The sequence below is a fragment of the Belnapia sp. AC561 genome (assembly GCF_979252845.1).
The window spans coordinates 1-55,459 of sequence record NZ_CEEDBP010000001.1 but is presented as its reverse complement, the minus strand read 5'-3'; the positions used below and the strand labels follow the sequence as shown (position 1 = coordinate 55,459).

Below are 55,459 nucleotides of genomic sequence, written 5' to 3'. Positions count from 1 at the left end.
TGGCGAGCGATGCCGCGCCGATCCGCGGGCCCTCGGTCGCCATGATGATCTTCACCGGTGCCGCTCCGGCTCCAGCCGGGCCTTGAGGTGGGAGAGCAGCGGGAAGAGCCCGGCGCAGAGGGCGATCAGCAGGCCCCAGCCACCCTCCTTGTAGCCTTTCCGGGCGACGTAGCACTTGAGGATGCGCGAGAGGCAGCGGCGGATGTTGTCCGGCAGCGAGCCGATGTCACCCGCGGCCAGCAGGTCGCCGGCCTTGGCCGAGGAATAGCGGTCCAGCCGGCGCAGCATGTCGGAGATGTCGCGGTCCACCTCGTGCCGGATGCCGAACGCGGTGATCCGCTCCCCCTCGGTACCCGTCCAGTCGAGGCCGGGATGCACTCGCTGGGCGCGCCACTGCTTGGCGCCGCGGCGGAACAGGATGGGCTTCAGGGTGGTGCCGAAGCTGCCGCCCCAGCCGTGCAGCAGCAGCCGGTCGCCGACGTAATTGTCGATCCGCACCCGGTGGAAGGCATGGGCGGAACGGGCGGTGACGGCACGGATCGCGGCCCAGAGTTCGGGCGGGACCTGCTCGTCGGCATCGACCTCGAGCACCCAGTCGGTGGTGCAGGCGGCGATCCCGGCGTTGCGGCGCTCGCCCTCCAGCGCCCAGTCGCCTTCGAACACCCGGGCGCCATGCGCGGCGGCGATGGCGGCGCTGGCATCGGTGCTGCGGTCGAGCACGACCAGGATGGCATCGGCCGGCGCCAGGCTGGCGAGGCAGGCGGGCAGCCGCGCCGCCTCGTTCCGGGCGACGACCAGGGCGGTGATGCTCACGCGAGCAGGCCTTGCGCCGCGGCGAGGGCCTGATCGAGCGTCAGGCTGGCCATGCTGTCGATGGCCGGCGAGTCCGGGGCGATGGCGGTCGCGGTGCGGCGGCCGGAGGGGGCGTATTCGCCGACGCGGGAGGGGCCGAAGAGGCCCAGCGTCGGCGTCCCCGCCGCGGCCGAGAGATGCATCAGCCCGCTGTCGTTGCCGATGAAGAGGGCGCAGCGGGCCAGGACGGCGGCGGCCTCGGGCAGGGCGACGCTGCCCATCAGGCTCACCGCACGGTCGCCGAGCGCGGCCAGCACCGGAGCGGCCATGGCGGCCTCCTGCGGGCCGGGGCCGCCGAGGATGACGGCGCGGGCGCCCTCCAGCGGCTGGCCGGGGGCGGTCAGCGCCTCGAACAGGGCGACGAAGCGCTCGGCCGGCCAGACCTTGCGGTCCCAGTTGGCGGTGGGGCCGAGGCCGATCCAGCGCCCCTCCCCCCCGTTTTCATCCACCGGCAGCAGCGTCGCGGCGCGGGCGCGGTCGGCGGCGTTGAACCAGGCGACCGGCAGCGGCGGCGGGTTCAGGCCGAAGAGCGCGCCGAGATGGCCGAGCCGCGGCCCCGGCTGGCGGCCGCCGCGCATCACCACCCGGCGCTTGGCCCGCACCAGCCAGGCGAAGGCGGAGCCGCGCAAATCGACCACCAGGTCCCAGCGCTCCAGCCCGACCTCCCGCCACAGTTCCAGCCAATGCAGCCGCAGCCGGCGCTTGGTCAGCAGGATGGTCCAGGCGCGGTTGGGCATGCGGGCGAAGACGCCCTCCGCCACCGGCCCGCAGGCGACGACGATCTTGGCCTGGGGCCAGGTCCGGATGAGATGGTCCAGCAGGCCGGTCGAGAGCACGGCATCGCCGATCCGGGTCGCGGAGATGAAGAGGATACGCACGCGGAGGGCCTTAGCACGGCTCTCCCTTGTCGCGCAGGGGCGGGCGGCCCAAGTCCTTCGCATGCCGATCGCAATCCTGCCCGACCGGGGCGTGCTCGAAGTCACCGGGGAGGACCGCATCGCCTTCCTCCAGGGGCTGGTCTCCAACGATGTCGCGCTGGCCGGGCCGGGCCGGGCGGTCTTTGCCGCGCTGCTGACCCCGCAGGGCAAGTGGCTGGCCGAATTCTTCGTCGTGGCGGAGGACGGGCGGCTGCTGCTCGATTGCGAGGCCGGGCAGGCGGCGATGCTGGCGCAGCGGCTTTCGCGGTTCCGGCTGCGGTCCAAGGTCGCCATCCAGGCGCTGCCGCTGGAGGTGACGGTCGGCTGGGGCGGGGTGCCGGCCCCGGCGGGCGCGCTGCCCGACCCGCGGCTGGATGCCGCGGGCTGGCGGGCGATCGGCGCCAATATCGTGGCCGATGCGACGGCCGAGGATTACGACCGGCACCGGATGGCGCTCGGCCTGCCGGACGGCAGCCGGGACCTCGTCGCCGAGCAGAGCCTGCTGCTGGAGGCCGGGTTCGACGAGCTGCACGGCGTCTCCTGGACCAAGGGCTGCTACATGGGCCAGGAGCTGACGGCGCGGACCAAGTACCGCGGGCTGCTCAAGCGCCGCCTGGTGCCCGTGGCCGTGGCGGGCCCCCTGCCCGCCCCCGGCACGCCGATCCTGGCGGGCGCGGCCGAGGTGGGCGAGATGCGCTCGGGCCGGGATGGGCCTGGCGGTGAAGGCCTGGGCATCGCCCAGCTCCGGCTCGAGGTGCTGGACGGCAGGCCGCTGCGCTGCGGCGAGGCCGCGGTGGTGCCGCGGCTGCCGGGCTGGATGGTGCTGCCGCCCGCCGCGGCCCGGGACTGACCTCAGGCGTTCACCACCGAGCCGCCGTTCGGGTGCAGGACCTGGCCGGTGATGTAGCTGCTGTCGCTATCGGCCGCGAGGAAGATGTAGCTCGGCGCGCATTCGTCCGGCTGGCCGGCGCGGCCGATGGTGGTGGATGCGCCATGCTTGGCCGAGCTTTCGTCGTCAAAGCTGGCCGGGATCAGCGGGGTCCAGATCGGCCCCGGCGCCACCGCATTCACCCGGATCTGCCGGCTTTCCCAGAGCTGCTGCGACAGGCTGCGGGTGAAGGCGAGGATGGCGCCCTTGGTGCTGGAATAGTCGATCAGCCCCGGGCTGCCCTTGTAGGCGGTGATCGAGGTGGTGTTGATGATGCCGCTGCCCGAGGGCATGTGCTTCAGCGCCGCCTTGGTCACCCAGAACATGCCGAGGATATTGGTGCGGAAGGTCCGCTCCACCAGCTCCTCCGAAATCTCGGCGAAGTCCTTGCAGATATGCTGCTCGGCGGCGTTGTTCACCAGCAGGTCGATCCGGCCGCCGAGGAATTGGGCGGCTTGGTCCAGCGCCTGGCGGCAGAAGGCGGCATCGCCGATATCGCCGGGCAGGGCCAGGCAGCGGCGGCCCTCGGCCTCGATGGCGCGGCGGGTCTCGTCGGCGTCCTCGGTCTCGTCCTTGTAGAGGATGACGACATCGGCGCCTTCCTTGGCGAAGCCGATGGCGACGGCGCGGCCGATGCCGCTGTCGCCGCCGGTCACCACCGCGCGGCGGCCGGTGAGCTTGCCGCTCGCCCGCCAATTGGCCATGTGGTCCTGGGGCTGCGGGTCCATCGGCGCGGTGAGGCCGGGTTGCTGGTCCTGGTGCTGGGGGGCTTGCAGATTATCCGGCATGACGGGGTCCTTCGCGTTCCTGGGAAGGGAACAGGACGGGACCCGGCCGGGTTGCCGGTGCCGTGCGGAACGAAGGCTTAAGACTTGCCGGGCATGGTGCCGCACCGAGGCGGAGGAGCCCCATGACACCGGCGAGCAGCGTGACCCGGCCCGAAGGCTCGACCGCCGGCGGCAAGCCGGTGCGGCCGGCCAAGGCGGATAGTTTCAAGCAGGCGATGGCGCGGGCCATGGAGGGTGCCGGGCCATCGGCGACGCCGGCCCAATTGGCGCCGCGCCCGGGAGGCTTGGGACCAGGGGTGGCACGCCAGGCGGGCTCGGCCGGGGTGGCCGGCGCCTCGGCGATCGGGGTGCAGGCGCTTCGCAGCCGGCCGGCCGATGCCGCCTTCCGCGACCGCATCGCGCTGATGGAAAGCAATGCCCGCGCGCCGGACCAGGGGCTGGCGGCGCGCAACCCGGCCTCGGGCGCGCTGGGGCGCTACCAGCTCACCCCGCAATCCCTGCAGGACCTGGGCTGGCAGGATCAGGCCGGCGGCTGGACCGCGGTCGCGGCCGGGCACGGGGTGCGCTCGACGGCGGATTTCCTGGCCGCGCCGGCGGCGCAGGAGGCGGCGATGGCGGCCTATCTGCGGCGGGCGGAACAGCAGCTCGACCGCAACGGCAGCCTGGCCCGCAGCGGGGGGGCGGTGGTCGGGATCGACGGCCAGGCGGTGCCGCTGACCGAGGCGGGGCTGGTGGCGGCGGCGCATCGGCGCGGGGCGGGCAGCGTCGCCCGCTACCTGACCCACCGGACCGCGACGCCCGATGCCCCGCTGAGCCCGGCGCAGCGCAGCAGCTTCGCCGCGGTGGAACGCCGGCTGCGGGATTTCTCCGAGCTGCCCTATACGCTGGCGACACGGGTGGGGCGGGCCAACCCGGTCAGCTAGCGCCCACCTGCCGCAGCCAGTCCTGAAGGTTGTAGTAGGTGGTCACCCGGGTGATCCGCCCCTGCGCCACCGCGAAGAAGGCGCCGGCGGGCAGGCTGTAGCGCTGGCCGCGGGCCTCCGGCAGGCCGGCATCGGTCGCCAGGTATTCGCCCTCCACCACGAATTCGGCGGCGGCGCGGTGGCCGGTCGCATCCACCATGATGGTCAGGCCGGTCAGCGATTCGCGGTAGGAATGGTCCATGTGGCCGAGGAAGTCGCGGAAGGCCGGCTTGCCGGTCTCGCGCGGGCCCTGGTTCACGTCGTGGATCACGTCCTCGGCCAGCAGGGCCAGCATCGCCTCCCGGTCGCCCTGGCCGAAGGCGGCGTAATAGGCGCGGATCAGGCTTTCGGTCTCGGTCATGACGATCTCCCGGCAATTGGCCGCCCCACTATGTTCGAGGCGGCGGCCATGGCAAAAGGCGGCGCATGCAGACCGCCCCCGCCCTCCCCGCCTTGCGCGCCAAGCCGCTCAGCTTCCAGGACATCATCCTGACGCTGCACAATTACTTCTCGGCCCAGGGCTGCCTGATCCTGCAGCCCTACGACATGGAGGTGGGCGCGGGCACCTTCCATCCGGCGACCACCCTCCGGGCGCTGGGGCCGAAGCCCTGGAAGGCGGCCTATGTGCAGCCCAGCCGGCGGCCCTCCGACGGGCGCTACGGGGAGAATCCGAACCGGCTGCAGCACTACTACCAGTATCAGGTCATCCTGAAGCCGAGCCCGGCGGACCCGCAGTCCCTGCTGCTGGATGCCTACCGGGCGCTGGGCCTCGACCCCAAGGTGCACGACTTCCGCTTCGTCGAGGACGACTGGGAAAGCCCGACGCTCGGCGCCTGGGGCCTCGGCTGGGAGGTCTGGTGCGACGGGATGGAGGTGACGCAGTTCACCTATTTCCAGCAGGTCGGCGGCATCCCCTGCGCGGTGCCCTGCTGCGAGCTGACCATCGGGCTCGAGCGCCTGGCGATGTACCTGCAGGGCAAGGACAGCATCTACGACCTGGATTTCAACAGCGACGGCGTGAAATACGGCGAGGTCTTCCTCCGCGCCGAGCGGGAATACAGCGCGCACAATTTCGAGCACGCCGACGTGCCGATGCTGTTCCGCCACTTCGAGGATGCCGAGCGCGAATGCGCCGCGCTGCTGAAGCACAAGCTGGCGCTGCCCGCCTATGACCAATGCATCAAGGCCAGCCACCGCTTCAACCTGCTGGATGCCCGCGGCGCCATCAGCGTGACCGAGCGGGCGGCCTATATCGGCCGGGTGCGGGCGCTGGCGAAGGGCTGCTGCGAGGCTTGGTTGGCCGGGGACCAGTAGGGTAGAATACCCCGCCTTGTTATACCCGGAGGGTCCGATGGGTCAGCTCAACATCAAGGATGCGGCGCTGATCGCCGAGGCGAAGGCCTTGGCCGAGCTGATCGGCACCAGCACGACCGAGGCCATCCGCCGCGCGGTGCATGAGCGCCTGGCGCGCGAGACGCTGGCGCGGGATGCCGAGCGGCGCCGGCGCTACGAGGCCATCATGGCCATCGCGGAAGAAGCCTCGAAGCACTTCCCGCCCGGCAGCACCAGCGATCATTCCGATCTCTACGACGAGAACGGCCTGCCGAAGTGATCGTCGACACCTCCGCGCTCATCGCCATCCTCCACGACGAACCCGAGGCCGCCACCTTCGGCGCCGCGCTGACCGAAGCCGCAGCCGTCTCGATGTCGGCGGCGTCCCTGGTCGAGCTGACGCTGGTCGCGGAAGGCCGGGGCGGGCGGCCGATGGGCGACCGGGTCCATCGCCTGCTCGCCAGCGCCAAGGTCGAGGTCGTCCCCTTCACCGCCGAGCATGCCGCCCTGGCGGCCGAGGGCTGGCGCCGCTATGGCAAGGGCCGCCATCCCGCCGGGCTCAACCTCGGCGACTGCTTCGCCTATGCGCTGGCGCAGTCGCGCGGCGAGCCCCTGCTGTTCAAGGGCACCGACTTCGCCCAGACCGATGTGAAGGCCGCAGTGTAACCCATGCCCGAATTGCTGATCGAGCTCTTCTCCGAGGAAATCCCCGCCCGCATGCAGGCCCGGGCGGCGGAGGACTTCGCCCGCCTGCTGCAGGCCGAGCTGCGCGCCCTGATGCCGGTGGCCCCCCGCGCCCTGTCCGGCCCCCGCCGCATCGCCCTGGTGGGCGAGATGGCGGCGCGGGCCGAGACGCCGGGCAAGGAGGAGCGCGGCCCCCGCATCGGCGCGCCGCCGCAGGCGCTCGAGGGCTTCCTCCGCAAGCATGGCGCGACCCAGGAGATGCTGACCCAGGAGGGCCAGTTCTGGGTCCTGGCCAAGCCGGCCGAGGTGACGCTGGCGACCGAGCTGCTGGCCCGTGCCGTGCCCGCCGTGCTGCGCGCCTTCCCCTGGCCCAAGTCCATGCGCTGGGGCAGCAGCGACTTCGCCTGGGTGCGGCCGCTGCAACGCATCCTGTGCCTCTTCGATGGCGCACCGGTGCCCTTCGCCCTCGCCCATGGCGGCGATGCCGTCCACGGCCTGGTCGCCGCCGACGTGACAGAGGGGCACCGCATCCTCGCCGGCACGGCGCCCTTCGCGGTGCGGGACTTCGCCGGCTATGCCGCCGGCTTGCGGGAACGCTTCGTCATCGCCGATGCGGCGGAGCGGGAGCGGCTGATCGAGCGGGGCATCGGCGCCCTGGCCGCGGCCGAGGGGCTGGAGGTGGTGCCCGACCGCGGCCTGCTGGCCGAGGTGGCCGGGCTGGTCGAATGGCCGGTGCCGCTGCTCGGCCGGATCGACGAGGCCTTCATGGACCTGCCGCCCGAGGTCATGCGGACCACCATGCGGGTGAACCAGCGCTACTTCGCGCTGCGCCGGGCCGATGGCCGCGCCGCGCCGCGCTTCGCCCTGGTCGCCAACATCATCCCCGCGGATGGCGGCAGGGCGATCGTCGCCGGCAACGAGCGGGTGCTGCGCGCCCGGCTGGCCGATGCCCGCTTCTTCTGGGACCAGGACCGCAAGCAGCGGCTGGAGGATTTCCTGCCGAAGCTGGAGAGCGTGGTCTTCCACGCCAAGCTCGGCACCCAGGGGGAGCGCGTGCGGCGGCTGGAACGGCTGGCCGGGCTGATCGCCCCGCAGGTCGATGCCAACATCAAGCTGGCGGCCCGCGCCGGGCTGCTGGCCAAGGCCGATCTCGCCTCCGGCATGGTCGGGGAATTCCCCGAGGTCCAGGGCATCATGGGCCGCTACTACGCGCTGGCCGATGGCGAGGACCCGCGGGTGGCGGAAGCGATCGGCGCCCATTACCGGCCGATGGGGCCGGGCGACGCGGTGCCGTCCGAGCCGGTGGCGGTCGCGGTCGCCCTGGCGGACAAGCTGGACCAGCTCGTCGGCTTCTTCGCCGTCGGGGAGAAGCCGACCGGCTCGGGCGATCCCTATGCGCTGCGCCGCGCCGCGCTCGGCATCATCCGCATGATCCGGGAGGGCGGGCTGCGGCTCGGCCTCGCCGGGCTGATCGGGGAGGCCTTCTTCGGCTTCGCCCAGGCGACGGGGGCCACGGCCAGCCCGGAATTCGGCATGGCCGTCGCCGCCGAGACGATGAATGCCGGCTGGCAGCCCCCGGCCGATTCGGACCACCCGCCGATGGTGGCCGCCTTCGCCGCCGGGGTGCTGGACTTCCTGACCGACCGGCTCCGCGTCCAGCTCCGCGCCGAGGGCGCCCGGCACGACCTGGTGACCGCGGTCTTCGGCGCCAGCGCCGATGACGACCTGGTGCGGCTGCTGGCCCGGGCCGAGGCGCTGGGCACCCTGCTGGCGACCCCGGATGGCGCCAACCTGCTGGCCGCCTACAAGCGGGCGGCGAATATCCTGCGGATCGAGACCCGCAAGGATGGCCCGCACGACGGGCCGGTGGATGCGGGTCTGCTGGTCCTGCCGGCCGAACAGGCGCTGGCCGGGGCGGTCGAGGCCAAGGCGGCCGAGGTGGCCGCATCGCTCGCGGCGGAGGCGCCGCTGCGGGCCATGACGGCGCTGGCCGGGCTGCGCGCCCCGCTGGACGCCTTCTTCGAGAGCGTGGTCGTGAACGACCCCGATCCGAAACTTCGGCTAAACCGCCTGCGTTTGTTGCACCGGCTCTGCGCCACCATGGACGCGGTGGCGGATTTCGCGAAAATCGAAGGTTGAATCGCTTCCGACATGGCACACTGCCGGTACGGAAGCTGCACGGCAGCTGAAATGCCATGCGATCTGCAAGAAGGACGTCACTCGTGAATAAGTGGGTCTACAGCTTCGGGGCCGGCCACAACGAAGGCAAGGCCGAGATGCGCAACCTGCTCGGCGGCAAGGGGGCCAACCTCGCCGAGATGGCCAGCATCGGCCTGCCCGTGCCGCCCGGCTTCACCATCACGACCGAGGTCTGCACGGCCTATTACGACAACGGCAAGAAGTATCCGGAGGAGCTGAAGGGCCAGGTCGCCGCCGCCCTGGCGCTGGTCGAGCAGGCCGTGGGCATGCGCTTCGGCGACGAGAAGAAGCCGCTGCTGGTCTCGGTCCGCTCCGGCGCCCGCGTCTCCATGCCGGGGATGATGGACACCGTCCTCAACCTCGGCCTGAACGATGCGACCGTGGCCGGCCTGGCCGCCGCCTCCGGCGACCCGCGCTTCGCCTGGGACAGCTATCGCCGCTTCATCCAGATGTTCGGCAGCGTCGTGCTCGGGGTGGACCACCACCGCTTCGAGGAGATCATCGAGCATGTGAAGCTCGACCGCGACGTCCATGAGGACACCGACCTCAAGGCCGAGGACTGGCAGACCGTCGTCACCGGCTACAAGGAGATGGTGGGGCAGGTCATCGGCAAGCCCTTCCCGCAGGACCCGGAGGAGCAGCTCTGGGCGGCGATCGGTGCCGTCTTCGGCTCCTGGATGAATGCCCGGGCCAATACCTACCGCCGCCTGCACGACATCCCGGCGAGCTGGGGCACCGCGGTGAACGTCCAGGCGATGGTCTTCGGCAACATGGGCCAGGATTGCGCCACGGGCGTCTGCTTCACCCGCGACCCCTCCACCGGCGAGAACATCTTCTACGGCGAGTACCTGATCAACGCCCAGGGCGAGGACGTGGTCGCCGGCATCCGCACGCCGCAGCCGATGGCCCAGCTCAAGGCCAAGCCGGGCGAGCGCAGCATGGAGGTCGCCATGCCTGCCGCCTACCAGGAACTGGTCGCGGTCCGCGCCAAGCTGGAAGGCCACTACGCGGACATGCAGGACATCGAGTTCACGGTGCAGCAGAACAAGCTGTACATGCTGCAGACCCGCAACGGGAAGCGCACCGCGGCCGCCAGCCTCAAGATCGCGGTCGACATGGCGCGGGAAGGCCTGATCGACCAGACCGAGGCCATCAAGCGGGTCAATCCGGCGGCGCTCGACCAGCTGCTGCATCCGACGCTCGATCCCAAGGCGAAGCGGAAGCTGCTCGGCAAGGGCCTGCCGGCCAGCCCGGGCGCGGCCTGCGGCGCCGTGGTCTTCTCGGCCGATGAGGCGGAGGCCCGCGCGGCCAAGGGCGAGGCGGTCATCCTGGTCCGCATCGAGACCTCCCCGGAGGATATCCATGGGATGCATGCCGCGCGCGGCATCCTGACGACCCGCGGCGGCATGACCAGCCACGCGGCGGTGGTCGCCCGCGGCATGGGCCGGCCCTGCGTCGCCGGCGCCGGCGGCGTGACGGTGGACTATGCCGCCCAGGCGCTGATGTCGGGCGGCCAGGTGGTGCAGGGCGGCGACATCATCACCCTCGACGGCGCGACCGGCGAGATCTTCATCGGCTCCGTCGCCATGGTCGAGCCGCAGCTTTCCGGCGACTTCGCCACGCTGATGGAATGGGCCGACGGCGTGCGCCGCCTCAAGGTGCGCGCCAATGCGGAGACGCCGCTCGATGCCGATACCGCGCGCAAGTTCGGCGCCGAGGGCATCGGCCTCTGCCGCACCGAGCACATGTTCTTCGACCCGGCCCGCATCGGCGTGGTGCGGCAGATGATCATGACGGAGACCGAGAATGGCCGCCGCGAGGCGCTGTCGCGGCTGCTGCCCTTCCAGCGGGACGACTTCACCGAGCTGTTCCGGATCATGGCCGGGCTGCCGGTGACCATCCGCCTGCTCGATCCGCCGCTGCATGAATTCCTGCCGCATACCGATGCCGAGCTGGGCGAGCTCGCCACCGCCATGGGCTCCGACCTGCAGACCATGCAGCGCCGCGCGGCGGACCTGGCCGAGGCCAATCCGATGCTCGGCCACAGAGGCTGCCGGCTCGGCATCTCCTACCCGGAGATCTACGAGATGCAGGCGCGGGCCATCTTCGAGGCGGCGGTCGCCACCGCGAAGGAGACCGGCGCGGCGCCGGTGCCCGAGATCATGATCCCGCTGGTCGCCACCAAGCGGGAGCTGGAGATCACCCGCGCCCAGGTGGACAAGATCGCCAAGGAGGTCTTCGGCGAGAGCGGCGTGACGATCGAGTACTACGTCGGCACGATGATCGAGCTGCCGCGCGCGGCGCTCACCGCCGACAAGATCGCCGAGGTCGCCGACTTCTTCAGCTTCGGCACCAACGACCTGACCCAGACCACCTTCGGCTTGTCGCGCGACGACGCCGGCAAGTTCCTGCCGGTCTATGTCGAGAAGGGCATCCTGCCGAAGGACCCCTTCGTCTCGATCGACGTGGAGGGCGTCGGCGCCCTGGTGAAGATCGCCAAGGAGAAGGGCCGGGCGGTGAAGTCCGACCTGAAGCTCGGCATCTGCGGCGAGCATGGCGGCGACCCGGCCTCGATCCACTTCTGCGAGGAAGCGGGGCTGGATTACGTCTCCTGCTCGCCCTACCGGGTGCCGGTGGCGCGGCTGGCGGCGGCGCAGGCGGCCCTCAGCGGCGGCGGCGACCGGACCGCGTAAGCAGGCAGCCTGGGGAGGGACGGGTACTCCCTCCCCGGGTCCGGGCCGACCGGGAAGCGCCGCTTCCGCCTTGCCCAGCAGCGGCGTAGCCTCGGCGACGCCAGCGAGGGGAAAGCGCGATGCCGGTGATCGATGCCCAGGTGCATGTCTATGAGCGCAACCACCCCGGCCGCCCCTGGGTCGATGCGCTGCATGGCCCGCCGGAGGTCACGGCAGAAACCATGGTCGCGGCCATGGATGCGGTCGGCGTCGATGGCGCGCTGCTGGTCTCGGTCCATTCGATGTACCGCTACGACGCCAGCTACGCGGTCCAGGCCCATGCCGCCCATCCCGGCCGCTTCGCCCTGATCAAGCCGGTGGACCCGAACGACCCCGGCGTGGCCGAGACCATCGCCGACTGGAAGGCCCAGCCCGGCACCGTGGCCATCCGGGTGATGATGCGCCCGGATGTCTCCACCGATGCCGCCGACCCCGGGCTGAACCGGGTGCTGGAGGCCGCCGGCCGCCACAAGCTGCCGGTCAACCTGCTGGCCTATGGCCGGCTGCTGCAGGTGGCGGAACTGGCGGCGCGCAACCCGGATACCCAGATCGTCGTCGACCACCTCGGCCTGCCGCAGCCCTTCGTGCCGCCGGCCCCGGCCGAGCCCTGGGCCGACCTGCCGAAGCTGCTGGCGCTCGGCTGCTGCCCCAATGTCGCGGTGAAGATCACCGGCGCCTGTACCCTGTCGCACCAGCCCTATCCCTACGCGGATATCTGGGACCCGCTGGCCCGCATCTTCGATGCCTTCGGCCTGGAGCGCTGCCTCTGGGGCACCGACTGGACCCGGGCGGCGGCCCTGCTGACCTACGAGCAGGGGGTCGAGGCCTTCCGGCAGAGCGACCGGCTGTCCGACAGCGACCGCGCCATCCTGATGGGCGGCAGCGCCGCGCGGATCTACGGCTGGTCGCCGAAGGCCTAGCCGGTCAGGTGCCGCCGCCGCAGGACCCGCAGCAGCAGCCCGTCCACCGGCCCGGCGACGACCGAGGCCAGCCAGCCCAGGCCGGCGCAGAGCACCACCGCCGGCCCGGCCGGCACATCGGCATGGAAGGACAGCAGCAGCCCGCCGAAGCTGGAGACCGCGGCGATCGCCACCGCGGCATAGGCCATGCCGCCGACCTGCCGCGCCCAGTGCCGCGCGGCGATCGCCGGCAGCATCATCAGCCCGACGGCCATCAGGGTGCCCAGCGCCTGGAAGGCCGCCAGCAGGTTCAGCACCACCAGCGCCAGGAAGCCGAGGTGCCACGCCGCGCCGCGGGCGCCGACCGCGGCTGCGAAGGCTGGGTCGAAGCATTCCAGCACCAGCGGCCGCCAGGCCAGCGCCAGCGCCACCAGGGTCACGCTCGCCGCCCCCGCCATCAGCAGCAGCGCCCCGTCATCGACGCCGAGCACGCTGCCGAAGAGCAGGTTGGTGAGCTCGACCGCACCGCCGCGCATGGAGACCATGGCGACCCCCGCCGCCAGCGCCACGAGATAGAGCGCTGCCAGGGAGGCATCCTCCCGCCCGCCCGTCGCCCGCGACAGCGCCCCGGCCCCGACCGCCACCAGCAGCCCGGCGACCAGCCCGCCGAAGGCCATCGCCGGCAGCGACAACCCGGCGACCAGGAAGCCCGCCGCCACCCCGGGCAGGATCCCATGCGCCAGCACGTCGGCGGTCAGGCTCATCCGCCGCAGCATCAGGAAGACGCCGAGCGGCGGCGCCGCCACCGACAGCGCCAGGCAGCCCACCAGCGCCCGCCGGAGGAAGCCGAATTCGAGAAAAGGGTCTAGCAAAGTCAGGCGGCGCAGGCCTCGGCCTGCTCGTCCCAGGCTTCCGCCATCATCCGCGCGCGCAGCCGGTTGGCCGCCGTCAGCACCTCCGCGGTCGGGCCCCAGCCAAGGCAATCGCGGGCCAGCAGCAGGGTCTCGGGGAATTCGCGCTTCACCAGCTCCAGGTCGTGCAGCACGGCGATCACCGTCCGCCCCTCGCCGTGCCAGCGATGCACCATGGCCAGCAGCGCCACCGCCGTCCGGGCATCGAGCGCGTTGAAGGGCTCGTCCAGCAGGATCACCGGCGCATCCTGCAGCAGCAGCCGGGCGAACATCACCCGCTGGAACTGCCCGGCGGAGAGGCTGCCGACCGGCCGCGCCTCGAAGCCCTGCAGGCCGACCGCCGCCAGCGCCTCGGCCGCCCTGGCCCGTCCGCTGCGGCCGATGGCGCGGAACGCCCCGCTCTCGCCCCAGAGGCCGAACAGCACGACATCGAGGCAGCTCAGCGGGAAGCCGCGGTCCAGCATCGCCTGCTGCGGCAGCAGCGCCACCTGCCCGGCGGCGCCCTCGATCCGCCCGTGCTCGGGCCGGTGCAACCCGGCGAGCGCCCGCAGCAGGGTGGTCTTGCCGGCGCCGTTCGGGCCGACCACCGCGGTCAGGCTGCCCGGCGCGAAGCGGCCCGAGACATGGTGGACCGCCGCCCGCCGCTGATGGCTGACGGTGAGGTCGGCGAGCCGGATCTCGGCCGGGGCGATCATGCCGCCATCGCCCAGGCGACGCCGGCCCAGAGCGCGGTCGCGACCGCCGCCGCCAGCACGAGGCGGGCAGCGGCACCGGAGGACAGCGCGAGCGGGTCGGGAAAGGGCCAGGCCATGATGTTATGAGATAACATCACCCTCGGCCCTAGACCAGCCCCAGGCTAGTGGCTCAGGAGGCCTTGCGCTTGCCGGCCGGCTTGGCGTCGTTCGCCGCCGCCCCGCCCATCGCCGCCGCCATCAGGCTGGACTGCGTGACCTCGGTCAGCTTGACGTCGGTCTGCTTCTCCTCGGCCAGGATCTCCTCCAGCAGCGCCACCACCGAGCCCTCGCCCAGCGCCTGGGCCAGGGCGATATCGGTGCCGTAGGCGGCGATCTCGTAATGCTCCATCCGCTGCAGGCTGGCGACGATCACCAGATCGAGGATCGGCCCCTTCTCGTGCTCCTCCATCTCATGCGTGCCCTCCTCGACGAGGCCGCGCATCGCCTCGCAGACCACGCGGCCGGGCCTGGCGCCGAGGGAGTCGAGCGCCTGCTCCACCTTCTCGATCTGCGCCTGGCTCTGGTCGATGTGCAGGGTGATGCAGTCCTTCAGCGCCGGATCGCTCGCCTTGCGGACGGTCTTCTGCATCGCACGCAGGGCCTGCTTCTCGGCGCTATAGGCATCCTTCAGCTGGGCGACGAGCAATTCGCGGACTTCGTTTTCCATGGTGCGTTTCTCCGGTTGACCCGAAGACAACCACCAGGCGAGGGCGGCAGTTTCTTGGCCCAGGGCAACGAAGCCGCCAAAGGATGCGGCGTCCGGGATTGTCACATCCCTGTCACGGCGCGCGGCGACTTTGCTGACGCCGTCAGGCACTCAGCCGCGGGACGCCAGCGCGACACCCCCCAGGGTCAGCGCCAGCGCCGCCCCCTGCCGCAGCCCAAGCGGCTCCCCCAGCAGCGCCGCGCTGCCGAGCACGCCGACGATCGGCACGAGCAGCGAGCCGATCGCCGCCGTTCCCGCCTTCAGCCGCTTCAGCGCGCGGAACCACGCCAGATAGGCGAGGCATTGCCCGATGACCGAGGCATAGACGAGGCAGCCCCAGCCGAGCCAGCCGACGCTGTCGAAGCGCACCGTCTCGAAGGCCAGCGCCACGACGGCGACCGGCAGCGCGCCGATGGCGATCTGCCAGGCGACCAGCGGCACCGGCGCCATGGCGACGGGGAATCGCTTGGTCCAGATGGTGCCACAGGCGAACAGCAGCGCCGTCATCAGCATCGCGGCGATACCGGGCAGCTTGCCCCAGGATCCCGCCCCCTGGCCGCCGCCGAGGTCCAGCCGCCCGGCCATCAGCAGGCTGACGCCCGACAGCCCCAGCACCAGCCCCGCCACCCGCCGCCAGCCCGGCTTCTCCCCGAGGAAGGGCCAGGCCAGCATCGTCGCCCAGACCGGCATGGTATAGGCGATGATCGCCGCCTCCGAGGCATCCAGCCAGAGGATGGCGAGTGGTGCGAAAAGCAGCCAGGAGGTGACGTTGAGCACCCCGGCGACGGCCAGCCGGCCCCAGTGCTCCGGCCGCGGCAGCAGCCCGTCGCCCTGCGCCAGGGCGATCAGCCCGAGCAGGGTGACGGAACCGCAGGCGGTCAGCACCCGGAAGGAGAAGGGCGGCCAGTCCAGCATCAGCAGCTTCATGATCGGCCAATTCAGCCCCCAGGCGGTGGCCGTGACCGCCAGGTAGCCGAAGCCGCCGAGGACGGAGGCGCGGGCGCTGCCGCTCACGCCATCAGCGCCGCGACCCGGTCCCGTACGGCTTGCGGCAAGGGCCCCTTCGCCGCCGCCGCCAGCGCCACCTCGAGCTGTTCCTGGGAGGCAGTGCCGATCAGCGCGGTGCCGATCTGCGGGGCGGAGATGGCATAGCGGATCGCCAGCTCGGCCAGCGACTCCGCGGCGCCTTCCGCCACCAGCGGCGCCAGCCGCCGGGCATTGGCGACATCCGTCGCATAATCGGCGCCCGAGGCGATCGGCGCGACCTGGGGCATCGCCAGCGGATGCCGCGCCGCCTCGCCCGAGAGCGCCCCGGCGGCGATGATGCGGATTCCGATCAGCCCGATGCCCTGCGCCGCCGCCGTGAGCCCCAGCGCCGCGAAATCCTGCCCCGGCAGGCCGGCCGGCAGCGGGCCGAGCCAGGAGGGGTTGAGCGCGTTGAAGGGCACCTGGGCGGTATCGATCACCCCCGCCTCGAACAGGGCCCGCAGCGCCGCGACCTCGCCCAGGGCGGTGATGCCGAGGAAGCGGCACTTGCCCGCCGCCTGCAGCCGCTGCATCGCCGGCACCGCCTCCTCCAGCACCTGGGCCAGGGTATAGCCTTCGGCCGGGCCGATCGGGTCGTGGAGTTGGAAGAGGTCCACGCTCTCCCGCCCCAGCCGGGCCAGGCTCGCCTCCAGCGAGGCGGTGATGGCCCCGGCGATATCGCCGCGCGCCGCGGCCGGCAGGCGCGCCTTGGTGCCCAGCACGGGGCTCGCACCCAGCGCCTTCAGCACCCGGCCGAGGTTCCGCTCGCTCTCGCCATTGCCATAGGCGGGGGCGGTATCGACATAGGTGACGCCGGCATCCAGCGCGGTGCCGAGCGACCGTTCCTGTTCCGCCGCCGTGCCCCGCACCATCAGCCCGCCGACCGCCCCGGCGCCATAGCCCAGCACCGAGACCTGCATTCCCGTGCGCCCCAAGACCCGCTGTTCCATCCCCGACCCCTCCCGGCTAAGGGGAAGCCTAGCCCGCCCCGCCCGGCATACGGAAACCCATGCTGAGACTGACTGAATTGCGCCTGCCGCTGGGCCACCCGCCGGAGGCCCTCCGCGCCGCCACCCTCGCCCGCCTGGGGCTGGAGGATGCGGCGCTGCGCGACCTGACGGTGTTCCGCCGTGGCCATGACGCCCGCAAGCCCCGCGCCATCATGTGGGTCTATACCCTGGACCTGGAGGTGACGGATGAGGCCGCGGTGCTGGCCCGCCACGCCGGCGACGCCAACCTCCGCCCCGCCCCCGACACGGCCTACAAGTTCGTGGCTCGGGCGCCCGAGGCCACCCCCCGCCCCATCGTCATCGGCACCGGCCCCTGCGGCTTCATGGCGGCGCTGGTGCTGGCGCAGATGGGCTTCCGGCCGGTCATCCTCGAGCGCGGCACCGTGGTCCGGCAGCGCACCCAGGACACCTGGGGCCTCTGGCGCGGCGGCGTGCTGACGCCCGAGAGCAACGTGCAATTCGGCGAGGGCGGCGCCGGCACCTTCTCCGACGGCAAGCTCTACAGCCAGATCAAGGACCCCCGGCACTATGGCCGGAAGCTGCTGGAGGAATTCGTCAAGGCCGGCGCGCCGGAGGAGATCCTCTACGTCTCCCGCCCGCATATCGGCACCTTCCGCCTGGTGACGATGGTCGAGAGCATCCGCGCCGAGATCGAGCGGCTGGGCGGCGAGTACCGCTTCGGCTGCAAGGTCGCCGACCTGCTGCTGGACGGGGATCGCGCGGTGCGCGGCGTGGTGCTGGAGGATGGCGAGGAGATCGCGGCGCGGCAGGTGGTGCTGGCCATCGGCCATAGCGCGCGGGACAGCTTCGCCATGCTGCGCGACCGCGGGGTTTACCTGGAGGCCAAGCCCTTCAGCATCGGCGTCCGCATCGAGCATCCGCAGGGCATGATCGACCGCGCCCGCTGGGGGCCGAATGCCGGCAACCCGCTGCTGGGCGCGGCCGATTACAAGCTGGTGCACCACGCGGCCAATGGCCGCAGCGTCTACAGCTTCTGCATGTGCCCCGGCGGCACCGTCGTCGCCGCCACCTCCGAGCCCGGCCGCGTGGTGACCAACGGGATGAGCCAGTACTCGCGCGCCGAGCGCAATGCCAATGCCGGCATCGTCGTCGGCATCTCCCCGGCCGACTATCCGGGCGACGTGCTGGCCGGCATGGACTACCAGCGCCGCTGGGAGAGCGCGGCCTTCGTCGCCGGCGGCGGCGCCTATCGCGCGCCCGGGCAGCTCGTCGGCGACTTCCTTGCCGGCCGCGCCTCCACCGAGCTCGGCGAGGTGCTGCCCAGCTACAAGCCGGGCGTCACGCCGACCGACTTGGCGCTCTGCCTGCCGGATTTCGCGGTGACGGCGATGCGGGAGGCGCTGGTCGCCTTCGACCGGCAGATCCCCGGCTTCGCCCGGCCGGATGCGGTGATGACCGGCGTCGAGACCCGCACCAGCAGCCCCATCCGCATCCGGCGGGGGATGGATTTCCAGAGCCTGAATACGCCGGGCCTCTATCCCGCCGGCGAAGGGGCGGGCTACGCCGGGGGCATCCTCAGCGCCGGCGTCGACGGCATCCGCGTGGCGGAAGCCCTGGCGCTGGCGGCGACGGGGCAGGAGATCCCGGCCTCGATGAGCCGCGGGGTGGAGGGGTCGGCCACGACCTATGGCTGACCCAGGCCCCGCCTATTCCGCCCGCAGCCGCCCGCGCGTGGCGACGACGCGGCTGACGCTGCAGATATCGACGCCACGGATCTCCGCCTCGGTGCCGCCGCTCCAGACCACCTTGAAGTCATAGGCGCCGCCGCGGCCCGGCCGGAAGCTGCTGACACGCCCGGCGGTCAGCACATTCTGCCCCAGCCGGTCGCGGCCCCAATTGCTGTTGCTGGAGGGGTTGAAATAGAGCTCGTCGATCTGGACGCCGGAATTGTTCACCACCTCGATCGAGGTGTCGCAGCCCTGCGCGGCGGCCTGGGAGGCGGCGAAGGCGCCGAGCAAGGTCAGCGAGAGGGCGATACGGCGGAACATGGGCTTCTCCAGCGACGGTCCCGGGCGGCAGCGCGGCGAAGGCCTGCTGCGTCCCGGGAACGACGCTAGTCCCGCTCCGGTTTAGAAAGTTCTACCGGCCCAAACGGGGCGGCGACTTCGCCGCGGGCCGCGCCTGCCGCTCAGACCGGCGTATTGCCGCCCGGAAGCTGGTCGCGCATCTCCCGCAACTCGCCGCTTTCCACGCTCGCCAGGGCATTGCGCAGCACCGCGCCGATGGCCCGGTCGTCCATCGTCCGCGCCAGCAGTCCCAGGGCCCCGCCCAGCAGCGCCGAAGCCGCCGAGATCGGCGCGATCTTCTGCTCGATCATGTATTCGATCGACTTGTCCACCACCGAGCCGGCGTGGCTGAGGTCGTCCGGGGCAACGCCCTGGGGGTCCAACTGCATTAAGGCGTCCTCCTGTCAGCCATCGCACATAGGCGGTCGGGGCGGCCCCGAAAACCCCCAAGGGGGCCGCAGGCCGGGGATCAGGGCATCGCCTCGCCCAGCCGCACCCGCGGCTGGTCGAGATCCGCCGCGCGCTGCGCCGCCGCGGCGGCTTCGGCCATCGCCACCGCCTCGGACTGCCGCCGCCACATCGCGGCATAGAGCCCATCGGCGGCCGTCAGCGCCGCGTGGTTGCCGCGCTCGACGATGCGGCCGTCCTGCAGCACGATGATCTCATCCGCATCCACCACGGTCGACAGCCGGTGCGCAATCACCAGGGTGGTGCGGTTGGCCGAGACCTGGCGCAGCGCCGCCTGGATATCCTGCTCGGTGCGGGTATCGAGCGCGCTGGTCGCCTCGTCCAGCACCAGGATGCGCGGGTCCTTCAGGATGGTCCGGGCGATGGCGACGCGCTGCTTCTCGCCGCCCGAAAGCTTCAGGCCGCGCTCGCCGACCATGGTGCGGTAACCCTCGGGCAGGCGCTCCACGAAGTCATGCACCTGCGCCAGCTTGGCGGCCGCCACGATCTCCTCCTCCGAGGCGCCGGGCCGGCCATAGGCGATGTTGTAGCGGATGGTGTCGTTGAACAGCACGGTATCCTGCGGCACCACGCCGATGGCGGCGCGCAGCGAGGCCTGGGTCACGCCCTCGATCGGCTGGCCATCGACCAGGATGCGGCCGCCGGTCGCGTCGTAGAAGCGGAACAGCAGGCGGGAGATGGTGGATTTTCCCGCCCCCGTCGGCCCGACGATGGCGAGCGTCCTGCCCGGCGGCACCGACAGCGACACGCCCTTCAGGATCTCCCGGTCCGGCCGATAGCCGAAATGCACGTTCTCGAAGGCGAGCGCTCCGGGGCCGGCGGCCAGCGGCGGCGCGCCGGGGATATCGGCCACCTCGCGCTCCTCCCGCATCAGGCGGAACATCGCCTCCATGTCGGTCAGGCCCTGCTTCATCTCGCGGTAGACGAAGCCGAGGAAGTTGAGCGGCAGGTAGAGCTGGATGAGGTAGGTATTCACCAGCACGAAGTCGCCGACCGACATGGCGCCCGAGGCGACGCCGCGCGCCGCCATCAGCATGACGACCGTGAGGCCGCCGGCGATGATGACCGCCTGGCCGCCGTTCAGCCCGTTGAGGCTGATCTCGGAGCGGATATAGGCCTGCTCGTAGCGCGCGAGCGAGGCGTCGTAGCGGCGCTCCTCATGCGGCTCGTTGTTGAAGTACTTGACCGTCTCGTAGTTGAGCAGGCTGTCGATGGCCTTGGTATTGGCCTCCTGGTCGGTCGCATTCATCTCCCGCCGGAAGCGCAGGCGCCAGTCGGTGAACATCAGGGTGAAGGTGATGTAGACCGCGATGGTGCCGAGCGTGACCGCGGCATAGGTGAAATCGAACATCCCCCAGAGGATCACCGCCACCAGCAGGATCTCGAGCAGGGTCGGGATGATGTTGAACAGCATGAAGTCGAGCACGAAGGTGATGCCGCGCGTGCCGCGCTCGATGACGCGGGAGAGGCCGCCGGTCTGCCGGTCCATGTGGAAGCGCATGGACAGCGCATGCATGTGCTGGAAGACCTGCAGCGCGATCCGCCGCGTGGCCCGCGCCTGCACCTTGGTGAAGACCGCGTCGCGCAGCTCGGCGAAGACCGAGCTGGCCGCCCGCAGCAGGCCGTAGCCGATGACCAGCGCCACGGGGATGGTGGCGATGGTGCCCGCCTTCGGCCCCAGCGCATCCACCGCCCGGGCATAGACCAGCGGCACCAGGACATTGGCGCCCTTGGCGACGACCAGCAGCACCAGGGCGATGACGACCCGCGCCCGCAGCCCGGTCTCCCCCTTGGGCCAGAGCCAGGGGGCGAGGGTCAGCAGGGTCTGCCAATGCGAGCGTTCTTCGGCCGCCGGCGCTTTGCCGGCGGCTTGGGCTTTGGATGTGGACTGGCTCATGCCCGGGACATAGGCCGGAACGGCGCGAAGACAAACCGGCCATATGGCGGCGGGCCCCCGGCCGGGGCTACACCGGGGGCATGAGTCCCTTCCAGCGCCACATCGATGCCTGCAACAACCTCCCCTCCCCGGCGGGCTACATCCCCTTCCGCATCGCCGGCGCCCAGGTCGGCTGGCTCTCGCCCGACCTCGCCCAGGCGCTGACCTTCTTCCCCCGCGACTTCCATTTCGATGCCGAGGGCGTGGCCCTGGCCGGCCGCCTCCGCAGCCCGGGGACGCGGACGGAGGCGCTGGCGACCGTGGCGAAATCCCTCGCCGGGCGCGGCTATCTCTCGGTCCGCGGGGAGCCCTTCGACGTCCGGGCGACGTCGGAGGGGCCGGTGCTGGCCCAGCTCGACCGTGGCGCCATCCCGGCCTTCGGCGTGATGGCCGCCGGCGTCCACCTGAACGGCCTGGTTCGCCGGGCGGATGGGCTGCATGTCTGGGTCGGCGTGCGGTCGCGCAGCAAGAAGGTGGCGCCCGGGCAGCTCGACCACCTGGTCGCCGGCGGCATCCCGGCGGGGCTGAGCCCGGAGGAATGCCTGGTGAAGGAAGCGGAGGAGGAGGCCTCCCTCCCCGCCGAGCTGGCCGGCCAAGCGAGGCGGGTGGCGCGGCTCTCCTACATCATGCGCAACGACCAGGGCATGCGGCGGGACATCCTGCATGCCTTCGACCTGGAACTGCCCGAGGATGTCATCCCCCGGCCGAACGACGGCGAGGTCGAGCGCTTCGAGCTCTGGCCGGCGCGGCGGCTATTGGAGGCGGTGCGCGACACGGACGACGTGAAGTTCAACGTGAACCTCGTCCTGATCGACCTCTTCCTGCGGGAGGGGCTGATCGACCCCACGAGCGAGGAAGGCCGCGCCCTGCGGCGCGGCCTCGACCAGGGGAGCTGACTACCAGCCGTAGCCGTAGGGGCGATAGGCGACCGGCGGCGGCGCGGCGTAGTAGCGCGGCGGCGGGGCGTAATAGGCCTGCGGCGCCTCGTAGTAGCGGGGCGGCGGGGCATAGACGACCGGCGGCGGGGGCGGCGCGTAGTAGACCGGCGGCGGCGGCGGGGCCGCATAGGCCCCCGCGGCGCCGAGCGCCAGGGCACCCAGGGCGAGGCCACCGACGATGCCAGCGACCGCGGCACCGCCACCATGGCGGCGCGGCGGCGGGCCGCCATAGCCATAGCCACCCCCGTGGCCACGATGCCAGCCCTGCGCCTGGGCGGCCGGGGCGGACAGGCCCGCGGCAACCAGGGCCACGGCGACAGCGATGCGAAGCTTCATGGTCAGGACCCTCCTTGGGTCTGTGACCTGAATTAAGCGTCCGATCGTAGCGGCAATGTGGCGGGATGCCGGCGAGACGGTGCCCCGCCGTGACGAGGGCGTGAGCCGCGCCTCAGGCGCGCCGCCGGGTCTGGCCGCGGTCGAAGCCGATCGGCTTCACCTCCACCCGCGCCTTGCCCCGGGTCTCGATCCCGAGCGCCCGGCCGGCGCCATGCGAGAGGTCGATCAGCACCCGGCTGCGGGGGATGGTGAAATCGGTGATGGTCACCACGACGCTGCGCTTGGTCCCGAGATCGGTCACCCTTACCCGGGTCCCGAGCGGGAAATGCACGCTGGCCCCGGTCATCGCCCATTGGTCGTAGGTGCGGCCATTGGCCATGGTCTGGCCGTGCCGGTCCTCGCCGTACCAGACCGCGATGCCGCGCCGGGCCGGCGGCAGCCGCGGCGGTGCCGCGGGCCGGGCGACGGCGGGGCCGGCGGTCAGCAGGGCCAAGAACCCGAAAGCCGCGAAACGCCTGGTCTGCATGCTCACTCCCGATCGTATGAACGATCGGGCGGTGTAGCCCGCAACGCGGGCCCGTCGGCGGCCTCGGCAGTCACACTTCGGTCAGGCGCGCGCCCCGGTTGCTAGCGGGCGAAGTCCGGCGCCTCGGCCGCGAGGGTGCGCTTCACGCTCTCCAGGTGCAGCCGTGCGCTCTCGCGGTCGCCGATCCGCATCTGGTCATAGGTCTTGCGCGCCATCTCCGGCGGCACCGGCATCAGCTTGCGGCCGGTGGACATGGCCAGGCACTGCGCCTCGCAGGCGCGCTCGAGGTAATACAGATCGTCCCAGGCCTCGGCGATGCTGCCCCCGACCACCATGATGCCGTGGTTCTTCATGAAGACGATGTCGGCATCGCCGATGGAGGCGGCGATCCGGTCGCCCTCCGCCTCGTCCAGCGCCAGGCCGGCATATTCCTCGTCGACCATGGTGCGGCCGTAGAACTTCAGCGCGGTCTGCCCGGCCCAGACCAGCGGCGGGCCCTCCAGCATCGCCAGTGCCGTCGCATTGGGCATGTGGGTGTGGAAGGCGGCGCGGGCACGCGGGACGTTCTTGTGGACGCGTGCATGGATGAAGAAGGCGGTCGCCTCCGGCACGCCCTCGCCAGCCACCACGTTGCCGTGGAAGTCGCAGACCAGCAGGCGGGAGGCGGTGATCTCGTGGAAGCCCCAGCCATAGGGGTTCACCAGGAAGAGGTCGTCCCGTCCCGGCACCACGAAAGACAGGTGGTTGCAGATGCCCTCATGCAGGCCGAGCTTCGCCGCCATGCGGAAGCAGGCCGCGAGGTCGATGCGGGCCTGCTGCACGGCCTCGGCGTCGAGGTCCGAGTTGCGGAGGATGGCGGGGGCGGTGGGGGTCCCCAGGACATGGGCCATCGGGCTGATTTCCTGTGCTGATGCGGCAAACTGCCGGGTCCGACGTGGGCAAGCAAGGCCGGGGGAAGGTATTCCCCCAGGCCCCCCTTCTATTTTTCCGGGTTTTGCTCTCGGATGATGCGACGCAGCATCGGGGGACACCAATGGCCACGCATCGCTTCACGCCGACCCGCTATTACAACGCCATCGGCACCGCGGAGCCCTGCTTCCGCCTCGCGGATGGCGATACGCTGATCACCGATACGATCGACGCTTCCGGGCTCGACGCCCATGAGGTCGCAGTCGCCCCCCGGCCCAACCCGATGACCGGCCCCTTCTTCATCGAGGGCGCCGAGCCGGGCGACACGCTGGCCGTCCGCATCGACCGGCTGACGCCGAGCCGCGCCACCGGCTGGACCTACTCCCCCCTCGCCCTGACCGTGCTGGACCCGGCGGCGATCGTCGACCGGCCGCCGGTGCAGCGGGTGGTCTGGGACATCAACCGCAATGCCGGCACGGTGAAGCTGCAGGAGCCGTCGCCGGGCCTCGAGAATTTCACCCCGGAGATCGCGCCGATGATCGGCTGCTTCGGCGTGGCGCCGGCCGGCGGCCAGGCCTTCTCCACCGCGACCAGCGCGCAGAACGGCGGCAACATGGACTACCGGCTGTTTGCGCCGGGGACGACGGCCTGGTTCCCCGTCTCGGTGCCGGGGGCGCTGTTCTACCTGGGCGACGGCCATGCCTGCCAGGGCGACGGCGAGATCACCGGCACCGGCATCGAGACCTCCTTCGAGATGCAGGTCACCTTCCAGGTCCTCAAGCGCAGCATCGCCTGGCCGCGCGGCGAGACCGCGGAGGACATCTTCTGCGTCGGCAACGCCAGGCCGCTGGACCAAGCGCTGCAGCATGCGACCACCGAGATGTCGCGCTGGCTCAGCGAGGACTACGGCCTGGATGCCAGGGCGGCGAGCCACCTGATGGGCCAGGTGGTGCGCTACGACGTCGGCAACGTCTTCAACCCCGCCTATACCGTCGCCTGCCGCATCGCCAAGCGCTGGCTGACCAGGCGCTAGCAAGCGGCCGCGCGCCTTCCCATATCAGGTTGCTGAACAGGGAAGGCGAGCATGGCGAGCGGCTGGGCCCCGGATGGGGCGGTGCAGGACCAGATCGACGATACCGTCACGGATGCGGTGCTGCGGGCCCGCGCGAGCATGCCGAAGGGCGAGGCCGCGCTGCAATGCATCGAATGTGGCGAGGACATCCCCGAGGCCCGTCGCCGCGCCCTCCCGGGCGTGCGGACCTGCATCGAATGCCAGTCCGCCCGCGATAGCCGCCCCGCTGCCTTCGGCATCAACCGCCGCGGCAGCAAGGACAGCCAGCTGAAGTAGGGTGCCTCAGCTAGGCGCCATCGCCGGCACGTAGCTCTCGTGCCCCGGGGCATAGATCAGGTTGCTCACGGCCGGGTTGCGGTTGACCAGCGGCCGGCGGAACAGCGGATGGGTCGTGCTGCGGATCTCGTGCTCCACCTGGAACAGCAGGCGGCCGTCCTCGGGGTCCACGATGTCCCGGAAGCGGTACTGGTGCTCGCTGTCCTCCTGGCTGATCAGCCCGCGCGCCGCCAGCTTCGCATGCACCCCGCCGAAATCGACGAAGGCGAGCTGGATGTGGTGGCCGTCGAAGGCCGGCTGCGGCGCGTCGGTCTCGCGGAAGTACAGGTGCTGGCCATGGGCGACGGTCACCTTCGCCTCGCCGTCCTGCAGCACGGCCGGGGCGCCGATGATCTGCTCGTAGAAGCGGACGATGCCCGGCAGGGTGCCTGGCGCCACGTCGAAGGCGACATAGGGCATGCCGAGGGTGATGCGGCCGAAGCGCTCGGCATCCGGGGCATGGACCCGGATGCGGTTGCCCCAGGGGCAGGTCACGTCGACATGGTCGGCGGCCTCGCTGAAGCCGTACTGGGTATTGCCCAGCCAGCGGCGGGCGGTCTGCAGCTGGTGCAGCAGCAGCTCCCGGTTCGGCGTCACCAGGCCGGTGACGCCGCGCAGCTTCTGCGCCGGGCCGGTCGGCAGATGGAATTGGCTGACCCCGACATTGGCCCACATGTTCTCGATGCCGGTGACCAGATAGGGGTCGCGCGTCAGGCCGAGGGCGCTGATGTAGAAGGCGGTGCCCAGCAGGGGGTCGGGGATCCGCAGGTTCACGTGCTGCAGCTCGACCGAATTGCCGAGGGATTCGGCGGCCCGGTTGAAGGGGCATTCGACCTTGGTCATGCCGTCCATGGCGTGAAGTCCTCCGATGTCGGAGCCGGACCATTGACGGGGGCCGTTGCGCCGACGGTTGCAGCGCAAAGCTTCGCGCCGCCGCCGCAACCATGCAAGGGCCGGATGATGGCTGGCGGGACGACTGCGGCGGGGTAAGCTGCCTCCGAACGGAGGAACCCATCATGGCCAAAGGCTTCCAGCTCGGCGACCTGACCATCCATCGCGTGGTCGAGGAGGAGCGCCCGCTCTTCGATCCGCTGGAGTTCTTCCCGAACCTGACGCCGGAGGTGCTGGCGGAGAACCGGTCCTGGCTGGAGCCGGCGGCGCTGGACCCGGCGACCGGCCTGATCAAGCTCTGCATCCAGAGCTACATCGTGAAGACGCCGCACCACACCATCCTGGTCGATAGCTGCGTCGGCAACCACAAGCAGCGGCCGAACCGGCCCTTCTGGCACCAGAAGACCGACGACACCTGGGAACGCAACCTGGCCGCCACCGGCTATTCGGTGGAGGACATCGACTTCGTCATGTGCACCCACCTGCATGTCGACCATGTCGGCTGGAACACCCGCCTCGAGAATGGCCGCTGGGTGCCGACCTTCCCCAAGGCGCGCTACGTCTTCGCCGAGAAGGAGCTGGCCTATTGGGAGGCGGAGCATGCCAAGACCCCGAACCAGATCCTCGAGGACAGCGTGCTGCCCATCATCGCCGCCGGCCAGGCGCAGCTTGCCAGCAGCGACAGCGCGCTGAACGATCATGTGCGGCTGACGCCGACGCCCGGCCATACGCCGGACCATTTCGCGGTGGAATTGGGCAAGGGCGAGACGGTCGCGGTGCTGACCGGCGACCTGATCCATTCGCCGCTGCAGGCCCGCTACCCCGAGATTTCGATGCGGGCGGATGTGGACCAGCAGGCCTCCGCCGTCACCCGGCGGAAGTTCCTCGAATGCCATTGCGATACGGGTCGGCTGATCTGCACGTCGCATTTCCCCTCCCCCTCCACCGGGCATGTCACCCGCTGGGGCGACGGCTTCCGCTTCATGCCGACCGGGGGCTGAGGCCAGCCGCATGGGCATGATGGTCGACGGCACCTGGCAGGCGGAGGATGCGCTGCCGGTGCAGGGCGGCAGCTTCCAGCGGGCCGAGAGCCGCTTCCGCGAACGGATCGCCCCCGGCGGCCGCTTCCCGCCGGAGGCGGGGCGCTACCATCTGTACGTCTCGCTGGCCTGCCCCTGGGCGCACCGGGCACTGATCTTCCGCCGGCTGAAGGGGCTGGAGGCGATGATCGGCCTTTCCGTCACCCATTGGCTGATGGGCGAGCAGGGCTGGAACTTTGCCCCCGGCGAGGGCGTGGTGGCGGATGGGGTGAATGGCGCGGCGGCATTACATGAGGTCTATGCCAGGGCCGATCCCGGCTTCACCGGCCGGGTCACCGTGCCGGTGCTGTGGGACAAGGCCACGGGGACCATCGTGAACAACGAGTCCGCCGAGATCATCCGCATCTTCAACGAGGCCTTCGACGGGCTGGGCGCGACCCGGGGCGACTGGTATCCGGCGGCGCTGCGCCCGGCGATCGATGCGGTGAACGAGCGGGTCTATGCGACGCTGAACAACGGCGTCTACCGGGCCGGCTTCGCCCGCACCCAGGAAGCCTATGACGCCGCCATCGGCCCGCTGTTCGAGACGCTGGACTGGCTGGAGGCGCTGCTGTCACGCCAGCCCTTCCTGGCCGGGGAGGCGGCGACCGAGGCGGATTGGCGGCTGTTTACCACCCTGATCCGCTTCGACACGGTCTACCACGGCCACTTCAAGTGCAACCGCCGGCGGATCCTCGACTACCCCGCGCTGTGGGACCACACGCGGGCGCTGTACCAGGTGCCCGGCATCGCCGGGACGGTGGATTTCGGCCATATCGCCCGGCACTACTACCAGAGCCATCCTTGGGTGAACCCGAGCCGGATCGTGCCGATCGGCCCGGTGCTCGACCTCATGGCGCCCAGTTCGCGGGTGGTGCGGCCCGTGGCTTGCTAGGCAGGGTGCTCCTATCCGGGGGGCGGGCATGAGGGTCGGCATCATCGGCTGCGGCGTCGCCGGCAGCCTGCTCGGGGAGATGCTGATGCAGACCCCCGGCATCACCGTGGAGGCCTATGACCGGCTGCCGCCCGATGCGGTGGAGGAGTCCGGCACCGGGCTCAACGTCGGGCCCAATGCGATGAAGGCGCTGCGGCTGCACCTGCCGGAGCGGCATGCGGCGGTGCGGGAGGCCTCCCTGCCCTGGACCCGCTGGTTCATCGACCTCGCCAGCGGCCGGCGGCTCTTCGACCTGCCGCTGGTGGAGGTCGCCGAGGATGCCGGCATCCGGCTGCGCTGGTCCGAGCTGTATCGCCTGCTGCGCGCCCCGGTCGCCGGCATCACCCGCTACGGCCTGACCCTGGTGGGGGTGGAGGAGGATGCGGTGCGCCGGCTGGTGCCGGTGCTGCAGGCCCCCGATGGCGCCCGGCTGCGGCCGCGCGGCTACGACCTGCTGGTCGCCGGGGACGGCCGCTATTCCGCGCTCCGCTCGTTGACCAGCGGCCCGAGCACGCCGACCTTCCACGGCATCGCCATGACCCGGCTGCTGGTGCCGGAGGCGGCCGACTGCCCCTATGACGACTATGGCCAGTGGTTCAACGGCAATGCCCGGCTGCTGTCCTACCGGCTGCCGGGCGGTGCCGCCTATATCGCCGGCGGCTTCCCGCTGGCCGCGCCCGAGGCGGAGATCCCGGCCGAGGCGCGCACCGCCGCCTTCCAGCGGGCGCTCTACACACCCGAGAGCGGCGGCACCTGCCCGGCCGTCGCCTGGATGGTGGAGCGGCTGGCGGCGGGGGTCGAGGCCATCCATTGGGCGCGGCTGCAGGATGCACCGCTGCTGCGCACGGCGGCGTCAGGGCGTGTGCTATTCCTCGGCGATGCGGCGCATGCCATGGTCCCGACCCTGGGCCAGGGCGCGACCCAGGCGATCGAGGACGGGATCATCGCCGGCGCCGTGCTGGCCCGCGGCGGCGGGGCGGAGGATGTCGCCGCCTGGCGCGACACGCGGGTGCAATTCGTCCGCCGCTTCAGCCTGGAGGCGACGGATACCATGTTCCCCGGCGCCGATCCGGTGGAGGGCAGCCTGGCCAAGCGGGAGCCGGACTTCCTGGCGAGGCTGCGGCGGCTTTACACCGACGTCCCGGGGCCGGAGGATTTCCGGCAGTGACCGCGGGCAGCGTGGCGGGGCACGATATTTGCTGCACCGCGCGCGAATAGTCAGGAGTTTCGCCGCATGACCAAGCCCGGCCGCCAGATGCATCTCGGGGTTTTCGTCCTCGGGACCGGCAACCACATCGCCGGCTGGCGCTATCCCGGTGCGGCGCAGAGCTTCGAGGACCTGTCGGTGGTGCAGGAGATCGCCCGCATCGCGGAACGCGGGAAGTTCGACCTGATCTTCCTCGGCGACAACCTGGCGACGGAGCCGGGCATGCATCCCTCCTTCGCCGCGCGGTTCGAGCCGCTGACGATGCTGGCCGCGCTGGCCGCGACGACGACGCATGTCGGGCTGGGGGCGACGTCGTCGACCACCTACAACGAGCCCTACAACGTGGCGCGGGCCTTCGCCTCGCTCGATCACCTCAGCGGCGGGCGCGCGGCCTGGAATGCGGTGACGAGCTCGGGCGGCAAGGCGGCGGAGAATTTCGGCCGCATCCATCCCGAGCACGACGCGCGCTACGAAGTGGCGGAGGAATTCGTCGATGTCGTGCGCGGCTTGTGGGATTGCTGGGACGATGGCGCGGTCGTGCGCAACCACGCGACGGGGCAGTACATCGACCCGGCCAAGGTGCGCACCCTGGACCACAAGGGGCGCTTCTTCTCGGTGAAGGGGCCGCTGCCGACCAGCCGCACGCCGCAGGGCCAGCCGATCATCCTCCAGGCCGGCTCCTCCGGCCCCGGGCTGGCGCTGGCGGCGCGCACCGCCGACGTGGTCTTCTCCGTGGTGCAGGACCTGGAGGAGGCGAAGGCCGGCTATGTCGCGCTGAAGTCGCGCATGCCCGCCTTCGGCCGCGACCCGGATGAGATCGCGGTGCTGCCCGGCGTCATGCCGGTGGTGGGCCGCACCGATGCCGAGGCGCGGGAGAAGCTGAACACGCTGCAGAGCTTCGTGAACACGACGAATGCGCTGTCGATGCTCTCCTCGCGGCTCGGCCAGGATGTCTCGCAATTCCCGCCCGACGATCTGGTGACGGAGCTGCCGCTGCCGGACAGCTCGCATGGCTTCGCCCGCGCCATGCTGGCCAAGGCGCTGCGCGATAGGATGACCTGGCGGGACCTGTTCAACCTGACCGGCGCGGCGCGCGGCCATTGGGTGATCTGCGGCACGCCGGAGACCATCGCCGTTACCCTGCAGCAGTGGTTCGAGGAACGCGCCTGCGACGGCTTCAATATCCTGCCGGCCTATTTCCCCGGCGGCTTCGACGATTTCGTCGACATGGTGGTGCCGGTCCTGCAGGAACGCGGGCTGTTCCGGCGGGACTATGCCGGAACGACCCTGCGCGACCACCTCGGCCTGGCACGGCCGCGGAGCAAGCTCTTCGCCCCTTGAGCCGCCGCGCCGGAAGGTCCAGCCTTCCTCGAAATGGGAGGCGGGTTCAATGAAGATCGGCGCGGCGATGTTCTTCACGGATTACTCCATGGGCCCGGCGGAACTCGCCGTGGCGCTGGAGGAACGCGGCTTCGACAGCGTCTGGGCGCCGGAGCATTCGCATATCCCGCTGGTGCGCCGCGTCTCGCACCCGAGCGGGGCCGAGCTGCCGAAGCAGTACTACGACGTGATGGATCCCTTCGTGACGCTGACCGCGGCGGCGGCGGCGACGACCACGCTGAAGGTCGGCACCGGCATCTGCCTGGTGGTGCAGCGGGACCCGATCCAGACGGCGAAGTCGGTGGCCTCGATCGACCGCATCTCGAACGGTCGCTTCCTGTTCGGCGTCGGCAACGGCTGGAACCAGGAGGAGATCGAGGACCACGGCACCGTCTTCGCCACCCGGCACAAGCTGGCGCGGGAGCGGATCGAGGCGATGAAGCTGATCTGGACCAAGTCGAAGCCGGAATACCACGGCGAATTCGTCGACTTCAAACCGATGATGACCTGGCCGAAGCCGGTGCAGACGCCGCATCCGCCGGTGATCGTCGGCGGCGCCTGGCCCTGGGGGGCGAAGCGGGCGGTGCGCTACGGCGACGGCTGGATGCCGCACCGGGTGCGCCAGCACTATGCCGATGTCGCCGCGCTGATCCCGCAATTCCGCGCGCTGGCGGCGGAAGCGGGGCGGACGGAGGCCGAGCTGCCGATCACGATCTGGGGCGTCGCCGAGGACCGGGATGCGCTGCTGGCGGACCGCGACCTCGGGGTCGACCGGGTGATCCTGAGCCTAGAGGCGGCCAAGCGGGATGTCATCCTGCCGCAGCTCGACCGCTGGGCGGCGCTGGTGCGCGCCGTCGCCTGAGGCGCGGCACGACCATCACGGATGCGGGCCGCTCCGCTTCGGCGCCGCATTCCCCATAAGGCTTAGCCGGCACCAAAGGGAGGATCTCCCTGTGGGTCTCTGTGCGTCCGGTTCGGCGTCGGTACAGTTCTCTCCCGGACAGATCTCACCAAAGGGAGAGGATCATGCAGGGCAGCTTTCAGGCATCACCCAATCGAGGTCGGCCATTCGCGCCCGACCGCGCGCAGGCCGATCTCGATCCGACGTCCGACTACGTCTTCGAGGGTCACGGGCAGCACCATCATCCCGCGGCCCTCCGCCCCGCCTTCGTTCCCGAAGCGCAGGACGGCGGCATGGCGGTGATGGCCTTGGGCAATGCGGATGCCATCGGTCACGACAGCTTCAGCGACGCCGCGGTTGAGATCCGGCTGTATCAGCGCGGGATCGTCTCGCTCGTCCTGGGCACGATGACCTTCACCGCCTATGCGGCGTCCGGTCCGGGCGAGATCGCCTATGCGACCGCGGATACGCCGGTCGAGGCGCCGGGCGCGGATATCTTTATCGCGCGGACCGTGCATGCGACCGGCTCGGGCGAGACCGACGCCGGAAGCTGGTCCATCGCCTCGAGCACGACAACCTTCTTCGCCATGGACGTATTGCATTTCGGCTTGGCCGGCGGGCCGCTGATCTCGATCCTCACCAAGGAAATCACGCTCGATGCGGTGGATGCCTCGGTTTCCGGCAACCTGGCAACCTTCGCGGTGGAGACCCAGGCCTTCGGCGACAATACGCTGAACGACGTCGCCGTTTCGGCCTTCGCCCTGGAAGACCAACTCTCGACGGTCAGCGTGCAGGTGACCATGGCCGGCTCGCCTGCCGCCAGCGACGGCTTCCGCTTCGGCACGGCCTGCGACGACAGGATCATCACCGGCAGCGGCAGCGATGCCGCCTGGATATTCGGTGGCGCCGGCGCGGATACCATCGTGGCCGGCGCCGGCGACAATACTCTCTTCGGCAACGAGGGCAACGACCGGCTGCAGGCCGGTGACGGCCAGGACTGGGTCTTCGGCGGCGCCGGCCATGACCGGCTTCTGCTCGGCGGCGGGAACAACATCGGCTTCGGCGGCGACGGCAACGACACCATCCAGGGCGCCGATGACGACGACTGGATCGATGCCGGCAGCGGCAATGACCTCGTCCAGGTCGGTGGCGGCCGCAATACCCTGCGGATGGGCGGTGCCGGCCACGCCGGCGACGGCAACGATCTCTATGTCGGTGGCGCCGGCGCCGATTGGTACCTGCTGGACGGCGCCTTCGGCTCCGACCGGATCGTCGGCTTCAACCTCGCCCAGGGGGACCGGCTGGTCGCCCATGCGGGGGACTGGGAATCGGTGGCGGGGCTGAATGCGCTCAATGGGGATGCCGTCTGGCTCAGCCGGGGCCTGCAGGACGCGCGGGACCTCATCGTCACCATGGCGATCGATGGCGGCATCTCCAGCGTCAACCTGGACGATTTCTTCAGCCTGAACGCCGGCTTCTCGGCCCAGGGCTCCGGAAAGCTCGGCAACGCGGCGGCGCTGCCGCTCCTGCAGGCGATCTTCGAGGATGCCGACCTGTCCGCAGAAGCCGCCGACCGGGCCGCGGCCTTCGCCCCGGCCGACTTCCTGACGATGTTCGCCTGAGGCCGCATCCGGAGCATGGTCTTGCTTGTCATCCGACCATGCCGATGGCCCCTTCCCGGGCAATCAGGCGACTTACGCCGAAGGACGAACGGCGGCACCAAGGTCTACCACCCTGCCCGAATGCGTACTCCGGTTGCGACCTTGGATTCTCCCCCGCATGGAGGAAGGGGCTTCATCTTCCTAGCGCACCCGACAGTAAGGTTCGGGATTAGGCTCGGGCGCCCGGGACCTTATGGAGATGCGCCATGCCAGCCGCCACATCCTCGTCCATCGTTATGGGACAGACCGCCACAACATCGACTGCCGGCAGCAGCGAGACCCTTTCGGTCCAGGTAGCGACGGGGGCGGTTGGCGCGGATACCAGCTCCGGCACCGTCGTCTCGGTCGCGGGGGATGCAACGGCGCTCGGCACCAATACCTATGCCGGCGCTACCGTGATCGCCACCGCATCCGACGGCTCCGCCTATGCCACGGCGACCTTCGTCGCGGCCGCGACCGGGTCGGGCAGCTTCGCCGCGACCTCGGCCACGATATCGGCTGCCGGGGACGCCAGCCGCGGCATCTCCATATCCTCGGTAGAGACCACGGCAAGCTGGAGCGACGACTGGGCGGATGCAAGCTCGGTGTCCTTCGTCGAGCTGCAGATGGTCGATCCCTACGCCCCGCTCGACAATTTCTCAGGCTATGCCCCGGCCGAGGAGCCGCTGCCGGACTACACCGATTGCGGCTGCGACGGCAGCGGCGGCGGCGGCGGCGGCATCTTCATCGACGGCAACCTCGCCATCTTCGCGGTCGATGCCTCCGCCTATGGAGACAATACCTTCGTCGATACCATGGTCACCGCCTTCACGCTGGAAGATGCCTTGTCGACGGTCAGCGCCGTGGTCGTGGTCGCGGTCGGATGATGCCGACGTTCCTGCCCGGCCTGCTGCGCGGCACCATGGTCCCGGGCCCTGCATCACTAGGCGTAGTCGGGCCGCGGCCTGGACTACGCATCGGCGATGCGCGGTAGCGCCGTTGCAGCGGGATACGCCGTAGGTCGAGTACTCCATGCGCAACATTGCCTCCCGTGCAATCTGCCCGATAGCTTCACGTCACCGGCACGGTGTCGGTGATAAAAGATGGAGACGGCGATGACCTTCTATTGGCCTTCGAACGAAGTCGACTTCGACGCGAGCTATGACTACAGCGCCAACATCGACACGGACTTCAACACCGACGTCGATTACGACAGCTACACCGATGTCGACGCGTCCATCAACGTCTGCGTCGACATCAACGGCAACTCCGCCGTCTTCAATGTCGACGTGCAGGCCTATGGCGACGACAGCGCGACCGAGGTCAACCTGGTTGCCTTCACCAGCGACACCTATTCCAGCATCACGGTGACCGGCTTCTCGGCGGTCGGCTGATTGCCGCCAGGCCTCTGCGGCGACGCCGCGGATGCCTTGTACGGCCGGCAAAGGCCCGACGGCATCCGTCGGGCCTTTGTTGTATCCGGCGTCGAACACGGCCCGGCCAACGCTACCACCAAAGACTGATGCAGGCACTCGGGACGCATCTACGCCCTAAGCCCTTGGTTGCCCCGCCGCCTGTGCCGTTGTTCCTTCGTGCCAATGCTCGATAGCCTTTACCCATCGCGTTGCCGCGTCCCGGAGGATATGGATCATGCCAAAGCCCGCACCGATCTTCACGCTGATCGACGTGAACGCGGCCAACAATCCTTATACGCATTTTCAGGACGGCAGCTTCCGCTTCGTCGGGTTGGTGACCGCCATACCCGTGAACTACCGCATCACCGTCGCGCCTGCGACGACCGGCCGGGACTCGCTGCAGGGCGCCGCAGGCAACGACCAGCTCACGGCCGCGGATAGCGACGATATCCTGGATGGCGGTGCCGGCAACGATACCCTGAACGGCGGCGGCGGGAACGACGTGCTGCGCGGTGGCGCTGGCGCCGACAGCCTTGTCGGCGGCGCCGGCATCGATACCGTCGACTATTCGACCTCGAGCGCCGGCGTAGCCGTGCTGCTCAATGCCAATGCCAATGCGGTCACCCGCGGCATCGGCGGCGACGCCAACAACGACAGCATCTCCGGCGTCGAGAACATCACCGGTTCCGCCTTCAACGATACGCTGGGCGGCAACGGGCTCGACAACCAGCTCATCGGCGGCCTGGCCGGCGATACGCTGCGGGGCAATGCGGGGAACGACGTCCTGATCGGCGATACCGTCGACGACGGCGACCTCGACGGCGTGCCCGACGACGTCGACGCGGACGGCATTCCGGACGGCAGCGACCTTCCCTCCGGCGGCAACGACCTGCTGGATGGCGGGGCGGGCATGGACAAGCTCTATGGCGGCGGCGGCAACGACACGCTGCTGCCGGGCTTCGACGACGATACCGCCTATGGCGGACTCGGCGACGACCTGATCAGCGATTCCGAGGGCAACGACCTGCTCGACGGCGGGGCCGGCAACGATACCATCCTCGGCGGCATGGGCAACGATACCATTCGCGGCGGCGACGGCAACGACGACCTGAACGGCTCGCTCGGCGACGATCAGATGTTCGGCGGCGACGGCAACGACACGCTCCAGTCGGGCGACGGCGCCGATCTGGTCGAGGGCGGTGCCGGCAACGACAGCCTGCTGGGCACCGGCGGGCTCGATACCCTGCGCGGTGGCGCGGACAACGATACGCTGGACGGCGGCGACGGCAACGACGTGCTGGAAGGCGGCGACGGCAACGACCGGCTGGTGGCCGGGGCCGGGGCCGATTTCCACGACGGCGGCGCCGGCATCGACACGGTCGACTACTCCGGCGCCGCTGTCGGGGTAGGCGTCGACCTCGCCCTCAACCTCGGCCCGGCCGGGGACACCTACGCCAACATCGAGATCCTGATCGGCTCCGCCTTCAACGATACCTTCTTCGGAGGCGCCGCGGACGAGACGCTGATCGGCGGCGCCGGGGCGGATCGGCTCGGCGGCGGCGGCGGCAACGATACCGCCGACTACTCCGCCTCCGGCGCCGCCATCCAGCTCGCGCTCTTTGCCAGCGACGATCCGAGCCAGGCGACCCTGGGCACGGGCGGCGACGCCCAGGGCGACCTGATCAGCCAGATCGAGAACCTGATCGGCTCGGCCTTCAACGATACCCTGATCGGCAGCGCCGTCGCCAACCGGCTGGATGGTGGCCTCGGCGATGATGTCCTCCTCGGCGCCGCCGGCGCCGATACGCTCAACGGCGGCGGCGGCATCGACTTCGCGCTCTACCAGGGCTCGGCGGTGGGGGTGACGGTGGCGCTCGACGGCTCGCTCGCCAATGCCGGCGGCGATGCCGATGGGGATGTCCTCATCGGCATCGAGAACCTCGGCGGTTCCTCCTTCGGCGATTTCCTCGTCGGCAACAGCCAGGCGAACCGCATCGAGGGCAATGACGGCAACGATACGTTGCGCGGCGGCGGCGGGGCGGACCTCCTCATCGGCGGCGCCGGCATCGACACGGCGGATTACGCCACGGCCGGCAGTTCGGTGATCGTCGCCATCGGCGGATCCGTCAGCACGCCGGTGGGCAGCGATTCCCAGAACGACACGGTCGATGGCAGCATCGAGAATGTCGTCGGATCGAACTTCAACGATACGCTGCTGGGCAGCGCCGGCGCCAACCAGCTCGAGGGCGGCAATGGCAGCGACCTGCTGCGGGGGCTGGGCGGGGCGGACGTGCTGATGGGCGGCGCCGGGACCGATACCGCCGACTACACCGGCTCCACCGCCGGGGTGACCGTCCTGCTCGGCACCGGCGGCATCGCCACAGGGGTTGGTGGCGATGCCCAGGGCGACCAGCTCGACAGCATCGAGGCCCTGACCGGCTCGTCCTTCGGCGACCGGCTCGGCGGCAATGCCGGCAACAACGTGCTGCGCGGCGCCGGTGGGGCGGACACGCTGTCAGGTGGCGCCGCCAGCGATATCTTCCTCTATGGCGCGGCCTCCGACAGCTTCGCCACCAGCGCGGCGACATTCGACCAGATCCTCGATTTCACCTCCGGCACCGACCAGATCGTGGTGAGCCCCATCGATGCCATCCCGGGCACGCCGCAGGACGATGCCTTCGTCTGGCGCGGCGCCACCACCACCTTCAGCGGCGGCGGCGTCGGCTCGGGCCATTACTTCCTGGCCACTGTCGGCGGCGTCGGCGGCGCCCTCGTCGAATTCGATGTGAACGGGAATGGCGTGCTGGAGGCAACGGACATGCGGATCTTCCTGGTCGGCGTGAGCTCGCTCCTGTCCTCGGACTTCCTCCTGTAGCAGGATCGCGGCGCCATGAGCGACACCCCCCGGCCGATGCGGCAGCGAAGGACGGAACTCTCGGAGGCCGCGGCGGCCTGCCGCACGGCCTTCGGCACGCTGGTCCTGTTCAGCTTCTGCATGAACCTGCTCCAGCTTGCCGCGCCGATCTACATGCTGCAGGTCTACGACCGGGTCATGGTCACCGGGCGGCTCGAGACCCTCGTGCTGCTCACCCTGATGATCGCCGCGGCGCTGCTGGTCTTCGGGCTGCTCGATGCGCTGCGGGGCACGATGCTCGTGCGGCTCGGCGGGTGGCTGAACCAGCGGCTCGCGCCGATCTACCTCGAGGCCAGCGTGCGGGCCCGGCTGCGCGGCGACGCGGCCGGCACGCAGCCGCTGCGCGACCTGGCGCAGGTGCAGTCCTTCATCCCCTCGGCCGGGCTTTCGGTCTTCTTCGACCTGCCCTGGTCGCCGTTGTTCATCCTGCTCATCTGGATGCTGCATCCGATGCTCGGCCTGCTGGCGGCCGGCTCGGCGGTGCTGCTGGTGGTGCTCGGCATCGCCAACGACCTGGTCACGCGGGGTCCCACCGCGGCGGGCAACACGGCGCAGATCGCTTCCCTGCAGCAGGCGGATGCGGCGATCCGCAATGCCGAGGTGGTGCAGGCGATGGGCATGCTGCCGGCCCTGTCGGAGCGCTGGACGCGGGAGAATGCCCGGTCGATCGAGGCGGCGCGCCAGGCGAGCGAGCGCGGCGCCCTGCTGCTCGGGCTGACCAGGTGCCTGCGCATCTTCGTCCAGTCGGCAACCCTCGGGCTCGGCGCCTATCTCGTGCTGCAGGGCGAGGCGACGGGCGGCGCGATGATCGCCTCCTCCATCCTGCTCGCACGGGCGCTGGCGCCGATCGAGATCGCCATGGGCAGCGCCCGGCAGCTCGGGCTGACCCGGCTGGCCTGGGCACGCCTGCAGCTGCGGTCCCGCGCCGTGCCGCCGCTGCCGGTCCGCACCCGCCTGCCGGCGCCGGCCGGCTTCGTCGCCTTCGACCGGGTGACCTATACGCCCCCGGGAGCGCGGGCACCGGTTCTGCAGGGGGTGAGCTTCCGGGCCGAGCCCGGCGAGGCGGTGGCGGTGATCGGGCCCTCGGCCAGCGGGAAGAGCACCCTGTGCCGCCTTCTCGTCGGCACCGCCGAGCCGAGCGCGGGCGAGGTCAGGCTCGACGGATCGGAGATCCGCCACTGGAACACCGCCGAACTCGGCTGCCATATCGGCTACCTGCCGCAGGATGTGGAGCTTTTCGCCGGGACCGTGCGCGACAACATCGCCCGGATGGGCGAGCGCGACGACGAGGCGGTGGTCGCGGCGGCGAAGCTCGCCTTCGCGCATGAGATGATCCAGCGCCTGCCGCAGGGCTACGACACGCCGATCGGCGACGGCGGCGCCCGCCTCTCGGGCGGCCAGCGGCAGCGGCTCGGCCTGGCACGGGCGGTCTACGGCGGGCCGCAGCTCATCGTGCTGGACGAGCCCAATGCCAACCTCGACCAGCATGGCGAGGCGGCGCTGGCCGCGGCGATCGGCGAGCTGAAGCAACGCGGCGCGACGGTGCTCATCATCGGACATCGTCCTTCGACCATGTCCCAGGCCGACCGCATCCTGCTGCTGAAGGATGGACGGGTCGAGCTATTCGCGCCGCGCGAGGAAGCCCTGAAGCGCATGCGGCTGGCGGCGGCGACGGCGCGCGACGCAGTCACCGGGGCCGTGCCGCAGGAAGCATCGCCGCCGGCCTTGCCACGTCAGGCCTGAACGAGGCGCAGGAGAGACAGCATCCATGACCGCAATCACGCAAGACGACCGGCTGGCGATGGCGCAGGCGCTGCGCGGCCCGCGCCGGGCCGGGCAGACGGTGATGGTCGTCTTCATCGGCGGCTTCTTCGCCTGGGGCCTGACCGCGCCCATCGCCGGCGGTGCGGTGGCGCCGGGTATCATCAGCCCGGATGGCAGCCGGCGGACCGTGCAGCATCTCGAGGGCGGGATCATCGCCGCGATCCGGGTCCGCGACGGCGACCGGGTCTCGGCCGGAGATCCGCTGGTGCTGATCGAAAGCCTCCAGGCGCGCACCGTCTACAACTCCCTGCTCGACCAGCACCGCACCCTGGTGGCGATGCGCGCACGGCTCGAATCCGAGCAGGCGGACAGCTCCACGCTGATCTTCCCCGAAGGCCTGGCCCAGACCGAGGCGGGGATGGACCTCGCGCTCATCCTGAACGGGCAGAAGGCGCTGTTCGCCACCCGGCGGGCGGCGCATGAGAGCCGGAAGGAGGTGTTGCGGTTGCGGATCGAGCAGTCGGAGGAGCAGATCCGCGGCACCGAGGCGCAGGTCGCCAGCGCGACCCAGCAATTGCAGCTCATCGCGGAGGAACTCGTGGGCAAGGAGGCCCTGCTGCGGCAGGGGCTGGTGCCGCGGCCGGAGGTGCTGCAGCTCAAGCGGCAGCAGGCGGAGCTGCTGGGCCGGCGCGGCGAGTACCTCGGCGCCATCGCCCGCAACCGGCAGGTGATCGGCGAGGCAGAGATGCAGATCCTCGGCATCGACGCCGAGCGGCTGGACAAGATCGCCGAGCAGCTCGACAAGGTACGGGCGGAGCTGGCGGGCGTGACCGAGCGCCTGCAGTCGAGCCGCGACATCCTGGCGCGCACCGTGGTCGGGGCGCCGATCAGCGGCACGGTGGTGAACCTGCGTTTCCGCACCATCGAGGGCGTCATCCGCGCCGGCGAGGCTATCGTCGATATCGTCCCGGACGAGGAGCGGCTGCTGATCGATGCGCGGGTCACGCCGATCGATATCGACGTGGTGCAATCCGGCATGCCGGTGGAAGTCCGGCTGACGGCCTATTCCAGCCGCGGCCTGCCACGGATCCGCGGCACGGTGCATACCGTCTCGGCCGACAGGCTCATGGATGATGCGAACAACCAGCCCTACTACCTCGCCCGCGTCGAGGTGGACCGCAGCGAATTGGCGAAGCTCGGCCCGAATGTCGCCCTGGTGCCCGGCATGCCCGCGGAGGTGCTGATCGTACGGCGGGAACGGACCATGGTCGGCTACCTGCTCGAGCCCTTGCGGGATGCCTTCCGCCGCGCGTTCCGCGAGGTCTGAGCGGCCTGCCGCCCCGCTCTCTCCCGGCCGGTGCCTCAGGCGGCGTCGGCCGGCTCGGCGGGCTGGCGGGTGAGGAGGTGGCGGTCCACCAGCTTCGCCCGCCGGTCCAGCGCGGTGCAGAATTCCTCCAGCCTGGCGTCCTGCGCGGCGATGCGCCGCAGCACCGCCTCGGTCGCCTCGCGCCGCCGGCGTTCGGCGAAGCCGGCGGCGAGCGCGATGGCGGCCAGCACCAGGGCAAGGGCCTGCGGCGTCCCTCCGGCCTCCGGCAGGAAGCCCGGCAGCAGGGGCAGGGCGACCAGCGATACGGCCAGGACGGATCGGCCGGCCAGCACCGCCAGGCTGAGGAGCAGGCCGCAGGCGATCGGATAGGCCCAGGCGAGCAGCAGGAGCCGCAGATCCGTGGCGGCGAGGAAAGCCTGCCACCCGGCGGGAAGATATTCGGTCATGACCTGTCTCCGGGAAGGGTTGCAGCCGCGTCCTGGATCACGCTCAGGCCGCGGGCGCCAGCAGGAGGGGCGGCGCTTCGCTATTGGCGGCCCGCGGTGGCGCCTCGATCTGCGCCAGGGCGATCTGGGTGCGGTTGGCGACGCCGAGCTTCCGCATGATCTGCCCGACATGCACCTTCACGGTTGATTCGCGCAGCAGCAGGACACGGGCGATCGCCTTGTTCGACTGGCCGTCCTGCAGGCATTGATAGACCGTCGCCTGGCGCATCGTGAGGGCACGCGGCTCGGACGGGGCACCGTTCACGCGGCCACGCCGCGGCGACTGGGCCGGACGCCCGGCCAGCGCGTCTTCCTGCTTCAGCAGGGCGCCCGGCGGAAAGAAGGAACCTCCGGCCATGATGAATGTCAGCGCCCGGAGCGCGATGGCGGGATCGGTGGTGGTGGGGATGAAGCCCCGGGTCCCCGCGCGCACCGCCGCGACGACCTCCTCCGTCCGCTCGCTGTCCGACAGGAGGACCACGGGCGCGGTCGAGAGGCGGTGCGTCAGGTCGCGCCACCAGCCGGATGCAACGGTCTCGGCGACGGGGAGGCCCGCGAGGTTGACGATCGCCATGGCGAAGGGAAGTTCACCGGCCTCGGCCAGGTCGAGACTTTCCGGCGACTGCGGATGCAGCACGGCGTTGCAGCCTTCCGCCCAGTCGGCGAGGAAGCGGATGAGGCAGGCGCGGCGCAGGATATGCGGGTCGACCACCAGCACGTTCTCACGTTTGCCTTCGGTCATCATCGGTTGCATGTATTGGTACCCCCGGCCCTGCTCCATCCCCCAGCCCTGCACGTGGCAGCGCGGTCACTTTCCCTGAACCTTCCGCAGCAAGAGCGATGGCTGCAGGACCGGTCCAGTTCCGTGACGTCAAGTAACGATACGGCCGTGCCGTAGAGGGATGAAGTGTCTATAGGAGGTAGCGGGTCGGTGCATGCGACGTAGGGTGGGGTGGCGCGCCGACTCCGCAGCGGGTGATTCGGCAGGTATCGTAAGGTGTAGCGTCGTGTCGATATCGGGCCTATCGGCCGTGGCGGTCACGCCGGGGTGGAGTGACCCATCGATAGCCCGGCGCCATCCGCCTGCCGCGCGAAGAGTGCCGCCTGGGTGCGGTTGGAGGCGCCGAGCTTGCGCATGATCTGGCGCACATGGACCTTGACCGTCGACTCCCGCATCCGCAGCTCCCGAGCGATGCATTTGTTGGTCTGGCCGCGCAGCAGGAGTTGCAGCACATCGCTCTGGCGGCAGGTCAGCGCATTGGTGAGATGGGCTGCAGCCGGGTCTATCCTTGGTAGCGGGGAGACCCGGACGTCCGCATTCGCATCGGCGTTGCTGAGCAATGCTTTGGGCGGAAAGAACACCCCGCCGGATGCTATGAATTTCAGTGCCCGGAACATGACGTCGGGCTCGATCCGCTGCGAGATATAGCCGCTGGCCCCTGCCCGCACGGCGGCGATGACATCCGTCGCATCGTCGTCATCCGCGAGCACGGCGACGGGCTTGCTGCCGGCGACACTGGTGAAGCCGGTGATCTGGGCCTGCACTTCGGGCGAGGCGGCCGACGTGCCGCCGATGCTCAGCAGCGCCAGATCGAAGGGCTCGGGGATTTCGGCATCACCTTTCGCCGGTTCGACCAGCCGGAAGGGCGTCTGGTAGGTTTGGGCCCAGCGCTCGAGGAGGAGGGCGACGCTGGATCGCCTGATGGGCAGGCGGTCGACCAGCAGAATGGAAAGGACTTCCTGTTTGTATTGTGAGCCCGGCATGACGCATCATTCTCCACTTGCATTTTTAAGCATTTGCGGGAATTCTTGCCTGGATCAGCGATCAATACTATTGTCAGACCAAGTCCCGCCCAGAGCTGGTTAACACCGTGCCATCCGTTTTGATTATTCAACGGTACTACCGCTTCGTGGCCGCTGGGCTTGCCCCGTGTGATTCAGCCAAGGCCATGCTGCTTGTCGAGTTGTTGTCGCATCGAATATATGCACCAATATTTCCGAGCGGAAAGGTTCTTTTTGCGTGACACCGCAAGCCGTAGCCTTCGGCATGCTCACTTTTTTGAGTGCTGCAGTTATTTCCTGAAAAATATCCGAACCTTCTCTACCTAAGGTTACAGGTCTTATTCATTGAAGTTTTCGCATTAAGGCAAATGGTCAGCGGCTTTTCAGAACGATTTCGGCTTTCGGAAGACTAGTAATTCCTAATAATTAGCTATGACACAAAGTCAGCGGACAGAATTTTCGTGAGTATCGCCGCGCGCGGCTATTGCGCCGGCGGGCCCGTCCCGGTCCGGATTTTCAGGCCGGCCAGTGACGGGGCAACCGATGGAGTGGCCCTGACCGCGGCATTGCAGGCCCTGGCCCGTGACGCTGCGGATCTGGTGCGGAGCCTCCTGGCCCAGCCGGCCGATCGGCTTTCGGCATCGTCACGTCCCGGTCATGCGTCAGCGGGGTCAGGCTCATGCCGGAATGCATGGCACCTGCCGGAAGCCGGCGCAGGCGATCCGCGCCCGCATGAACTCCCGGACAGGCGCCACGCCCTGCCCCTGGCGATCAGAGGACCGCTTCGGCCACCACCCGCAGCGCTTCCACGCTGGCACCGGTCAGCACCAGGGTGCCGACCTTGTGGTCCTTCGCCACATGCTTCCAGGCTTCCAGCCGGCCCTTGATGCGGTCGGCCGGGCCGACGAGCGCGATCTCGTCCACCAGCTTGTCGGGGACGGCGGCGGCAGCCTCGCCCTTGCGGCCATCGAGGAAGGCATCCTGGATCTTCACCGCGGCATCCGGGTAGCCGAGCCGCTTGCAGTAGTCGTTGTAGAAATTCTTGCCCCGCGCGCCCATGCCGCCGATGTAGAGCGCGAGTTCCGGCTTGATGGCGTCGCGGCAGGCCTGCAGGTCGTCGCCGAGGCGGATCTTGGTATAGGGCGCGATGTCGTAGCGGCTGAGGTCGGGCGCGCGGCCGGCCTTGGCCATGCCCTCCAGCGTCGGGCCGACTACCGCATCGGCGGCTTCCGGCGACATGAAGATCGGCAGGTTGCCATCGGCGATCTCGCCCGAGAGCCGCATGCCGCCGGGGGTGATGGAGGCGGTGTAGAAGGGCAGGCTTGGGTCACCGTGGATGATGCTCTTCAACGGCTTGCCGAGGCCGCTGGCGCCGGGGCCCTGGTAGGGGATCTGGTAGTGCTCGCCCTCATGCTCCAACGGCGCCTCGCGGGCCAGGATCTGCTTCATGATGGCGATGTATTCGCGGGTGCGGCCGATCGGCTTGCCATAGGGCTGGCCATGCCAGCCCTCGACGACCTGCGGGCCGGAGGGGCCGAGGCCGCAGAGGAAGCGGTCGTCGGACAGCGCCTGCAGGGTCATCGCGGTCATCGCCGCGCAGGTCGGCGTGCGGGCCGGCATCTGCATGATGCCGGTGCCGGCCTTGATGCGCGTGGTCCGCGCCAGGACATAGGCGATCGGGGTGACCGCATCGGTGCCATAGGATTCGCCGCACCAGACCGCGTCGTAGCCGAGGCGCTCGGCCTCGAGGACCAGATCCATCTCAAGGCGCGGCTTGGCGCCGCGGATCATGCCGATGGTGATGCCGAGTTTCATCGTTGTCAGACCTTGGCGAGGATGGTGTCGCGGAAGGATCGCATGGCGGCCAGCACATCCTCGACCGTCGCGCCGGGGAAACTGAAGTCGATGGCGGCGACGCCGAGGGACTGCATGGCGCAAAGGTCGGCGGCGATATCCTCCGGCGTGCCGCCGAACATGCGGCGGTTGCCGTCGCCGGCCTTGGCCGGGACATCGGCGCCGTATTTCTGCACCCGGTAGGCGAGCGCCACGCTGCGGGGGTCGCGCCCGGCGGATGTCAGCAGCCCGTGCAGCTTGGCGACGCCGGCCTGGTAGCGCTCCAGGCTGTCCAGCGGAAAGGACGGGTTGGTGCCGATCGGGTACCAGCCGTCGCCGAGCCGGGCAGTGCGGCGCAGCGCCGGACCGCTCTCGCCGCCGACCCAGACCGGCAGCGGCGACTGCACCGGCTTCGGCGCGAAGGTGACGTTGCCGAACTGGACGTATTCGCCGGCGAAGCTCGGGACCTCCTGGGTCCAGAGCGCGCGGCAGGCGGCGATGTACTCGTCGGTGACCTTGCCGCGGGCGGAGAAATCCTCGGTCTGCAGCGCCTCGAATTCCTCCTGCAGCCAGCCGGCGCCGATGCCCAGCGTCAGGCGGCCTTCGGACAGCACGTCGATGGTCGAGAGGATCTTGGCGGTCAGCATCGCGGGCCGGTGCGGCACCACCATGACGGAGGTGACCAGCCGCAACTTGCGGGTCTTGGCGGCGATGAAGGCGACCTGCGTCAGCTGCTCGTGCCGCTCGCCGCGCGACCCGGCGGGGAATTCGCCGGTATCGGTATAGGGATATTTCGCGTGGATATCGGTCGGGATGACGATGTGGTCGCTGAAGGTGGCGTAGTCGAAGCCCATGGCCTCGCCTTCCGTCGCCAGCCTCGTCATGGCGGCGGGGGTGGCCAGGGGCCCGCCGGCGGGGGCGCTGAATCCGAACTGCATGGGTGGTTCCTCCTCCCCGCGCATTGCATCCCGCCGGGCCTTCCCACACGATGCGGCCAGCCGCCAATACGGGCAAGGGTAGGGCATAGGGGATGAGCACCGTGCAGGACCGGCTTCTGACGCTGCCGCTGGACGCGCTGATGGCGGAGGCGGCGGCGCTGCGCGACGCCGGCCATGGCCGGCTGGTGTCCTATTCGCGTAAGGTCTTCATCCCGCTGACCAAATTATGCCGCGACGTCTGCCATTACTGCACCTTCGCCGAGAAGCCGCGGGAGGGGCACGGCGCCTTCCTCTCGCCGGAGGAGGTGCTGGCGATCGCCCGCGCCGGGGCCGCGGCCGGCTGCACCGAGGCGCTGTTCACCCTCGGCGACAAGCCGGAGCTGCGCTGGCGCGCGGCGCGGGAGGGGCTGGCGGCGCTTGGCCATGCCACGACCATCGACTACCTGGTGGCGATGTGCGGGCTGGTGCTGCGGGAGACCGGGCTGCTGCCGCATGCGAACCCCGGCCTGATGACGCGGGAGGAGATCGCCTCATTGCGCGCGGTGACCGCCAGCCAGGGGATCATGCTGGAGAGTACCAGCACCCGGCTCTGCGCGCCCGGCGGCGTGCACTACGGCAGCCCGGACAAGGACCCGGCGGCGCGGCTCGAGGTGCTGCGGCTGGCCGGCGAGCTGCGGGTGCCCTTCACCACCGGCATCCTGATCGGCATCGGCGAGACCCGGGCGGAGCGGCTGGAGGCGCTGCGCGCCATCGCCGCGCTGCATGCCGAACACGGCCATATCCAGGAAACCATCATCCAGAATTTCCGCGCCAAGCCGGCGACCAAGCTAGCGGAGGCGGAGGAGCCGGATCTGGACGACCTGCTCTGGACCATCGCCGCGGCGCGGCTGATCCTCGGGCCAGAGGCCAATATCCAGGCGCCGCCCAATCTCTCGCCGGGTGTCTATCAGCGGCTGGTGGCGGCGGGGCTGAACGACTGGGGCGGGGTCTCCCCGGTGACGCCGGACCATGTGAATCCGGAAGCGCCCTGGCCGGCGCTGGAAGCCCTGGCGGCGCGCACGGCGGAAGCCGGCAAGGTGCTGGTGCAGCGGCTGCCGGCCTACCCGAGCTACGCACGGGCGCCGGAGCTCTGGCTGGCGCCGGCGGTGGCGACGCTGGTGCGGCAGGCGAGCGATGCCGAGGGCTGGGCGCGCGGGGATACCTGGTCCCCCGGCGAGACCACGCCGCCGACGCTGCCGGCGGCCCGGCTGGCGCGCGCCGATGCCGGGCTGGCGCGGGCGGTGGAACGCGGCGCGGCGGGCGAGCGGCTCGGCACCGCCGACATCATGCACATTTTCACGGCCCGCGACGCCGACTACGCCCATGTCACGGCGGCGGCCGATGCGCTGCGCCGGGCGGTCAGCGGCGAGACCATCCGCTACGTCGTGAACCGCAACATCAATTACACCAACATCTGCACCTACCGCTGCACCTTCTGCGCCTTCAGCAAGGGCAAGACGCATGAGGCGCTGCGCGGCCCGGCCTATGACCTCGACCACGGCGAGATCGTCCGCCGCGCGGTGGAGGCCTGGGACCGCGGCGCGACCGAGGTCTGCCTCCAGGGCGGCATCCATCCCGACTATACCGGGGATACCTATGCCGGCATCTGCGAGGCGATCCGCGCGGTGCTGCCGGAGATGCATATCCATGCCTTCTCCCCGCTGGAGGTGACGCAGGGCGCGGCGACGCTGGGGCTGTCGCTGCACGACTACCTGGCGCGGCTGAAGGCGGCCGGGCTCGGCACCCTGCCGGGGACGGCGGCGGAGATCCTGGACGACGAGATCCGCGCCATCATCTGCCCGGACAAGGTGAATACGGCGGAGTGGCTGGCTGTGGCGCGGACCGCGCATGGGCTCGGGCTGCGCACCACCAGCACCATCATGTATGGCCATGTCGAGACCTCGAAGAACTGGGCGCGGCACCTGCTGGCGCTGCGCGACCTGCAGGCGGAGACGGGGGGCTTCTCCGAGTTCGTCCCCCTGCCCTTCGTCCACATGGAGGCGCCGATGTACCTCCGCGGCCTGGCGCGGCGGGGGCCGACCTTCCGCGAGGCGGTGCTGATGCACAGCGTGGCGCGGCTGGTGCTCCACCCGCATATCACCAATATCCAGACCAGCTGGGTGAAGATGGGCCCGGCCGGCGCCGCGCTGGCGCTGCAGGCCGGGGCCAACGACCTCGGCGGCACGCTGATGAACGAGAGCATCAGCCGCGCCGCCGGCACCCAGCACGGCCAGGAATTCCCCCCCGATGCGATGGAATCCCTGATCCGCTCCATCGGCCGGACGCCGGCGCAGCGCACCACCCTCTATGGCGCGGTGCCGGAGGAGCGGAAGCGGGCGTCCTATGCCGCGGCCGAGCTGACCGCGGTGGTGCAGACGGCCCCGCGGCGGAAGGCAGCCCTGGCCGGTTGATCCGAAACCGGTTCGACCGGCCGCCCGGCATCGTCTTTTCGGCGGTGGCGCGTTAAGCCTGCGCCAAAGAAACCTGCCGGAGACCATCGATGCTGCATCGCCGCGCCCTGCTGGGGGCTGCCGCCCTCGCCCTCCCTGCCCTTTCCGCCGCCCAGGCCCAGGCCGCCTTCCCGACCCGGTCGCTCCGGATCGTCGTGCCCTTCGCCCCCGGCGGCGCCGTGGACCTCACTGGCCGCTTCCTGGCGGAGCACCTGAGCGGGCCCCTGGGGCAGACCGTGATCGTCGAGAACAAGGGCGGCGCCGGCGGCAACATCGGTGCCGATGCCGTCGCCAAGGCGGAGAAGGACGGCTACAGCATGCTGCTGGGCTCGGCCTCCATCCTCTGCGCCAACAAGTTCCTGTTCCGCAAGTCGATGCCGCTGGACCCGCTGCGCGAGCTCGCCCCGATCACCCGGGTGACCACCGGCACGGTGGTGCTGATCGTGAACGGCAAAAGCCCGATCAAGACCTTTGCCGAGCTGATCGCGGCGGCGAAAAAGGATCCGGGCAAGCTCACCATGGGCTCCTCCGGCACCGGCACCGTCAGCCACCTGGCGATCGAGTCCCTCAAGCGCGCGGCCGGCGTCGACATCACCCACGTGCCCTATCGCGGCGGCGGGCCGGCCTTCCAGGACCTGCTGGCCGGCAACATCGACATGATGTTCGACGTGATCCCGGCGGCCATCGGCAATATCCGCGAGGGCAGCTTCCGCCCGCTGGCCGTCGGCAGCGCCGATCGCATCACCTACGTGCCGGAGCTGCGCGAGGTGCCGGCGATGAAGGAGCTGCTGCCCAACGCCAACATCGACATGCAGAGCTGGTACGCGATCAACGCCCCGGCCGGCGTGCCGGCGGACCGCATCGCCATCCTGCACAAGGCGATCACCGAGGTGGTCAACTCTGAGGCCTTCCGCGCGCGGATGGAGCCGATCGGCTTCACCCCGGTCGCGGATGCGACGCCGGCCGCCTACGGGGAATACCTGAAGGCGCAGGAGAAGGTGTGGCAGGCGCTGGTGGAGCAGTCCGGCGCGACGATGGATTGAGGCAGAGCCGGGGAGGAAAGGTGTTTCCTCCCCAGGCCTTTCTATGGGTTGAGCAAGGCGTTTTCCCGCAGGAAGGCCAGGGTACGCGTGCCCTGGGCCTGCGGCAGGCGGGCAAAGGCGGTCAGGTCCGCGGGGTGGTCGATATCCATGCCGATGCCGGGCGAGGGCACCACGCGTGGCTCGATCCCGGCGGCACGGGCGGCGGCCAGATGCGGGACGTAGCTGTCCTCCCCGAAGCGCAGCGGCACCGCCAGCGGCGGCGACATCAGCACGGCATTCGAGCCCAGCTCGTCATGCGCGGGGGCGATGGTGAAGGCGGGCGCCGGGCCATGCGCGGCCAGCACCGCCTCGACCTCGGCCGCGGTCACCGCGGGGATGTCGCCGGGCATGGTCAGGACACCGCCGGCACCTTCGCGGGCCAGTAGCCGGGCACCGGCGGTGACGCTGCCGGTATGGCCGTCCCGCGCCCCCTCGGTCGTCACCCGGGCGCCGAGCCGCCCCGCGAGTGCCGTGGCCCAGGGGTCCAGCGTCACCAGCATCACCCCGGCGAGGCCGCGGGCCGCCAGCAAGGCTTCCAGCACCTCCCCGATCATCACCTGCATCAGCGCACGGCGCAGCGGCGGCGGCAGATGCGGCGAGAGGCGCTGCTTGGCGCCCTCCAGCTCCTTCACCGGCAGGATCGCCCAGATCATCGGGCGGCGGCCAGCACGGCGCAGGCCAAGGCGACCTTGTCGTCGAGGCTCCGCATCAGGGTCGGCGCGCGGCTGACCTTTGCGGCGATGCCGGCCGCGTCGTCGCCCGGCTCCATCACGTAGTGGGTCAGGAGATCGGCATAGCGGGCGGCGGCGGCGGCCGCGCTGGGCGGCGTGCCGGATTGCGCGAACATCGTCGCCGTCGGCCCCTTCACCGCCTGCCCGGCGATGATGGGAGAGACGGCGACGACCGGGGCGCCGCAGGCGGCGATGGCGGCGCGCAGGCCCGGCACCGCCAGGATCGGCTCGATGCTGATGAAGGGGTTGGACGGGCAGATCACCACCGCCCGCGGCCCGGCCCGCAGCGCCGCCAGCAGTTCCGGCTGCGGCCGGGCCTCGGCGGCACCGGCGAATTCGAGGCCGTGGAAGGCCGGTCGGCATTGCTGGCGGACGAACCAGTCCTGGAAGTCGATCCAGCCGCCCTCGCTGCGGATGCGGGTGCGGACCGGATCGTCGCTCATCGGCAGCAGGCGCGGCTTGATCCCGAGGCGCGTGGCGACCTCGGCGGTGACGGCCGACAGCGTCTCCCCCGCCCGCAGGCGCCGGGTCCGCTCGACATGCAGCGCCAGGTCGCGGTCGCCGAGGCGGAACCAGGTCTCGCCGCCGATCGCGCCCAGGGTCTCCATGAAGGACCAGGTCTCGTCGCGGCGGCCCCAGCCCAGCTCGGTATTGTCGAGCCCGGCCAGGGCATAGGTCAGCGTGTCGATATCGGGGGAGATGCTGAGGCCGAGGTGCTCGAAGTCGTCGCCGGTATTGGCGACGATCAGCAGCTCCTCGGGCGGCAGCACATGGCTGAGGCCGAGCGCCAGCTTGGCGCCGCCGATGCCGCCCGAGAGCGCGATGATCATCGGAACAAATCCTCGGAGTCCGGGCGGATCAGCTCGGCGGCGGGGTTGGGCGGCGCGTCCCAGGCGAGGCCGCGGACCAGCACCACCGGCTGCGCCTCGGCGCCCTGGCCTTGCAGCAGGGACGCGGCGGCGGCGATCTCGTCGGCGAAGCCGCTGATGCTGACCTGCAGGGTGCGGCCGAAGAGGTCCGGCCGGCCCCGAAGGTCCCAAAGTGCCGGCAGCCCGGCGGCGCCGATGGCGATGCCGACGGTCCCCCGCCGCCAGGCCCGGCCGAAGCTGTCCGAGATGACGACGGGGCAGCCGAGCCGGGCGGCGAGTGCGGTGGCGCTGGCATCGGGGTCGCGCGGCAGCAGCAGCGCATGGCCCTCCTGGCCGAGGTTGGACTGGTCGATGCCGGCATTGGCCGAGACGAAGCCGAGCCGGTGCTGGACGATCAGCAGGCCGGGCCGGGCGCGGACCACGCGCTGGCTCTCGTCCAGCACCAGTTGGACGAAGCGCGGGTCCTTGCCCGTGCGGGCAGCCAGGGCCTCGGCCTCCGGCGTGGGCTGCACCTCGGCGAGCGCCACGCTGCGGCCCTCCGCCTTGCTGACGATCTTCTGGGCGAGGACCAGCACGTCGCCCTCGGCCAGCGCCAGGCCTTCGCGCGCCAGCCCGGCCTCGACCAGGGCCGCGAGATCGTCGCCCGCCGCGACCATCGGCAGGCCGGGCAGCGCGATCAGTTCCAGGCGTCGCATGGGTTCAGCCGAAGCGGCGGCGCAGCAAGGGGGCGACCTGCTCGCCGAACAGGGTCAGGAAGCGCGCCTGATCCGGTCCGGGGGCGTGGAAGACCAGGTGGTTGAAGCCGAGCGCGACATAGGTGCCGATGCGCTCGACCAGCTCCTCCGGGTCGTTCGAGACCATCCAGCGGCTGGCGGCGCGCTCGAGCGGCAGGGCATCGGCCAGGCGCTCCATCTCGGCGGGGTCCTCGACCGACATCTTCTCCTCGGGCGAGAGGGCCAGCGCGGCCCAGTGGCGGGTGTCCTCTAGGGCGCGCTGCTTGTCGGTGTCGAAGGAGACCTTCATCTCGATCATGCGGTCGTAGTTGGGCTTCGGCGCAGCGGCGGCGGCGAGTCCGGCTTCCACGTTCGGCAGCAGCGTTTCCGTGTACAGCTCCGGCTTCTTGCCGCTGGTGCAGATGAAGCCGTCGCCGGCGCGGCCGGCATATTTGGCGACCAGGGCGCCGGCGGCGGCGACGTAGATCGGCACCATCTGCTCGGGCCGGTCGTAGATGGTCGCCTTCTCGGTGCGGTAGTAGGTGCCCTCGAAGGTGACGCGCTCCTCGGACCAGAGCTGGCGCATCAGGGTGACGGCTTCGCGCATCCGGGCGAAGCGTTCCTTGAACTCCGGCCAGACGGCGCCGGTGGAGGGCACCTCGTTCAGCCCCTCCCCGGTGCCGATGCCGAGGATGACGCGGCCGGGGAACATCGCGCCCAGCGTGCCGAAGGCCTGGGCCACGATGGAGGGGTGGTAGCGGAAGGTCGGCGTCATCACGCTGGTGCCCATCACCAGCTTCGTAGTGCGGGCACCCAGCGCGCCGAGCCAGGCCAGCGAATAGGGCGCATGGCCGTCGGTGTGCTTCCAGGGCTGGAAGTGGTCCGAGATGAAGCAGCTGTCGAAGCCGGCCTGCTCAGCGAGGATGCCGAAGTCGAGCAGCTTGCTGGGCGCGAATTGCTCGGCGGAGGCCTTGTAGCCGATGGTGAGCATGGGACGGTCCTTCAAAGCATGATCACCGCAGGCTGGAACGGCCGGAGGTGTGAATCATGCGATCAAACTAGGTATCGGCCAGCGCGGCGAACATGGCGTCGCGGGCGGCGAAGTCGCCCTCGGCATGGACGGGCTGGATGCAGAGATGGGTGGCGCCGGCGGTGAAATGGGCGCGCAGCTTGTCCTTGACCGCCGCGGCATCGCCGGAGAGGACCATGGCATCGATGAAGCGGTCGCTGCCGCCATCGGCCAGATCGGCCTCGGTGAAGCCGAGGCGGAGCCAGTTGTTGGCGTAGTTCGGCAACGCCATGTAGCGCGAGAGCTCGCGGCGGCCCAGCGCCCGGGCGTGGGCGAGATCGGACTCGATGCAGACCTTCTGCTCCACCGCCAGCCACTTGTCCGGGCCGAGAATGGACTTGGCCAGCGCCGTATGCTCCGGCGTCACGTTGTAGGGCACGGCGCCGCGGGTCCGCTTGCCGGCAAGCTCCAGCATCTTCGGGCCGAGGGCGGCCAGCGCGATCGGCCAGTCCTCCGTCGTGTCTTTCTGGATGCCGTCGAGATAGGCGCGCATGGCCGGGATCGGCTTGTCGTAGCGGTGGCCGCGCAGCCCCTCCACCATCGGGATATGGCTGACGCCGAGGCCGAGGATGAAGCGGCCGCCGTTCAGCGCATTGAGCGTCGCCATGCCGCGCTGGGCGGTGAAGGCATCCCGGGCATAGATATTGGCGATGGAGCTGCCGACGTTCAGCCTGGTGGTCGAGGCCAGCAGGTGGGCGGCCAGCGAAAAGGATTCGTAGCCGCGGCTCTCCGGGTACCAGAAGGTTCCGTAGCCCAGCGTCTCCACGTTCCGGGCCAGCCCGGCCAGTTGGGCGGCGTCCAGCCGGTCGGTCGGGTACCAGACCCCGAGACGTCCCAGTTCCATGCCAAATCCCTCCGTTGGGCGGCTAACATTGTCCCGGCCGGGCGCCGTGTCCACCGCAGGACTGGTCTTGCGGCCCCCGGGCGACTAGATCGTGGGCAACCCTGACCCGAGAAGAGATCTGCCCGTGGACGCCCTTACTCCGGCCGAATCCGTCGCGGAGGCCCCAAGCCCGGTTTCGGCCGAGGCGGCCCGGCGGCGCACCTTCGCCATCATCGCCCACCCCGACGCTGGCAAGACCACCCTGACCGAGAAGCTGCTGCTGCGCGGCGGCGCCATCCAGCTCGCGGGAGCCGTGCGGGCCAAGGGCAATGCGCGGCGGACCCGGTCGGACTGGATGAAGATCGAGCAGGACCGCGGCATCTCGGTCGCCACCTCGGTGATGACCTTCGAGCGCGGCGGGCTGGTCTTCAACCTGCTGGATACACCGGGCCACGAGGACTTCTCCGAGGATACCTACCGGACCCTGACCGCGGTCGATGCCGCGGTGATGGTGCTCGATGCGGCGAAAGGCATCGAGGCACAAACGAAAAAGCTGTTCGAGGTCTGCCGCCTGCGCGACATCCCGATCATCACCTTCATCAACAAGATGGACCGCGAGGCGCGCGAGCCCTTCGAGCTGCTGGAGGAGATCGAGCAGACCCTGGCCCTCGACGCCGCCCCGGTCGCCTGGCCGGTGGGGCGTTCGAGCCAGTTCGCAGGCACCTGGGACATGCTGGAACGCCATTTCCTGCCGGTGGACGCCGACGACCGCTCCGCCGTCGAGATGGACGGGCCAGGCGATGCCAAGCTGGCCGGGCTGGTCGGCGCCGAGCGCGCCGCGGCGCTGGCCGAGGAAGTCGGCCTCGCCGAGGCCGGCTGCCCGGAATTCGACCTGGAGGCCTTCCGCCAGGGCACCCTGACGCCGGTCTTCTTCGGCAGCGCGCTGCGCGACTTCGGCATCGGCCACCTGCTGGACGGCCTCGCCCGCTATGCCCCGCCGCCGCAGTCCCGCAGCGCCGATACCCGCGCGGTGGAACCCGGCGAGGCGGCGCTGACCGGCTTCGTCTTCAAGGTGCAGGCCAACATGGACCCGAACCACCGGGACCGGGTGGCCTTCGTCCGGCTCTGCTCGGGCAAGCTGGTGAAGGGGATGCGGCTGCGGCAGACCCGGACCGGCAAGCAGGTGCCGGTGAATGCGCCGCTGTTCTTCTTCGCCAAGGACCGCCAGGTGGCCGAGGAAGCCTGGCCGGGGGATGTGGTCGGCGTCGCCAACCACGGGACCTTGCGGATCGGCGATACCCTGACCGAGGGCGAGGCGCTGAACTTCCGCGGGGTGCCGAGCTTCGCGCCGGAAATCCTCCGCCATGTCCGGCTCGAGGACCCGATGCTGGCCAAGAAGCTGAAGACCGCGCTGTCCCAGCTCGCGGAGGAAGGCGTGGTCCAGCTCTTCCGGCCGCTGGACGGGTCGAACCCGGTGGTCGGCGTGGTCGGGCAGCTGCAGCTCGACGTGCTTGCCAGCCGGCTGAAGGTGGAATACGGCGTCCCGGCCGGCTTCGACGACACCATCTGGTCGATGATGCGCTGGGTGACCCCGGTGGATGCGGCCGACAAGCTCTCGCTGGACCGCTTCGCCACCGCCAACCGGCGCGACGCCGGGGAGGATCACGACGGCGAGCTGGTGGCCTTCTTCGGCTCCGACTGGCGGCGCAACCGGGCCGAGGAGGAATGGCCGATGCTGCGCTTCCACGCGGTGCGGGAACAGCATGGGCTGGAGCTGATCAAGCGGTAGCGCGCGAGCGCCCGAGGTGGAACCGCCGAAAGGCGTGAATTATATGACAAAACAATAGGCTAGACCGTGATCTGCGCTTTGGTCAGCGCGGATCACAGCCTGGCGGCGGAACCCTGCCCCCCGCCAGGGTGTTCCTTCAGCGAGTGCCGCGACCCGCGGCCCCCGGCGTGGCCCACCCTTCGGGGTGCCGACCCGCC

General features: G+C 70.4%; 53 protein-coding genes (1 of these 53 cut by a window edge). 26 read left to right on the top strand and 27 right to left on the bottom strand.

All coding sequences use genetic code 11. From position 1 onward, the window contains the following. The 3 genes in view from AC0IW9_RS00265 to AC0IW9_RS00255 are tightly spaced (each overlapping or abutting the next) and all read right to left on the bottom strand, a layout consistent with a single transcriptional unit that may run on beyond the window. Positions 1-55, bottom strand: partial view of a glycosyltransferase gene (locus tag AC0IW9_RS00265; protein ID WP_471646196.1) — the 5' portion only. Its footprint begins 962 nt before the window's first position; only the first 55 of its 1,017 coding nucleotides appear in the window; the start codon lies at positions 53-55; its stop codon lies beyond the left edge, outside the window. Beyond that, entirely contained in the window at positions 52-813 is a 762-nt protein-coding gene (locus AC0IW9_RS00260; RefSeq protein WP_471646195.1) for a glycosyltransferase family 2 protein, read from the bottom strand. Before AC0IW9_RS00260 ends, AC0IW9_RS00265 begins: the two co-directional genes overlap by 4 nt. Further along, positions 810-1,730 (bottom strand): glycosyltransferase family 9 protein, encoded by a 921-nt coding sequence (locus AC0IW9_RS00255; RefSeq protein WP_471646194.1) that lies wholly within the window; start codon positions 1,728-1,730, stop codon positions 810-812. The genes AC0IW9_RS00260 and AC0IW9_RS00255 overlap by 4 nt, the downstream gene beginning before the upstream one ends. Positions 1,731-1,791: 61 nt before the next feature. Here AC0IW9_RS00255 and ygfZ point away from each other — a divergent pair, with 61 nt between their 5' ends. After that, on the top strand, positions 1,792-2,619 hold the full coding sequence (gene ygfZ, locus AC0IW9_RS00250) for a CAF17-like 4Fe-4S cluster assembly/insertion protein YgfZ (RefSeq protein ID WP_471646193.1): 828 nt from the start codon (positions 1,792-1,794) through the stop codon (positions 2,617-2,619). 2 nt (positions 2,620-2,621) lie between these two features. On the opposite strand, the gene AC0IW9_RS00245 is transcribed toward ygfZ, so the two are convergent. Next, entirely contained in the window at positions 2,622-3,485 is an 864-nt protein-coding gene (locus AC0IW9_RS00245; RefSeq protein ID WP_471646192.1) for an SDR family oxidoreductase, read from the bottom strand. A 122-nt stretch (positions 3,486-3,607) separates the two neighbouring features. Between AC0IW9_RS00245 and AC0IW9_RS00240 the strand changes: the two genes are divergently transcribed. Then, positions 3,608-4,408 (top strand): hypothetical protein, encoded by an 801-nt coding sequence (locus AC0IW9_RS00240; RefSeq protein ID WP_471646191.1) that lies wholly within the window; start codon positions 3,608-3,610, stop codon positions 4,406-4,408. Here AC0IW9_RS00240 and AC0IW9_RS00235 read toward each other — a convergent pair. Further along, complete coding sequence (locus AC0IW9_RS00235) at positions 4,401-4,808, bottom strand: ketosteroid isomerase-related protein (protein WP_471646190.1); 408 nt, start codon at positions 4,806-4,808, stop codon at positions 4,401-4,403. The genes AC0IW9_RS00240 and AC0IW9_RS00235 overlap by 8 nt on opposite strands. Positions 4,809-4,873: 65 nt before the next feature. On the opposite strand from AC0IW9_RS00235, the gene AC0IW9_RS00230 reads away from it, so the two are divergent. The 6 genes from AC0IW9_RS00230 to AC0IW9_RS00205 all read left to right on the top strand — a co-directional run bounded on the left by AC0IW9_RS00230 (position 4,874) and on the right by AC0IW9_RS00205 (position 12,314). Continuing rightward, the gene (locus AC0IW9_RS00230; protein WP_471646189.1) at positions 4,874-5,761 is read left to right on the top strand and encodes a glycine--tRNA ligase subunit alpha; all 888 of its coding nucleotides are present in this window, start codon (positions 4,874-4,876) and stop codon (positions 5,759-5,761) included. A 37-nt stretch (positions 5,762-5,798) separates the two neighbouring features. Continuing rightward, complete coding sequence (locus AC0IW9_RS00225) at positions 5,799-6,059, top strand: type II toxin-antitoxin system VapB family antitoxin (protein ID WP_471646188.1); 261 nt, start codon at positions 5,799-5,801, stop codon at positions 6,057-6,059. After that, positions 6,056-6,445: a type II toxin-antitoxin system VapC family toxin gene (locus AC0IW9_RS00220; protein ID WP_471646187.1), complete on the top strand. Its 390-nt coding sequence runs from the start codon at positions 6,056-6,058 to the stop codon at positions 6,443-6,445. Before AC0IW9_RS00225 ends, AC0IW9_RS00220 begins: the two co-directional genes overlap by 4 nt. Positions 6,446-6,448: 3 nt before the next feature. Further along, positions 6,449-8,602 (top strand): glycine--tRNA ligase subunit beta, encoded by a 2,154-nt coding sequence (gene glyS / locus AC0IW9_RS00215; RefSeq protein ID WP_471646186.1) that lies wholly within the window; start codon positions 6,449-6,451, stop codon positions 8,600-8,602. Between the two features lie 83 nt (positions 8,603-8,685). Beyond that, positions 8,686-11,355, top strand: a complete 2,670-nt coding sequence (gene ppdK / locus AC0IW9_RS00210; RefSeq protein WP_471646185.1) for a pyruvate, phosphate dikinase — start codon at positions 8,686-8,688, stop codon at positions 11,353-11,355. A gap of 119 nt (positions 11,356-11,474) precedes the next feature. Next, positions 11,475-12,314, top strand: coding sequence for an amidohydrolase family protein (locus tag AC0IW9_RS00205; RefSeq protein WP_471646184.1), 840 nt, complete (start codon positions 11,475-11,477; stop codon positions 12,312-12,314). On the opposite strand, the gene AC0IW9_RS00200 is transcribed toward AC0IW9_RS00205, so the two are convergent. From AC0IW9_RS00200 to AC0IW9_RS00180, 5 genes are all read right to left on the bottom strand, one after another. Further along, on the bottom strand, positions 12,311-13,171 hold the full coding sequence (locus AC0IW9_RS00200) for a metal ABC transporter permease (RefSeq protein ID WP_471646462.1): 861 nt from the start codon (positions 13,169-13,171) through the stop codon (positions 12,311-12,313). The genes AC0IW9_RS00205 and AC0IW9_RS00200 overlap by 4 nt on opposite strands. After that, entirely contained in the window at positions 13,168-13,899 is a 732-nt protein-coding gene (locus AC0IW9_RS00195) for a metal ABC transporter ATP-binding protein (RefSeq protein WP_471646183.1), read from the bottom strand. Before AC0IW9_RS00195 ends, AC0IW9_RS00200 begins: the two co-directional genes overlap by 4 nt. A gap of 169 nt (positions 13,900-14,068) precedes the next feature. Further along, entirely contained in the window at positions 14,069-14,605 is a 537-nt protein-coding gene (locus tag AC0IW9_RS00190) for a YciE/YciF ferroxidase family protein (RefSeq protein WP_471646182.1), read from the bottom strand. Between the two features lie 150 nt (positions 14,606-14,755). Continuing rightward, positions 14,756-15,658, bottom strand: a complete 903-nt coding sequence (locus tag AC0IW9_RS00185) for a DMT family transporter (RefSeq protein WP_471646181.1) — start codon at positions 15,656-15,658, stop codon at positions 14,756-14,758. Continuing rightward, complete coding sequence (locus AC0IW9_RS00180; protein ID WP_471646180.1) at positions 15,655-16,620, bottom strand: aldo/keto reductase; 966 nt, start codon at positions 16,618-16,620, stop codon at positions 15,655-15,657. The genes AC0IW9_RS00185 and AC0IW9_RS00180 overlap by 4 nt, the downstream gene beginning before the upstream one ends. 59 nt (positions 16,621-16,679) lie before the next feature. On the opposite strand from AC0IW9_RS00180, the gene AC0IW9_RS00175 reads away from it, so the two are divergent. Then, a complete protein-coding gene (locus tag AC0IW9_RS00175; protein ID WP_471646179.1) occupies positions 16,680-18,335 on the top strand; it encodes an NAD(P)/FAD-dependent oxidoreductase in 1,656 nt (551 codons plus the stop codon). A 12-nt stretch (positions 18,336-18,347) separates the two neighbouring features. Here AC0IW9_RS00175 and AC0IW9_RS00170 read toward each other — a convergent pair whose 3' ends face one another. The 3 genes from AC0IW9_RS00170 to AC0IW9_RS00160 form a co-directional block, all read right to left on the bottom strand. Further along, positions 18,348-18,689 carry a hypothetical protein gene (locus tag AC0IW9_RS00170; protein ID WP_471646178.1) on the bottom strand — a complete coding sequence of 114 codons (342 nt, stop codon included), beginning with the start codon at positions 18,687-18,689 and terminating at the stop codon, positions 18,348-18,350. Between the two features lie 140 nt (positions 18,690-18,829). Beyond that, positions 18,830-19,096, bottom strand: coding sequence for a hypothetical protein (locus tag AC0IW9_RS00165; protein ID WP_471646177.1), 267 nt, complete (start codon positions 19,094-19,096; stop codon positions 18,830-18,832). Positions 19,097-19,176: 80 nt separating this feature from the next. Next, on the bottom strand, positions 19,177-21,072 hold the full coding sequence (locus tag AC0IW9_RS00160) for an ABCB family ABC transporter ATP-binding protein/permease (protein ID WP_471646176.1): 1,896 nt from the start codon (positions 21,070-21,072) through the stop codon (positions 19,177-19,179). Positions 21,073-21,152: 80 nt separating this feature from the next. Here AC0IW9_RS00160 and AC0IW9_RS00155 point away from each other — a divergent pair, with 80 nt between their 5' ends. After that, positions 21,153-22,007: an NUDIX hydrolase gene (locus tag AC0IW9_RS00155; protein WP_471646175.1), complete on the top strand. Its 855-nt coding sequence runs from the start codon at positions 21,153-21,155 to the stop codon at positions 22,005-22,007. On the opposite strand, the gene AC0IW9_RS00150 is transcribed toward AC0IW9_RS00155, so the two are convergent. The 3 genes from AC0IW9_RS00150 to AC0IW9_RS00140 form a co-directional block, all read right to left on the bottom strand. Continuing rightward, entirely contained in the window at positions 22,008-22,385 is a 378-nt protein-coding gene (locus AC0IW9_RS00150; RefSeq protein ID WP_471646174.1) for a hypothetical protein, read from the bottom strand. A gap of 112 nt (positions 22,386-22,497) precedes the next feature. Next, a complete protein-coding gene (locus AC0IW9_RS00145) occupies positions 22,498-22,878 on the bottom strand; it encodes a septal ring lytic transglycosylase RlpA family protein (protein ID WP_471646173.1) in 381 nt (126 codons plus the stop codon). 134 nt (positions 22,879-23,012) lie between these two features. Next, positions 23,013-23,801, bottom strand: a complete 789-nt coding sequence (locus AC0IW9_RS00140; RefSeq protein WP_471646172.1) for an aldolase — start codon at positions 23,799-23,801, stop codon at positions 23,013-23,015. A gap of 143 nt (positions 23,802-23,944) precedes the next feature. Here AC0IW9_RS00140 and AC0IW9_RS00135 point away from each other — a divergent pair, with 143 nt between their 5' ends. After that, complete coding sequence (locus AC0IW9_RS00135; protein WP_471646171.1) at positions 23,945-24,853, top strand: acetamidase/formamidase family protein; 909 nt, start codon at positions 23,945-23,947, stop codon at positions 24,851-24,853. A gap of 51 nt (positions 24,854-24,904) precedes the next feature. After that, positions 24,905-25,168, top strand: coding sequence for a DksA/TraR family C4-type zinc finger protein (locus tag AC0IW9_RS00130; protein WP_471646170.1), 264 nt, complete (start codon positions 24,905-24,907; stop codon positions 25,166-25,168). 6 nt (positions 25,169-25,174) lie between these two features. On the opposite strand, the gene AC0IW9_RS00125 is transcribed toward AC0IW9_RS00130, so the two are convergent. Next, a complete protein-coding gene (locus AC0IW9_RS00125; protein ID WP_471646169.1) occupies positions 25,175-26,059 on the bottom strand; it encodes a hypothetical protein in 885 nt (294 codons plus the stop codon). A gap of 164 nt (positions 26,060-26,223) precedes the next feature. On the opposite strand from AC0IW9_RS00125, the gene AC0IW9_RS00120 reads away from it, so the two are divergent. From AC0IW9_RS00120 to AC0IW9_RS00070, 11 genes are all read left to right on the top strand, one after another. Beyond that, positions 26,224-27,099, top strand: a complete 876-nt coding sequence (locus AC0IW9_RS00120) for an MBL fold metallo-hydrolase (RefSeq protein WP_471646168.1) — start codon at positions 26,224-26,226, stop codon at positions 27,097-27,099. A 10-nt stretch (positions 27,100-27,109) separates the two neighbouring features. Continuing rightward, entirely contained in the window at positions 27,110-28,072 is a 963-nt protein-coding gene (locus AC0IW9_RS00115) for a glutathione S-transferase family protein (RefSeq protein WP_471646167.1), read from the top strand. 28 nt (positions 28,073-28,100) lie between these two features. After that, complete coding sequence (locus AC0IW9_RS00110) at positions 28,101-29,279, top strand: FAD-dependent oxidoreductase (RefSeq protein WP_471646166.1); 1,179 nt, start codon at positions 28,101-28,103, stop codon at positions 29,277-29,279. A gap of 66 nt (positions 29,280-29,345) precedes the next feature. Beyond that, a complete protein-coding gene (locus tag AC0IW9_RS00105; RefSeq protein ID WP_471646165.1) occupies positions 29,346-30,659 on the top strand; it encodes an LLM class flavin-dependent oxidoreductase in 1,314 nt (437 codons plus the stop codon). 49 nt (positions 30,660-30,708) lie between these two features. Then, positions 30,709-31,560 carry an LLM class F420-dependent oxidoreductase gene (locus AC0IW9_RS00100; RefSeq protein WP_471646164.1) on the top strand — a complete coding sequence of 284 codons (852 nt, stop codon included), beginning with the start codon at positions 30,709-30,711 and terminating at the stop codon, positions 31,558-31,560. A gap of 164 nt (positions 31,561-31,724) precedes the next feature. After that, a complete protein-coding gene (locus tag AC0IW9_RS00095; RefSeq protein ID WP_471646163.1) occupies positions 31,725-33,221 on the top strand; it encodes a hypothetical protein in 1,497 nt (498 codons plus the stop codon). Positions 33,222-33,466: 245 nt separating this feature from the next. Next, positions 33,467-34,126 (top strand): hypothetical protein, encoded by a 660-nt coding sequence (locus tag AC0IW9_RS00090; protein ID WP_471646162.1) that lies wholly within the window; start codon positions 33,467-33,469, stop codon positions 34,124-34,126. A gap of 228 nt (positions 34,127-34,354) precedes the next feature. Next, a complete protein-coding gene (locus AC0IW9_RS00085) occupies positions 34,355-34,633 on the top strand; it encodes a hypothetical protein (protein ID WP_471646161.1) in 279 nt (92 codons plus the stop codon). 256 nt (positions 34,634-34,889) lie between these two features. Then, positions 34,890-37,529, top strand: coding sequence for a hypothetical protein (locus AC0IW9_RS00080; protein ID WP_471646160.1), 2,640 nt, complete (start codon positions 34,890-34,892; stop codon positions 37,527-37,529). Between the two features lie 15 nt (positions 37,530-37,544). Continuing rightward, positions 37,545-39,311, top strand: coding sequence for a type I secretion system permease/ATPase (locus AC0IW9_RS00075; protein ID WP_471646159.1), 1,767 nt, complete (start codon positions 37,545-37,547; stop codon positions 39,309-39,311). 25 nt (positions 39,312-39,336) lie between these two features. Beyond that, a complete protein-coding gene (locus AC0IW9_RS00070) occupies positions 39,337-40,659 on the top strand; it encodes an HlyD family type I secretion periplasmic adaptor subunit (protein WP_471646158.1) in 1,323 nt (440 codons plus the stop codon). A gap of 35 nt (positions 40,660-40,694) precedes the next feature. Here the strand turns inward: AC0IW9_RS00070 and AC0IW9_RS00065 are convergent, their stop codons facing one another. The 5 genes from AC0IW9_RS00065 to AC0IW9_RS00045 form a co-directional block, all read right to left on the bottom strand. Next, entirely contained in the window at positions 40,695-41,105 is a 411-nt protein-coding gene (locus AC0IW9_RS00065; RefSeq protein ID WP_471646157.1) for a hypothetical protein, read from the bottom strand. Positions 41,106-41,148: 43 nt separating this feature from the next. After that, positions 41,149-41,898: a LuxR C-terminal-related transcriptional regulator gene (locus AC0IW9_RS00060; RefSeq protein ID WP_471646156.1), complete on the bottom strand. Its 750-nt coding sequence runs from the start codon at positions 41,896-41,898 to the stop codon at positions 41,149-41,151. Positions 41,899-42,182: 284 nt separating this feature from the next. Further along, complete coding sequence (locus tag AC0IW9_RS00055; protein WP_471646155.1) at positions 42,183-42,908, bottom strand: LuxR C-terminal-related transcriptional regulator; 726 nt, start codon at positions 42,906-42,908, stop codon at positions 42,183-42,185. A gap of 789 nt (positions 42,909-43,697) precedes the next feature. Beyond that, complete coding sequence (locus tag AC0IW9_RS00050) at positions 43,698-44,741, bottom strand: LLM class F420-dependent oxidoreductase (protein WP_471646154.1); 1,044 nt, start codon at positions 44,739-44,741, stop codon at positions 43,698-43,700. 5 nt (positions 44,742-44,746) lie between these two features. Continuing rightward, entirely contained in the window at positions 44,747-45,697 is a 951-nt protein-coding gene (locus AC0IW9_RS00045) for a TIGR03619 family F420-dependent LLM class oxidoreductase (protein ID WP_471646153.1), read from the bottom strand. A gap of 101 nt (positions 45,698-45,798) precedes the next feature. Between AC0IW9_RS00045 and cofH the strand changes: the two genes are divergently transcribed. Both cofH and AC0IW9_RS00035 read left to right on the top strand, forming a co-directional pair. Continuing rightward, the gene (gene cofH, locus AC0IW9_RS00040) at positions 45,799-48,147 is read left to right on the top strand and encodes a 5-amino-6-(D-ribitylamino)uracil--L-tyrosine 4-hydroxyphenyl transferase CofH (RefSeq protein WP_471646152.1); all 2,349 of its coding nucleotides are present in this window, start codon (positions 45,799-45,801) and stop codon (positions 48,145-48,147) included. Between the two features lie 89 nt (positions 48,148-48,236). Beyond that, on the top strand, positions 48,237-49,229 hold the full coding sequence (locus AC0IW9_RS00035; protein WP_471646151.1) for a Bug family tripartite tricarboxylate transporter substrate binding protein: 993 nt from the start codon (positions 48,237-48,239) through the stop codon (positions 49,227-49,229). 41 nt (positions 49,230-49,270) lie between these two features. On the opposite strand, the gene cofC is transcribed toward AC0IW9_RS00035, so the two are convergent. The 5 genes from cofC to AC0IW9_RS00010 all read right to left on the bottom strand — a co-directional run bounded on the left by cofC (position 49,271) and on the right by AC0IW9_RS00010 (position 53,494). After that, the gene (cofC, locus tag AC0IW9_RS00030) at positions 49,271-49,921 is read right to left on the bottom strand and encodes a 2-phospho-L-lactate guanylyltransferase (RefSeq protein ID WP_471646150.1); all 651 of its coding nucleotides are present in this window, start codon (positions 49,919-49,921) and stop codon (positions 49,271-49,273) included. After that, the gene (cofD, locus tag AC0IW9_RS00025; protein ID WP_471646149.1) at positions 49,918-50,829 is read right to left on the bottom strand and encodes a 2-phospho-L-lactate transferase; all 912 of its coding nucleotides are present in this window, start codon (positions 50,827-50,829) and stop codon (positions 49,918-49,920) included. Before cofD ends, cofC begins: the two co-directional genes overlap by 4 nt. Then, positions 50,826-51,563: a coenzyme F420-0:L-glutamate ligase gene (gene cofE / locus AC0IW9_RS00020; protein WP_471646148.1), complete on the bottom strand. Its 738-nt coding sequence runs from the start codon at positions 51,561-51,563 to the stop codon at positions 50,826-50,828. The genes cofD and cofE overlap by 4 nt, the downstream gene beginning before the upstream one ends. Positions 51,564-51,567: 4 nt before the next feature. Then, a complete protein-coding gene (gene fgd, locus AC0IW9_RS00015; RefSeq protein ID WP_471646147.1) occupies positions 51,568-52,572 on the bottom strand; it encodes a glucose-6-phosphate dehydrogenase (coenzyme-F420) in 1,005 nt (334 codons plus the stop codon). A 67-nt stretch (positions 52,573-52,639) separates the two neighbouring features. After that, entirely contained in the window at positions 52,640-53,494 is an 855-nt protein-coding gene (locus tag AC0IW9_RS00010) for a TIGR03620 family F420-dependent LLM class oxidoreductase (RefSeq protein WP_471646146.1), read from the bottom strand. Between the two features lie 124 nt (positions 53,495-53,618). On the opposite strand from AC0IW9_RS00010, the gene AC0IW9_RS00005 reads away from it, so the two are divergent. Continuing rightward, on the top strand, positions 53,619-55,262 hold the full coding sequence (locus tag AC0IW9_RS00005) for a peptide chain release factor 3 (protein ID WP_471646145.1): 1,644 nt from the start codon (positions 53,619-53,621) through the stop codon (positions 55,260-55,262). Positions 55,263-55,459 lie beyond the last annotated feature (197 nt).

What these genes read in the sequence shown, in the direction of transcription:
- AC0IW9_RS00100 (WP_471646164.1), top strand. Translation starts at nt 30,709, where the DNA reads ATGAAGATCGGCGCGGCGATGTTCTTCACGGATTACTCCATGGGCCCG.
- AC0IW9_RS00240 (WP_471646191.1), top strand. Translation starts at nt 3,608, where the DNA reads ATGACACCGGCGAGCAGCGTGACCCGGCCCGAAGGCTCGACCGCCGGC.
- fgd (WP_471646147.1), bottom strand. Translation starts at nt 52,572, where the DNA reads ATGCTCACCATCGGCTACAAGGCCTCCGCCGAGCAATTCGCGCCCAGC.
- AC0IW9_RS00090 (WP_471646162.1), top strand. Translation starts at nt 33,467, where the DNA reads ATGCCAGCCGCCACATCCTCGTCCATCGTTATGGGACAGACCGCCACA.
- AC0IW9_RS00125 (WP_471646169.1), bottom strand. Translation starts at nt 26,059, where the DNA reads ATGGACGGCATGACCAAGGTCGAATGCCCCTTCAACCGGGCCGCCGAA.
- AC0IW9_RS00195 (WP_471646183.1), bottom strand. Translation starts at nt 13,899, where the DNA reads ATGATCGCCCCGGCCGAGATCCGGCTCGCCGACCTCACCGTCAGCCAT.
- AC0IW9_RS00175 (WP_471646179.1), top strand. Translation starts at nt 16,680, where the DNA reads ATGCTGAGACTGACTGAATTGCGCCTGCCGCTGGGCCACCCGCCGGAG.
- AC0IW9_RS00050 (WP_471646154.1), bottom strand. Translation starts at nt 44,741, where the DNA reads ATGAAACTCGGCATCACCATCGGCATGATCCGCGGCGCCAAGCCGCGC.
- AC0IW9_RS00235 (WP_471646190.1), bottom strand. Translation starts at nt 4,808, where the DNA reads ATGACCGAGACCGAAAGCCTGATCCGCGCCTATTACGCCGCCTTCGGC.
- AC0IW9_RS00045 (WP_471646153.1), bottom strand. Translation starts at nt 45,697, where the DNA reads ATGCAGTTCGGATTCAGCGCCCCCGCCGGCGGGCCCCTGGCCACCCCC.
- AC0IW9_RS00085 (WP_471646161.1), top strand. Translation starts at nt 34,355, where the DNA reads ATGACCTTCTATTGGCCTTCGAACGAAGTCGACTTCGACGCGAGCTAT.
- cofD (WP_471646149.1), bottom strand. Translation starts at nt 50,829, where the DNA reads ATGATCATCGCGCTCTCGGGCGGCATCGGCGGCGCCAAGCTGGCGCTC.
- AC0IW9_RS00080 (WP_471646160.1), top strand. Translation starts at nt 34,890, where the DNA reads ATGCCAAAGCCCGCACCGATCTTCACGCTGATCGACGTGAACGCGGCC.
- AC0IW9_RS00170 (WP_471646178.1), bottom strand. Translation starts at nt 18,689, where the DNA reads ATGTTCCGCCGTATCGCCCTCTCGCTGACCTTGCTCGGCGCCTTCGCC.
- AC0IW9_RS00010 (WP_471646146.1), bottom strand. Translation starts at nt 53,494, where the DNA reads ATGGAACTGGGACGTCTCGGGGTCTGGTACCCGACCGACCGGCTGGAC.
- AC0IW9_RS00105 (WP_471646165.1), top strand. Translation starts at nt 29,346, where the DNA reads ATGACCAAGCCCGGCCGCCAGATGCATCTCGGGGTTTTCGTCCTCGGG.
- AC0IW9_RS00140 (WP_471646172.1), bottom strand. Translation starts at nt 23,801, where the DNA reads ATGGCCCATGTCCTGGGGACCCCCACCGCCCCCGCCATCCTCCGCAAC.
- AC0IW9_RS00230 (WP_471646189.1), top strand. Translation starts at nt 4,874, where the DNA reads ATGCAGACCGCCCCCGCCCTCCCCGCCTTGCGCGCCAAGCCGCTCAGC.
- AC0IW9_RS00130 (WP_471646170.1), top strand. Translation starts at nt 24,905, where the DNA reads ATGGCGAGCGGCTGGGCCCCGGATGGGGCGGTGCAGGACCAGATCGAC.
- AC0IW9_RS00150 (WP_471646174.1), bottom strand. Translation starts at nt 22,385, where the DNA reads ATGAAGCTTCGCATCGCTGTCGCCGTGGCCCTGGTTGCCGCGGGCCTG.
- ygfZ (WP_471646193.1), top strand. Translation starts at nt 1,792, where the DNA reads ATGCCGATCGCAATCCTGCCCGACCGGGGCGTGCTCGAAGTCACCGGG.
- AC0IW9_RS00115 (WP_471646167.1), top strand. Translation starts at nt 27,110, where the DNA reads ATGGGCATGATGGTCGACGGCACCTGGCAGGCGGAGGATGCGCTGCCG.
- cofC (WP_471646150.1), bottom strand. Translation starts at nt 49,921, where the DNA reads ATGATCTGGGCGATCCTGCCGGTGAAGGAGCTGGAGGGCGCCAAGCAG.
- AC0IW9_RS00180 (WP_471646180.1), bottom strand. Translation starts at nt 16,620, where the DNA reads ATGGAACAGCGGGTCTTGGGGCGCACGGGAATGCAGGTCTCGGTGCTG.
- AC0IW9_RS00155 (WP_471646175.1), top strand. Translation starts at nt 21,153, where the DNA reads ATGAGTCCCTTCCAGCGCCACATCGATGCCTGCAACAACCTCCCCTCC.
- AC0IW9_RS00135 (WP_471646171.1), top strand. Translation starts at nt 23,945, where the DNA reads ATGGCCACGCATCGCTTCACGCCGACCCGCTATTACAACGCCATCGGC.
- AC0IW9_RS00095 (WP_471646163.1), top strand. Translation starts at nt 31,725, where the DNA reads ATGCAGGGCAGCTTTCAGGCATCACCCAATCGAGGTCGGCCATTCGCG.
- AC0IW9_RS00055 (WP_471646155.1), bottom strand. Translation starts at nt 42,908, where the DNA reads ATGCCGGGCTCACAATACAAACAGGAAGTCCTTTCCATTCTGCTGGTC.
- glyS (WP_471646186.1), top strand. Translation starts at nt 6,449, where the DNA reads ATGCCCGAATTGCTGATCGAGCTCTTCTCCGAGGAAATCCCCGCCCGC.
- AC0IW9_RS00165 (WP_471646177.1), bottom strand. Translation starts at nt 19,096, where the DNA reads ATGCAGTTGGACCCCCAGGGCGTTGCCCCGGACGACCTCAGCCACGCC.
- AC0IW9_RS00120 (WP_471646168.1), top strand. Translation starts at nt 26,224, where the DNA reads ATGGCCAAAGGCTTCCAGCTCGGCGACCTGACCATCCATCGCGTGGTC.
- AC0IW9_RS00205 (WP_471646184.1), top strand. Translation starts at nt 11,475, where the DNA reads ATGCCGGTGATCGATGCCCAGGTGCATGTCTATGAGCGCAACCACCCC.
- AC0IW9_RS00160 (WP_471646176.1), bottom strand. Translation starts at nt 21,072, where the DNA reads ATGAGCCAGTCCACATCCAAAGCCCAAGCCGCCGGCAAAGCGCCGGCG.
- AC0IW9_RS00225 (WP_471646188.1), top strand. Translation starts at nt 5,799, where the DNA reads ATGGGTCAGCTCAACATCAAGGATGCGGCGCTGATCGCCGAGGCGAAG.
- AC0IW9_RS00075 (WP_471646159.1), top strand. Translation starts at nt 37,545, where the DNA reads ATGAGCGACACCCCCCGGCCGATGCGGCAGCGAAGGACGGAACTCTCG.
- AC0IW9_RS00035 (WP_471646151.1), top strand. Translation starts at nt 48,237, where the DNA reads ATGCTGCATCGCCGCGCCCTGCTGGGGGCTGCCGCCCTCGCCCTCCCT.
- AC0IW9_RS00110 (WP_471646166.1), top strand. Translation starts at nt 28,101, where the DNA reads ATGAGGGTCGGCATCATCGGCTGCGGCGTCGCCGGCAGCCTGCTCGGG.
- AC0IW9_RS00065 (WP_471646157.1), bottom strand. Translation starts at nt 41,105, where the DNA reads ATGACCGAATATCTTCCCGCCGGGTGGCAGGCTTTCCTCGCCGCCACG.
- AC0IW9_RS00190 (WP_471646182.1), bottom strand. Translation starts at nt 14,605, where the DNA reads ATGGAAAACGAAGTCCGCGAATTGCTCGTCGCCCAGCTGAAGGATGCC.
- AC0IW9_RS00245 (WP_471646192.1), bottom strand. Translation starts at nt 3,485, where the DNA reads ATGCCGGATAATCTGCAAGCCCCCCAGCACCAGGACCAGCAACCCGGC.
- AC0IW9_RS00070 (WP_471646158.1), top strand. Translation starts at nt 39,337, where the DNA reads ATGACCGCAATCACGCAAGACGACCGGCTGGCGATGGCGCAGGCGCTG.
- AC0IW9_RS00060 (WP_471646156.1), bottom strand. Translation starts at nt 41,898, where the DNA reads ATGCAACCGATGATGACCGAAGGCAAACGTGAGAACGTGCTGGTGGTC.
- cofE (WP_471646148.1), bottom strand. Translation starts at nt 51,563, where the DNA reads ATGCGACGCCTGGAACTGATCGCGCTGCCCGGCCTGCCGATGGTCGCG.